Below are 56,111 nucleotides of genomic sequence, written 5' to 3'. Positions count from 1 at the left end.
GCTATGTGGTCGTCGTCTGCTCACAGGCCACCCCGGAGCCGGTCGTCCGCCGGCTCCACACCCTGCGCTCGCTGCTGGAGAGCGACCGCATCGCCCTGTTCCGGCCGGAGCTGCCGCCGCTCGGCATCGCCGTCCTGGCCCGGCAGCTGCGCCAGCTCGCCTCCTGCGACCTGAGCCCGGGGGTGCTGGCCTCCGCCGGCCGGCTGCTCACCCACTACATCCACGCCGGCGCCGTCCTCGGCTCCGTCGCCAAGCTGGACCGGGTCCCGGTCGGTCTCAAGGCGCACGCCAGGTCCTGGATGCCGGGCAGCCAGTTCGCCGTCCTCGCGCACCCCGAGCCCCAGCTCGTCAAGGTGACCCCCGACGCCACGCTCGACGGACCGGAGTTCAGCACCTGGATGCTGGTCGCGAAGGGGCAGCTGCAGAGCGACTGGGCCGCCGGGCTCGGCACACGCTGGGGCGTGCACGGACTGCGCGAGACCCCGCTGCCCGCCGAGTCCCCGGTGTGGTGGGGGACCGGCCGCATGGTCGAGTTCTGCGGCTACCTCGCCGACCTGTCCGTCCTCTACCAACTGGTCACCTCCGTACGGCAGACCAGCTGCCACTGGTGCGGCCTGGACGTCATCGGCGACCGCTGCGTCTTCTGCTCCGCCACCCCTCCCGTGTATGAGCCACTCCGCGCCCTGGAACAGCGAACGCCCGCCTGACCTGCGCGAACCTGACCCGTCCCGCTCGACCGATTCCCCCAATGAGGTTGCACGGTCCATGAACTCCCGTCAGCGCCGCGGCGTGATACTCCTGATCCTGTCGGTCCTGTGCGCGCTGGGCGCGTTCGCCGGCGTGCTCTCCGTCATCCACGACGCGAACTCCAAGGTCGGGCCCGAGGTCGCCGCCTACCGGGTCAGGTCCGAGGTGAAGCCGTACACCGCACTGGACACGGGCCAGTTCGAGAAGATCGAGATGCCGAAGCGGTGGCTGTCCGGCAACGCCGTCACCGACCTCCGGCAGATCCGCGGCAAGATCGCCGTCACCACCCTGCACGCCGGCTCCCTGCTCCAGACCGACATGATCGTGGACCGGCCCGCCCTCCAGCCCGGCCAGCAGGAGGTCGCCATCATGATCGACGCGGCGACCGGGGTCGCCGGCAAGATCACCCCCGGGTCGCGGGTCAACGTCTACGCCACCTTCGAGGGGAAGAAGGAGGGCGACCCCGACCAGTCGAAGATCATCGTGACCAGCGCCCGTGTCATCGACGTCGGCCGGATCACCGCCCTCGAACCCGACCGCGACAAGGACCGGCAGCCCACCGAAGCCGTCCCCATCACCTTCGCGCTGTCCACCATCGACGCCCAGCGCGTCACCTACGCCGAGTCCTTCGCCCAGCGCGTCCGGCTCGCGCTCGTGGCTCCCGGCAGCGAGACCGGCGTCCCCGACAAGGACCGCACCTACGAACTCGCGACGGACAAGTGAGAGGCGGCCATGCCCACCAGGATCCTCCCGGCCGGCGCGGACCCGGACGCCGTCCGCTCCCTCACCACCCTGCTCAGCCAGCTCCCCGACGCCGAACCGCAGCCCCCGGTGACCGACTCCACCCAGCTGGTCGACACCCTCGCCCGGCTCGCCGCCGAGTCGGTCGACGAACTGCCCGAGGTCGTGGTCGTCCACGAACGGATCGGCCCGGTCCCGGCCCTGGAACTGATCCGCGAGGTCGCCCTGCGCTTCCCGGCCGTCGGCGTCATCCTCGTCACCACCGACGCGAGCCCCGGCCTGTTCGCCGCCGCCATGGACTCCGGCGCCCGCGGCCTGGTCGCGCTCCCGCTGTCGTACGAGGAACTCGCCAACCGCGTGCAGGCCGTCGCCCAGTGGTCCACGGGCGTACGACGGCACCTCGGGCACGGTGCCGAGACGCTCGCCGGGGCCGGCGGCACCGTCGTCACGGTCAGCGGCGCCAAGGGAGGCGTGGGCGCCACACTGACCGCCATCCAGCTCGCCCTCGCCGCCCAGGCGTCCGGCCGCGCCACCGCCCTGGTCGACCTCGACCTCCAGACCGGCGACATCGCCTCCTACCTGGACATCCAGTTCCGCCGCTCGGTGGCCGACCTGGCCGGCATCACCGACATCTCGCCCCGCGTCCTCGCCGACGCCGTCTTCCGTCACGACACCGGGCTCGCCCTGCTCCTCGCCCCCGGCGAGGGCGAACGCGGCGAGGAGGTCACCGACCGCGCCACCCGCCAGCTCGTCAGCGCCCTGCGCTCGCGCTACGAGGTCGTCGTCGTCGACTGCGGGGCCCAGCTCGGCGGGGCCGGGGCGGCGGCGGTCGAGATGGCCGACACCGCCCTGCTCGTCACCACCCCGGACGTCATCGCCGTACGCGCCGCCAAACGGACCGTGCGGATGTGGGACCGGCTCCAGATCCGCAAGGCCGAGGAGACGACCGTGGTCGTCAACCGGCACACGCGCCACACGGAGATCCAGCCCGCGCTCGTGCAGCGCATCACCGGGACGGCGCTGGCCCGTACGGCCGTCCCCGCCAACTTCAAGGAGCTGCAGGGGGTCGTGGACGCCGGGCGGGTCCACGAACTCGACGCCAGGAGCACGGTCAAGCAGGCGCTGTGGGCGCTCGCGGGGGAACTGGGGCTGGTCCGGGCCGCGGAGGGAGCCTCCCACCGCGGCGGCGGGCGCGGTTCCGTGAGCCTGCGGCGGCGGAAGGAGTGAGCTCCCGATGAGAAGGCCGGACGGGGACCGGGGACAGGTGAGCGTCGAGTTCCTGGGCATGACCCCGCTGATCGTTCTGACACTGGTGCTCATGTGGCAGGCCGTACTGGTGGGGTACGCCTTCACGCTCGCGGGGAATGCTGCGGACGAGGGCGTGCGGGCAGCGACGGCGGCACCTCCGGGGGAGCGGTTCGGGGTGTGTGAACAGGCGGCACTGAAGCACCTGTCGGGGGCATGGCAGGAGGGCGCCGGTGTGGACCACTGCGGCGGCACCGGCTACGTGACGGCCGACGTGGCCGTCAAGGTTCCCGTCCTCTTCCCCGGCTTCATCGACTTCCCCGTCACCGTCCACGGCCACGCCGGAGCCGTCGAGGAGGCGAAGCACTGACATGCCGTACCGCCGCCCGGGACGCGACCGGGGTCAAGTGGCCATCGAATACCTGGGGTTCGTCCCGGTCCTGCTCGTCGTCGGGCTGGCCGGAATCCAGATCGGCGCCGTCGCCTACGCGGCCGAGCAGGCCGGTACGGCGGCCCGGGCGGGGGCGCGGGCGGCCTCGCTGGACCAGTCGTACGCCCAGGCCTGCGCCGACGCGGTGAGCGGCGGACTGACGGTGTCCTGCTCGTCCGCCGCGGGGGGTGACTCGGTCACCGTCACCGCGACCGTCCACATCCCCACCGTCGTCTGGGACCTCGGATCCGCCACCAAGTCCGCCACCATGCCGCTCGACCACTGACCGAGGAGAGGCGACCCCATGAGTCTGCGGGCACGCATCAGCACCCCGGAGGAGCACGGCAGCCGGGGCGAGGACGGGCATCTGGTCGCCTCCTACCGGGCCAAGCTGCTGGAGGAGATCGACCTCGCGGAGATGAGCTCGCTGGCCGCCGCCGAACGCCGGGCACGGCTGGAGCGGGTGCTCGGGCACATCATCAGCCGCGAGGGCCCGGTGCTGTCGACGGTCGAGCGCTCCCAGCTGATCCGCCGGGTCGTGGACGAGGCGCTGGGCCTCGGCATCCTGGAGCCGCTTCTGGAGGACGCGTCGATCACGGAGATCATGGTCAACGGGCCGGACGCCGTCTTCGTCGAGCGCGGCGGCCGGGTGGAGCAACTGCCCCTCCGGTTCGTCTCCGCCGACCAGCTGATGCAGACCATCGAGCGGATCGTCTCCACGGTGAACCGCAGGGTCGACGAGTCCAACCCGATGGTGGACGCCCGCCTGCCCTCCGGCGAACGGGTCAACGTCATCATCCCGCCGCTCTCCCTGACCGGCCCCATCCTCACCATCCGCCGCTTCCCGCGCTCCTTCACCCTCCAGGAACTGATCGGGTTCGGCTCGCTGGACGAGCACATGGTGTACCTGCTGGCGGGCCTGGTGCAGGCGAAGTTCAACATCATCGTCTCCGGCGCGACCGGCACCGGGAAGACCACCCTGCTGAACGCCCTGTCCGGGCTGATCCCGTCGCACGAGCGCATCATCACCATCGAGGACTCCGCCGAACTCCAGCTCCAGCAGAGCCATGTGGTCCGCCTGGAGTCCCGCCCGCCGAACGTGGAGGGCAAGGGGCAGGTCACCATCCGGGACCTGGTCCGCAACTCCCTGCGGATGCGGCCCGACCGGATCGTGGTCGGCGAGGTCCGCGGCGGCGAGTCCCTCGACATGCTCCAGGCGATGTCCACGGGCCACGACGGCTCGCTGGCGACCGTGCACGCCAACAGCGCCGAGGACGCGCTGACCCGGTTGCAGACCCTGGCCTCCATGTCCGACGTCGAGGTGCCCTTCGTCGCCCTGCACGACCAGATCAACAGCGCGGTCGACGTCATCGTCCAGCTCACCCGGTTCGCCGACGGCGCCCGCCGGATCACCGAGATCGCGCTCCTCGACAGCCACGGCGGGGAGCCGTACCGGCTCGCGACCGTGGCGCGCTTCGACGCGCGGCCCATGACCCCGGACGGCCGCGTGTACGGCGAGTTCCGGTACTTCCCGCTGCCCCGCCGCACCGCCGACCGCCTCTACATGGCGAGCCAGCCCGTCCCGCAGGCCTTCGGCGTGGCCCGCTCCGCCGACCAGCTCGCCACCCGAGAAGCCAGGTAGGACTCAAGGACCATGGAACTGCACACCCTCGTCCAGCTCACCACCGGCGTGACGCTGCTGACCTGCGTCCTGGCGGTGGCCGGGGTGCACGCCTACGCCTCCGGCCGGGCCCGGCGCGCCGCCCTCGTGGACCGCCTCGCGCACACCGGCGCGCCACCCGCGACCGGCCGCACACGCCGCTTCCGTGACCTGGACCGGCGGCTGCGCCGCACCCGCCTCGGCCGCTGGCTGGAGCGGCGCCTGGCGGCCACCGGCCTGGACGTCACACCGGGGGAGTTCTTCGCCGCCGTGCTCGCGACGGTGGCCGCGCTGTGGCTGGTCGGCCAGGCCACCCTGGCCCCGTTCTTCGGACCGCTCGCGGGCCTGCTGGGCATCTGGGCGGCGGTCCAGTTCCTCAACTGGCAGCGGCAGAAACGCATCGAGCGCTTCATCAACCAGCTCCCCGAACTGGCCCGCATCCTGGCCAACGCCACCCAGGCCGGCCTCGCCCTGCGCACCGCGATCGGCATGGCCGCGGAGGAGCTGGAGGCCCCGGCCGGCGAGGAACTGGCCAAGGTCGCCGACCAGCTGGCCGTCGGCCACTCCCTGGACGACGCCCTCGGCGAGCTGGCCGACCGCCTCCCCTCCCGCGAACTGGTCGTCCTCGTCACCACGCTGGTGCTGTCGAACCGGGCGGGCGGCCAGGTGGTCTCCGCGCTGCGGAACCTGACCGAGACCCTGGAGGAGCGCAAGGAGACCCGGCGCGAGATCCGCACCCAGCTCTCCCAGGTGACCATGACGTCGTACGCCGTGCCCGTCCTCGGGATCGGCGCGTTGTTCCTGATGAACGGCGTCAAGGACGGCGCGCTCGACCGCATGACCGGCTCACCGGTCGGCCAGGCGTGCGTGATCATCGCGTTCGCCATGTACGCCGTCGGCTTCGTCCTCATCCGCCGGATGAGCCGGATCGACGTCTGAGGGAGGTGACCCGATGGCATACCTGCTCGCCCTGCTGATGGGCCTCGGCGTCTGGGGCGTCTTCGCCGGCATCCGCATGTACCGCGCGGACGCCCGGCTCCCCGGCGACCTCGCCGTCGCCCTCGAGGTCGGCGCCACCCGCACCGGCGCGGTCGGCTCGGTCGTCGACCGCATGGGCATGCGCTACGCCCCGGCCGTGCTGCGCCTGATGGGCCCGCGCCTGGTGGCCAGGTACCGCCGCAAGATCGACCTCGCGGGCAACCCCGGCGGCCTGACCCTCGACCGCTACGCGGCCCGCCGCGCGGTCTACGGCGCCCTCGGCGGCGTCGGCTTCCTGGTGTTCCTCCTGCGCGGCCAGTGGTTCGTGGCCGTCCTGCTGCTCCTGTTCGGCGCGTTCTGGACGGAGGTCGGCCTCTGGTCGGCGATCCGGGTCCGCAAGGACGTCATCGAACGCACCCTGCCGGACTTCCTGGACGTCCTCGCCGTGGTGGTCAGCGCGGGGCTCGGCTTCCGGCAGGCCCTGGACCGGGTCGCCTCCCGCTACGAGGGCCCGTGGGCCGACGAACTGCGCATCACCCTGCGCCAGATGGACCTCGGCATGAGCCGCCGCGAGGCCTTCACGGAGCTGCGGCGGCGCAACGACTCCGAGCAGGTGGCCATGTTCGTCACGGCGTTGCAGCAGGGCGAGGAGCTGGGGGCGCCCATCGTGGACACGCTGGTCTCCCTGGCCAAGGACATGCGCCGCACCGACGCCCAGAACGCCCGCCGCAAGGCCGCCCGGGCGGTGCCGAAGGCCACGCTGATGATCACCACGTTCATGGTTCCGGCGACGATGCTCCTGCTGGGCGCGGGCCTGCTCCTCGGCTCCGGCGTGGACTTCGGCTCGCTCACGGGGGAGTGACGACGGCCGTGACGGTGACGGGTGCGACGGTGCTGAGGGGGCGTACGGGCCGGGGCGTACACGCGGGCGTGGTCCGGGCCGGGGCGTGGCTGCGGGCGGCCGGGGTGAAGCGGGGTCCTGCGGTGGGCGGGCCGAAGCGGGGGCCTGGGCCGGCCGGGCCGCAGTGGGGTCCGGGCGCGGCCGGGCCCGAGTGGGATCCTGTGGCGGCCGGGCCGAAGCGGGAACCGGGGGCGGCCGGTGCCGGGGCGGAGGCCCCACCCCATCCGGCGGCAGCGGCGACGGTACCGGTGACGGAGGCGCCCCCGGCCGAGCCCTCCGAGAAGCTCCAGATCCGCGCCCTCCAGGCCCTGTGCCGCCAGGTCTTCGGCTTCCGTCTGGCGATGATCGTCCTGTCGGCTCCCGCCGCCCTCCTCAACGCGGCCCCCGGCCTGGGCGCCCGCCTGGTCGGCGCGGCCGTGGTCGTCACCTTCATGGTGTCCTACGTCCTCTTCCGCGACTGGGAACGCTTCGGCCCCCTCCTGTTGCGCCACCCCAGCCTCCTGGCCGCCGACACCCTCTTCGGCTCCTTCCTCCTGATCTCGGCCGGCCCGGACACCACCCTCGCCTACGTCAGCGTCTGCACCCCGCTCCTGGCCGGCCTGGTCTACGGCTGGCGCGGCGCCGCCTGCTTCGCCTCGCTCCAGTCCCTGATCCTGCTCCTGGTCCACGCCACGCTGAAGGCCGACCGCCACGCGCCGGTGGCGGAGGCCCTCCTCCTGCCCGGCCTCTGCGTCATCGCCGGCGCCATGGGCTCCACCCTGCGCAACCTGATGCTCCGCTTCGGCACCGCGACCCAGGCCCTGACGACGGTCCAGGCCCGTCTCGCGGCGGCGGAGGCGGTGAGCGCGGAACGCGCCCGGCTGGCCCGCGAGATGCACGACTCCGTGGCCAAGACCCTGTACGGCGTCGCCCTGGCGGCGGACGGCCTGGCGGCCACGGCGTCGTCCGCGACCCCCGATCCGGCCCGCGTCAGGGAACAGGCGGAACTGGTGTCCCGCTCGGCGCGCCGGGCGGCGGCGGAGTCCCGGGAACTGCTGACGGACCTGCGCCGGGACCAGCCGGACACGCCGGACCGGACCTTGCTGTGGCAGGAACTGGCCCACCGCGCGGCGGACTTCGCCGAGCGCACGGGCTTGCGGGTCACGTGCGGCTGGGGAGGGCAGGAGGGGGCCGGTGCGGCGAGCGAGGGGGCCGGCCTGCCGGTACTCCCGGACCCCCTGGCCCGCCACGTCCTCGCCATCGTCACCGAGGCGCTGGAGAACGCACACCGGCACGCGTCCGCGTCCCGCGTGGACCTACGGGCCGCGGTCGAGGGCCACCTGCTCCGGGTCACGGTCCACGACGACGGCAGGGGCCTCCCGCCGGGCACCACACTCGAAGAGCTGCGCTGTTCGGGCCACTTCGGCCTGCTCGGCATGGTCGAACGGGCAGCACAGGCCGGTGCCCGGATCCGCATCGGAAAGGGCACCCACGAACGAGGCACGGAGGTCCGCCTGGAGGTCCCCTTGCCGGCACCGCCACCCGTGTCCCGACATGCCTGAGAGGAGGCCCATGCGCCCCCGACGACCATCACGGCCCCTCCCGCCGCCGGCGCCGGCGTCCCCGCCCCTGCGGCTGCTGGTCGCCGACGACAACCCCGTCGTCCGCGCCGGTCTGACGGCCCTGCTGTCGGCCCACCCGGACACCACGGTGGTGGCGGAGGCGAGGGACGGGCGGGAGGCGTACGAGGAGGCGGTCCGGCACCGGCCGGACGTCATCCTCCTCGACGTCCGCATGCCCGGACTCGACGGAGTCTCGGCGTTGCCCCACCTGGTGGGGCTGGCCCCCGTCATGATGCTGACCTACAGCCACGAGACGGAGACCGTGCGGGAGGCGCTGCGGCTGGGGGCGGGGGGATACCTGGTGCACGGCGAGTTCACGACGGAGCAGTTGGTGAGGGCGGTACGGGATGTACGGGAGGGCCGGCCGCATGTGACACCGGGGGCGGCGAGGGCGTTGCTGGAGGGACTGCGAGGGGATGCACCTGCACACGCCTCCCCACAACTTCCGTTCACTGACCCACCCTTATCCGTCAAACCTCTTTCGCAACTGCAACCGTCTGTGGGACAGTCGTTCCGGTCACGGTTCCGGCTGAGCAGCAGGGAGGCGGAGATCATGGACCTCATCGCGTCCGGCATGACCAACCAGCAGATCGCCGCCGCCTGCTTCATCAGCGAGAAGACGGTCAAGAACCACATCAACCGCATCTTCGCCAAGCTCCACAGCACGACGAGATCCCAGGCGACGGCGAAATGGCTGGGGGTGGCGTGACATGCCCCGACACGGCAGCACCCGGCGCTTGGAATGGGCCTGGGGTTGGGCCCTGGGGCCCTCTGACTCGTGCCGCCCGGAGCCTTACGTTTCCGGAATCCGAAGCGAAGCCGGAGGGGAGCGTCATGAACGACTGGATGCTGAAGTTCATGGTGGCGATGCAGCGCCGCACCGACGACAGGGGTCAGACCGCCGTCGAGTACCTCGGGATCATCGCGGTGGTGGTGGCGATCGTGCTGGCGATCACGGGTACGGACATCGGGCAGACCATCCTGGACAAGATCAAGGAAAAGATCACCGAAATCACCTGAGGCGTCGACGCGGGTGCGGTGATACAGGGCAGGCCTTCCCCATCTACATCACGGTGGTGGCAGGCCTGCTCTTTCTTGCGTTCGCCTACCTCGCGGTCGGCCAAGCAGCGGTGAACCGGAGTGGCGCTCAGACGGCGGCCGATGCGGCAGCCCTGGCGGCGGCCCAAAGTCGCCGTGACTACCTGGCGGGAGAGTGGCTGGGGACGGTGGCCGATCCGACCGAGTGGCAAGCCATCTTCGATGGCAAGGTGGACCTCAACCCGACCTGTCAGCGGGCTGACCAGCTGGCCGCACAGAACGACGGCCAGGTTCAAGCGTGTGACGACTCCCATCCCTTGGATATCACGGTCGAGGTCAGAACCAATAGGCGAGTCGGCGACTCGGTTGTCCCGGGTGTGAAGGACATCCGATCCAGCCAGTCCGCCACTGCTGTGATCGAGCCACTCTGCACGTTCGATGCCCCCGGTCCTGAAGCAGAGGACACACCGCTGCCCGAACTCACCTGCGACGGCACAGTTTGGAAGCCGGACCCGGCCGACCCGGACGGGCTGCCGAGGCCCGAGGATCTCTTCGATGTGCACTTGGCCGACCGACAAGCGAACCACGAGTGAAAAGGGAAGCGGAAAGATGAGCGTTCGGTTCACTGCGAACGTCCGCAGGGGAATGATCGCATGGGCACTTGCGGCGGGCATGGCTGCGGGTGCGGTCGGCTGCAGTGGTGGAGGGGACGACGCCAAGAAGCCGGAGACTTCGACATCGACTTCCAAGAGCAGCGGATCCCAGGCCAGCCCTCAGGAAGGGCAATCGGCAGATCCTCTGGCCGAACTGAAGGGTCCGGGCGGACTGCTTCTTCAGATCACCTCCGCCAAGCGGGACTCGGGTGGGTTCGTCACGGTGAACGGCAACCTGAAGAACGACGGCGGCAGTACAGCCGTCATCCCGTCCAACCTCAGTGGCAACGAGACCGAGATCATCAGAAATGGAAGCTCACTCGGTGGCGCCACACTCATCGACTCCAAAGGGAGAAAGCGCTACTACGTCCTACGTGACACGGACGGAAGGCCACTCACCACGACGGGACTCCCAGCGCTGAAGTCTGGTGAAACACTGCCAGTCTTCATGCAGTTTCCGTCACCACCCCCCACCACGAACCAAGTCGAGTTCCAGTTGCCTGGTTTCCCCTCGGCGACCATTGAGATCTCCGGGTGAGGCCCAAGTGACCGCATCCCGTCTCCCCCTCGCAGTCGCCGCGCTCGTCATGGTCGTGAATCTGGCCCCCACCCCCGCGCTCGCAGACGACACCGGCCCCAGTGAACCCCCCGGTACCGAACCCTCCGCCGCCGCCCCCGTGAAGGTCGACCCGACGGATCCGGATCTGAAGCTTCCGGAAGGGGCCACGCTGGCCGCGGCCAAGGTGTTGGACATCAAGTCGGTCGTGGAGGACCAGAGCGGGGACGAACGGCGTGAGGACACCAACGCCGACGTGACCTTCGCCCTCCAGGCCGAGGTGCTGTTCGGCAAGGACAGCGCCAGGCTCGGCGCGGAGGCGAAGGCCCGTATCGCCGGCATCGCCGAGGAGATCAGGAAGCAGAACGCGACCCAGGTACGCGTCTTCGGCTTCACCGACAACCTCGGCTCCTCCGCCCACGGCGACACCCTCTCCAAGCAGCGCGCCAACGCCGTACAGGCCGTACTGGACCAGGACCTGAACACCCCGTCCATCACCTTCGACGTCCGCGGCTACGGCGAGCAGTACCCGATCGCCGACAACTCCACCGAGGCCGGCCGGAAGAAGAACCGCCGGGTGGAGGTGTCCTTCCCCCGTACCCAGCGGTGAGACGGCACCCCGGCTAGTGCGGGTCCACTCCCGCGTCCACCTCCACCCGTGCTCCCGGCCGCAGCCCCCACCCGGCCATCGCCCCCGCCCCCGCCTCCAGCACGTGCCGCGCCCGCAGGCGCGGCAGGCCCAGGCGGCCGGGGCGCATCGTGCGGACGGCGATGACGGTCAGCTTGCGGTCCAGGTAGGCGACGTCGATCGGGATCCGCATCCCGAACGTGTGCACCCCGCCGGCCGGCGACAGCAGCAGCGCCCCGTCGACCGCGTCCCGGCCCAGGAGGCCCTTCGTCCGCGCCCGGTAGGAGGCCGCGATCTCCAGGGGGACACAGACGGCGGGCCGCTCCCCTCCGAAGGACGGCGCGGAGCCCGCCCGCACGATCAGCCGTCCCCGTCCGTCCCGCCAGCGCCGTCCCATGCCCCGACCTCCCACACCCAGCCGTCCGTGTCGTCAACTCGCCCGGCAACGCGCACGCGTTGTCCTTTGCCGTCCTCCCCACTAGGAAGGACTCCATGACAGGACTCGGTGTCGTATTCCGTCCCCAGCTTCCTCCCGAGCGGCTGCGGGCCGTCGCCCGTCTCGCGGACGACGTGGGGCTCGAAGAACTGTGGCTGTGGGAGGACTGCTTCCTTGAGGGCGGGGTGTCCACGGCCGCCGCCGCGCTCGCCTGGACCGAGCGGGTGCGGGTCGGCATCGGACTGCTGCCCGTGCCGCTGAGGAACGTGGCCGTCACCGCCATGGAGGCCGCCGCGCTGGAGCGCATGTTCCCCGGCCGCGCCATCCTGACCGTGGGGCACGGGGTGCAGGACTGGATGGGCCAGGTCGGCGCCCGGGCCGCCTCCCCGCTGGGCCTCCTCGGAGAACATCTCGACGCCCTGCGCGCCCTGCTGCGCGGGGAACGGCTCAGCGTGCGCGGGCGGTACGTCCAACTGGACGACGTCGCCCTGGACTGGCCCCCGCGGCGCCCGGTCGACGTCCTCGCGGGCGCCACCGGGCCCCGCACGCTCCGGCTCTCCGGCGAGAAGGCCGACGGCACCCTGCTCACCGCCGCGACCTCGGCGGACGGCGTGCGACGGGCCCGCAAGCTCGTGGAGGAGGGGCGGCGGGCGGCCGGACGTGACGGTTCGCACCGGATCGTGGTCTATCTGCTGGCCGCCACGGGTGACGGCGCCGAGGAACGTCTGCGCGCCGAACTCGCCGCCGAGGGGCTGGAGTCGGCGGGGGACGTGGGGATCGCCGGGGACGCGGGCGCGGTCGCCGGGGCGGTACGGCGGCTGGCCGAGGCCGGCGCGGACACCGTCGTCCTGCAGCCGACGGCGGACGAGCCCGACCCGGAGGGCTTCGTGCGGTTCGCCGCGCGGGAGGTCCGGCCACTGGTGCCCTGAGCGGACGGCCCGACGGGATGTCCCGCAGGTCAGGGACGTTGTCGGTGGCGGATTCCACACTTCCTTCCATGACTGTGGGAAGTCGGGTGAACGCGCATGGTGATCGTGGGACCGGCGCGCCGGACGCGTCCTCCGTGCGTCTGCGGGACGTCACGGAGCAGGACCTGGAGGCCCTCCTCGCCTACGAGCACGACCCCGAAGCCGCCCGGCGGTCGAGGTTCACCCCCCGGCCGCGGGACGCCTTCTTCCGGCACTGGCGGGAGCGGGTGTTCGGTGACCCCGACTGCCTGGCGCGGGTCGTCACCGTCGACGGGGAGGTCGCCGGGAGCGCGGTGTCCTGGACGCAGGACGGACGGAGGTTCGTCGGGTACTGGCTCGGGCGGCCGTACTGGGGCCGAGGGGTCGGCACGCGGGCGCTCGGCCGGTTCCTGGAGCTGGAGCCCGTGCGTCCGCTGTACGCGGACCCCTTCGCCGGCAACACCGCCTCCGTGCGGCTCCTGGAGCGGCACGGCTTCGAGCGGACCGGCACGGTCCGCCACGGGACGGACGAGCACGTCCTGCTGGTTCTCGCGGCACCGCCCGGGCAGGACTGAGGGCGGTCCCGGCCCGGGGGCGGAAAACAGGGGGAACCGCGCGGGGCCCGCTGGGATCACGGCCGCATGACTCCCCAGCGTTCCTTCGGGGGCCTCGTGGCCGAGGGCGCCGCCGTACCGACCGAGGGGTGGGACTTCTCGTGGTTCGAGGGCCGGGCCACCGAGCAGCGGCCGCCGAGGGCCGGCCGCCGAACGCGGCGAAGGCCGTCGCCCTGCTGCGGCCCCGGGGCGTCGTGGTGATCGCCGCCCCGGACGACGCGCCGCTGCCGTTCGCGGACGGGGCGTTCGACCTGGTGCTCAGCCGGCACCCGGTGCGGCCGCACCGGGCGGAGATCGCGCGGGTGCTGCGGCCCGGCGGGACGTACTTCACGACGCCGAGGCGGCGGGCCTGGAGGCGGCCGGGTTGCGGGCCGAGCGGCTGCGGGCGGAGTTCCACGACATCGCCGCCGTCGTCCACTTCCTGCGCACGGTGGTGTGGAAGGTCCCGGACTTCACGGTGGAGGCGTACGAGCCGCGGCTGCGCGCGCTGCACGAACGGATCGAGGAGGAGGGGCCGTTCGTCGCGCACAGCGCCCGGCACCTCTTCGACGTACGCGAGCCGGGCCGTCGGCCGTAGGCCGACCGGAGTTCGCCCGGGGTTTCCACATTGTTATCGATCGCGGTTCCCATCGGTCTCCTCGATCACGTAAGTTCAGACCAAGGTTATTCGCGTGAGCAAAGCTGCGCGGGCGGTACCGCGCAGTGGAGGGGGCTGCGCGGTGCCGTGGAGCCGCGCGGTCGTCCTCCGGTGGCGTAGCGGAGGCGTCAAGTCCGCCCTTCACTGACGGCGTCGCCCGTCCGGGGGGACCCGGGGCAACTCGCCAATGAACCCCAAGATGGCCTAATCCTTGCGAATCCATTCGTATCCGACCGGATTTCCCTGCAATTCCGTTGTGAACCGGCCAGGAAGCCCCTATGAATCCCGCATTCCGCGACCACCGGGGCGTCGCCGGGTGATTCCGGAGAGTAGTTGTGGCCCGCCGATGCACCCGCCGGCCCTTACGAAGGGTTATGGTGGAAACCCCCCCTCGGGCCGGTCCGTCTCCCCCCCACGGACCGGCCCGTTTTTCTTTCCCGTTCCGGGAACCCGCTCCGGGAACCCGCTCCGGGAACCCGCTCCGGGAACCCGCTCCGGGAACCTCCCGCCCCTGGTCCGCCGTCCCCACTGAGGGCCGGGCCATGACCAACCCCCGAGCAGCGGTAGGCTCAACGGCTCCGGCACCCCGTCCCCCGCGCCCAACCCCCGCGCCCAACCCCCGGAGGGTCACGTGAACCTGCGCGACAAGCTGCGCGGCCTGCTCGTCAGGCTCTACGCACGCCGGGTGGAAGGCCACCTGGACCACGCTCAGGTGCCCAAGCACATCGGCGTCATCATGGACGGCAACCGCCGCTGGGCGAAGGCGTCCGGCTCCAGCACCGTCCACGGGCACCGGGCCGGTGCCGAGAAGATCGAGGAGTTCCTCGGCTGGTGTTCCGAGACCGACGTCGAGGTCGTCACCCTGTGGCTGCTGTCCACCGACAACTTCGACCGGCCGCAGGAGGAGCTCGTCCCCCTGCTCGGCATCATCGAGGACGTCGTCCGCACCCTCGCCGCCGACGGCCGCTGGCGGGTGCACCACGTCGGCACCATGGACCTGCTGCCCGCGCAGATGCAGACGGCCCTGAAGGAGGCCGAGGAGGCCACCGCCCACATCGACGGGATACTCGTCAACGTGGCCATCGGTTACGGCGGCCGGCAGGAGATCGCCGACGCGGTGCGCTCCATGCTCCTCGACGCGCAGGACAAGGGCGTGTCCATGGAGGACCTCGCCGAGTCCGTCGACATCGACATGATCGGCCGTCACCTCTACACCGGCGCCCAGCCCGACCCGGACCTGGTGATCCGTACCAGCGGGGAACAGCGGCTGTCCGGATTCATGCTCTGGCAGACCGCCCACTCGGAGTACTACTTCTGCGAGGTCTTCTGGCCGGCCTTCCGGAAGGTCGACTTCCTGCGCGCCCTGCGCGACTACGCCGCACGTCACCGCCGGTACGGCGGCTGACCCGCCGGTCCCGCCCCGTCGCCGCCCGGTGACGGGGCGTTGTCGTTTACCCCGATTGGCGGAGACGTAACGAGGAGTTCACCGGTGCGCCGGTGGCCGCATTTGCATGGCCGCGCATCATCGAGGGCATAAGCCAAGCAGGTCGACGCCCGAACCACGGGCGTCGGATCTCAGCGGGCGGCACGGGGTCGCCCGCCCGGGAGGCCCTTTGCACCAGCCCGACCGTGCGGTCACCGCACGGAAGCAGCCGCGGAGGGCCGGTTCACGGCCCGCCGTACGCGGGGGCCGGACACCGGTCCAGCATCACTTCGTCGCTCCCCGACCTCATCCGAGGGGGTACGTCCTTCCGTGGTGACCAGCACAAAGCGCCACAAGCCCGACCGGCGCACGTATGTTCTCGACACCAGCGTCCTGCTGGCCGACCCGAACGCCCTGTCCCGCTTCGACGAGCACGAGGTCGTGCTCCCCATCGTGGTGGTCACGGAGCTGGAGGCCAAGCGGCACCATCCGGAACTCGGCTACTTCGCCCGCCAGGCGCTGCGCCTGCTGGACGACTACCGGGTGAAGCACGGTCGCCTCGACGCCCCCATCCCGATCGGGGAACTGGGCGGGACGGTCCGGGTCGAGCTCAACCACTCGGACCCCAGCGTGCTGCCCACCGGCTACCGCCTGGGGGACAACGACTCGCGCATCCTCGCGGTGGCCCGCAACCTGCAGGCCGAGGGGTTCGACGTCACCGTCGTGTCGAAGGACCTGCCGCTCAGGATCAAGGCGTCCTCGGTCGGCCTCCTCGCCGAGGAGTACCGGGCCGAACTGGCCATCACGGAGAACTCCGGCTGGACCGGGATGACCGAACTCACCCTGCCGGGCGAGCAGGTGGACATCCTCTTCGAGGAAGGGCACGTGTACGTCCCGGAGGCGGCCGACCTCCCCGTGCACACCGGCCTGACCATCCAGTCCGAGCGCGGCAAGGCGCTCGGCCGGGTCACCGCCGACGGCAACGTCCGGCTGGTGCGCGGCGACCGGGAGGCGTTCGGCATCAAGGGCCGCAGCGCCGAGCAGCGCATCGCCCTCGACCTGCTGCTCGACCCGGACGTCGGCATCGTCTCGATGGGCGGCCGGGCCGGCACCGGCAAGTCGGCGCTGGCGCTGTGCGCGGGCCTGGAGGCGGTCCTGGAGCGCCGCCAGCACCAGAAGGTGATGGTCTTCCGTCCGCTGTACGCGGTCGGCGGGCAGGAACTGGGCTATCTGCCGGGCACCGAGGCGGAGAAGATGAGCCCGTGGGCCCAGGCCGTCTTCGACACCCTGTCGGCGGTCACCAGCCGGGAGGTCATCGAGGAGGTCACCGCGCGCGGGATGCTGGAGGTCCTGCCGCTGACCCACATCCGCGGGCGCTCGCTGCACGACGCGTTCGTGATCGTGGACGAGGCGCAGTCCCTGGAGAAGAACGTCCTGCTGACCGTTCTGTCCCGGATCGGCGCCAATTCGCGTGTCGTTCTCACGCATGACGTGGCGCAGCGGGACAATCTGCGCGTAGGACGCTACGACGGCGTCGTCGCCGTGGTGGAGAAACTGAAGGGGCACCCGCTCTTCGCCCACGTCACGCTGACGCGTTCCGAGAGGTCCCAGATTGCGGCGCTTGTGACCGAAATGCTGGAGGACGGCCACATCTGACGCATCTCGCATACGGGTGACGGCTGTTGGCGCCGTCCGGCAAAGGCCACGAGCCTAGCCGGGCGGCGCCTGCGTGCGTGGAGCTTTCCTGAAATCCCCAGGGCCAAACGGGATGTGAGCTTTCACACGCAACACAGAATTGCCACGCGGCGTCCGGTTACGGCAGAGTCTCGTTCCTGTCAGGCCCCGCATACGACACAGCTGTACCCCCAGCGGTAGAGCAGCCCTTGGGCACCACCAACTCCATAGAGTTCGTCGTATGCCGCCCGCGCACCACGCGGCGCTCCCTTCGGGGGAGTTGCCCACCGGGCCCGCGCCTCCCGTGACCCCGCAGTTGGGAGGCCAGTGTCAGGGGCACGATCGCGTCCGCCAGGGTCACCGAAGCGGGCGATGCTGGAAGGAAACCGTGTGAGCCGGATTTCGGTCCGGGGATTCGCAGTGGCCTCCGCCACCGCGGTCACCGCTGTCGGAAGCGTCGTCGGCGTTGCCTCGGGCAGCACCGCGCAGACCAACGACGCCGAGGCGACGGCAGCCGACACCACGCTCCTGGCCGACATACCCGCGGGTCAGCAGGCGCAGGTGCAGACCGCGTCCCTGACGCAGCAGGCCGACGCGCAGGCCATCGCCGCGGACGTGAGCGCCAAGAAGGACGCCGAGGAAGCGGCCCGCAAGGCCGCCGCCGAGACGGCGATCGCCAAGAAGGAGCTCGCCGAGAAGGCGGCCAAGGAGGCCAAGGAGGCCAAGGAGCGCGCCGAGGCGAAGACCGCGGCCAGCCGTGGCACCGACGTCCGCGACTCCTCCGGCTTCCCGGTCCAGAGCAGCTACACCGTCGCGCAGATCCAGGCGATGGCGCGCCAGATGGTGGGCGGCGGCCAGTTCCAGTGCTTCAGCAACATCGTGGACCACGAGTCCAGCTGGAACTACCGCGCGGTGAACGCCTCCTCCGGTGCCTACGGTCTCTTCCAGGCCCTGCCCGGCTCCAAGATGTCCTCCGTCGGCGCCGACTGGCAGACCAACCCGGCCACCCAGATCAAGTGGGGCCTCAACTACATGAACAGCCGGTACGGCAGCCCCTGCCAGGCCTGGTCGTTCTGGCAGGCCAACCACTGGTACTGAGCGCTCTGCCGGCACAGCGGCCTTCGCGGTGCCCTCTCAACCTCGCGCAGCCCCTCCCCGTCCTCAGGGGAGGGGCTTTCGCCCTGTACGGTCGTATCCGAACGACTCCAGCGGGGGAGTGGTGGCGAGCACCCGGGGACGCGGGGGAAGAGGACGGATCATGTCGCGAGTGCCAGGGTGGCTCGGCCGGCTGGGGGCCGGTCTCACCGAGATGAGCGAGCGTCTGGACGAGCGCCGCGCCGAGGTGGAGAAGGAGCACGGCGTGGACACCGAGGCCGTCGAGTCCGCCGCCCCCGCCGCGCGGCCGGCCGGGGCGTCCGCCGCCTCGGCCGCGCCCGCCCGCCGGCCCGCGGTGCCGTCCGGTCCCCGCCCCGATCCGGCCCAGGCCGTGCCGTGGGGCGTCCGGGTCGCCGCCGAGGCGGGCTGGCGGCTGCTGGTGCTGGCCGGCACGGTCTGGGTGCTGATGCGGGTCATCAGCGCCATCCAGCTCGTCGTGTTCGCCTTCGTCATCGCCCTGCTGGTCACCGCGCTGCTCCAGCCGACGGTCGCCCGGCTCACCCGGCGCGGGGTGCCGCGCGGCCCGGCCACCGCGCTCACCGCCATCAGCGGCTTCGTCGTCATCGGCCTGATGGGCTGGTTCGTGACCTGGCAGGTCATGGAGAACATCGACACGCTCTCCAACCAGATCCAGAGCGGCATCGACGACCTGCGCAACTGGCTGCTGAAGAGCCCCTTCCACGTCACCGACAAGCAGATCAACCAGATCGCCAAGAACCTCCGTGAGGCGATCGGCGCCAACGCCGACCAGATAACGTCCGCCGGCCTGGAGGGCGTCCAGGTCATCGTGGAGGCCCTCACCGGCATCCTGCTGGTGTTCTTCTCGACGCTGTTCCTGCTCTACGACGGCAAGCGCATCTGGCAGTGGTTCCTGAAGCTGGTGCCCGCCGCCGCCCGTCCGGGCGTGGCCGGCGCCGGCCCGCGCGCCTGGCGCACCCTGACCGCCTACGTGCGCGGCACGGTCCTGGTCGCCCTCATCGACGCCATCTTCATCGGCATCGGCATCTACTTCCTGGACGTGCCCATGGCCGTCCCGCTGGCCGTGTTCATCTTCCTGTTCTCGTTCATCCCGCTGGTCGGCGCGGTCGCCTCCGGCGCGCTCGCGGTGATCGTGGCGCTGGTCACCCAGGGCGTCTTCACCGCCGTCATGACCCTCGTCGTCGTCCTCGCGGTGCAGCAGATCGAGGGGCACGTCCTGCAGCCCTTCATCCTGGGCCGCGCGGTCCGGGTGCACCCGCTGGCGGTCGTCCTGACCGTGGCCGCCGGCGGCATGGTGGCCGGCATCGGCGGGGCGGTGGTGGCCGTACCGCTGGTGGCGGTCACGAACACGGTGGTGGGGTACCTGCGGCAGTATTCGCAGGAGGCGCAGCACGACACCGCGGCCGAGCCCGCGGAGGAGGAGGAAGTGCCCCGGAACGCCGAGGACCCCGCCCACCAGGAGTGAGCGGGGTCCTCGGCGTACGGCCTATTCGGCCAGCACGGCCTCGGCGTCCAGGGTGACACCGACCGCCTGCACCACGGAGGCGATCTTGAACGCCTCCTGGACGGTCTCGCGCTCCACACCGGCCTTGCGCAGCACCTGCTCGTGCGAGTCCAGGCACATGCCACAGCCGTTGATCGCGGAGACCGCGAACGACCACAGCTCGAAGTCGACCTTCTCCACGCCGGGGTTGCCGATGACGTTCATCCGCAGGCCCGCGCGCAGGGTGCCGTACTCGTGGTCGGACAGCAGGTGCCGGGTGCGGTAGAAGACGTTGTTCATCGCCATGATGGCGGCGGCCGACTTGGCGGCCTGGTACGCCTCCGGCGAGAGGTTCGCCTTCGCCTCCGGCTCCAGCTCACGCAGCACGATCGGGGAACGGGAGGCGATGGCGGTCGCCAGCACCGTGCCCCACAGCTGCTGCGCGGGCAGGTCCGAGTTGCCGATGACCGAGCCCAGGTTGAGCTTCAGGTCCTTGGCGTAGTCCGGGATACGGGACTTCAGGGAGTCGAGCGACACGGGTCACTCACCAGCCAGCAGCGCGACCGGGTCGAGGGTCTGCTCGCCCTTGGTCCAGTTGCAGGGGCACAGCTCGTCGGTCTGCAGGGCGTCCAGGACCCGCAGGACCTCCTTGGGGTTGCGGCCCACGGAACCGGCGGTGACCATCGTGAACTGGATCTCGTGGTTCGGGTCCACGACGAAGACGGCGCGCTGGGCGTAGCCGTCCTCGCCCTCGATGCCGAGGTCGCGCATCAGCTCGTGCTTGGGGTCCGCCATCATCGGGAACGGCAGGTCGGTCAGGTCCGGGTGGTCCTTGCGCCAGGCGTGGTGGACGAACTCGGAGTCACCCGAGAAGCCGAGGATCTGGGCGTCGCGGTCGGCGAACTCGTCGTTCAGCTTCCCGAACGCGGCGATCTCGGTCGGGCACACGAACGTGAAGTCCTTGGGCCAGGCGAAGACCACGAGCCACTTGCCCTCGTAGGACTTGTGGTTGATCTGCTCGAACTCCTTGCCCTTCTCCAGCGAGACGCAGGCGGTCAGATCGAACTCGGGGAACTTGTCACCGACAGTGAGCACGCGCTCTCCTTGCAGCGAAGAAACTGCCCTTTTGGGGTTGTTTCCCATGGGTTGGACGTGATCGATGGTGGCACAGGGTGCATTGATTAGTGAAATAGCTACACTCGGTCAGGTTGATCGGAGGTAGTTATCAGTGACCGTGAGCAACGGCAAGCGCCGGCAACCGAGCCTGGCGCAGCTGCGGGCGTTCGCCGCCGTGGCCGAGCATCTGCACTTCCGGGACGCCGCGGCGGCCATCGGGATGAGTCAGCCCGCCCTCTCGGGTGCGGTCTCGGCCCTGGAGGAGACGCTCGGGGTGACCCTCCTCGAGCGTACGACCCGCAAGGTGCTGCTCTCGCCCGCGGGGGAGCGGCTGGCGGTGCGGGCCAAGGCGGTGCTGGACGCGGTGGGCGCGCTGCTGGAGGAGGCCGAGGCGGTCCGGGCGCCCTTCACGGGCGTGCTGCGCCTCGGGGTGATCCCCACGGTGGCCCCGTACCTGCTGCCGGCCGTGCTGCGGCTCGTCCACGACCGCTACCCGCACCTCGACCTCCAGGTGCACGAGGAGCAGACGGCCACCCTGGTCGAGGGACTGAACTCCGGGCGGCTCGACCTGCTGTTGCTGGCCGTGCCGCTCGGTGTCCCCGGGGTCGTCGAACTCCCCCTCTTCGACGAGGACTTCGTGCTCGTCACCCCGCTCGGCCACTGGCTCGGCGGCCGGGAGGGCATCCCGCGCGAGGCGTTGCGGGAGCTGAACCTGCTCCTCCTGGACGAGGGCCACTGCCTGCGCGACCAGGCGCTGGACATCTGCCGGGAGGCCGGCCGGGAGGACGCGCCGGTCACCACCACGGCCGCCGGCCTGTCCACGCTGGTCCAGCTGGTGGCCGGCGGACTCGGCTGCACGCTGCTCCCGCGCACCGCGCTGAAGCTGGAGACCACCCGCAGCAGCCAACTGCTGACCGGGTACTTCGCCGAGCCGGCCCCCAGCCGCCGGGTCGCGTTCGCGATGCGCGCGGGGGCGGCTCGCGCCGCGGAGTACGAGGAGCTGGCGGGGGCGTTGCGGGAGGCGCTGCGGGCGCTGCCCGTCAGGGTGCTGGAGGGCTGAGTGCCCCGCAGGGGCGCGGGGAAGCGCGCGGCCGGCCACGGCGGTGCCGCGGCCGGCCGACGGCGGACTCACTCCGTACGCAGGCCCTCCGGCCGCATCATCCGCACCAGCGGCGGCAGGCTCAGCAGGGTGACCGCGAGGACCACCGCCGCGCCGGCGCCGGTCAGGGACAGCACGCTCGCCCAGTCCACGGAGACCGGGGTCGCCGCCAGCTTCAGCAGGACCGTACCGAGGGTCAGGCCCACCGTCGCGGCCAGCAGCAGACCGAGCGTGATCGGCACGGCCGTCTGCCACAGCACCGAAAGGCCGAGTGTGCGGCGCCGGGTGCCGAAGGCGAGCAGTGACGACAGCAGCTTGCGCCGCTCGCGCAACTGCTCCAGCTGGGAGACCAGCAGGCTCGCCCCGATCAGCGCCAGCACACAGACCGCGCCGAGGAACAGTCCGGTGCGCAGGGAGGCGTACTGGTCGGACTGGACGGTCGCCGCCCAGCGCCAGGCACTGGAGAGGCGGTCCACCCGTGCGGCCGTGTTCCGCACGTACTCGTCCGCGTACGGCACGGACAGGTCGAGGCGGACGAAGACCTGGTGGTACAGCGTCGCCCCGGCCCCGGAGGGCAGCGCGGACGGGGTCAGCAGCAGACCGGTGACGTCGGACCGGAGCGAGTCCTTGCGGGCGGTCACCTGCCGCAGACCGGCCGGCACGGTCCAGGGGATCTCCCGCCCGCGCTCACTGCCGGAGTAGGTGGCGTCGATGAAGCCGTGCCGGCCCGGCCGCATGAGGGCCCGCGCGGCGTCGTCGTCGGCCGTAGCGGGCAGGACGAAGACGTCACCGTCCCGGCAGGACGGCAGGTGGGCCAGTTCGCGCAGCGCGGTGCAGCCGCCGACGGTGAGGTTCGCCGTGGTGCCGGGGTCGCGGCGCTTGTCGCCGAGTCCGCCGAAGGAGAGGGCCACCGACGACCGCACGCCCTTGGTGCGGGCCAGCTCGGTGGCGGCCAGCGGCAGCCGGGAGCGGTCCGACAGGTCGACCTCCATCGAGGCCCGGTGGGGGTCGCGGCCGGTGTCCTTGGTGTACTGGCCCTCCAAGCCCGCGAACAGCATCTGCAGCGCGATGGCACCGGCCACCGCCACCGCGATGCCGTTGACCATGCGGGCGGCCGTACCACTGCTCAACTGGAGCCTTCGTACGGCCAGTTGCCAGGAGACCGGGCCTGCGCCCAGCCGGGTGACGAACGCCTCCACCAGCCAGGGCAGCAGCGCGGTGACGCCGACCAGGAGCAGCAGCACACCGCCGGTGACGAGGTACTGGTTGAAGCCGCCGTTCGAGCGGCCCTTGCCGATCATCGGGTACAGCATCGCGAGGCCCGCCAGCGGCAGCAGCAGCCGCCACCACAGGCGCCGCCGGGCCTGCTTGGCCGTGCGCACCACGCCGAGCGGTTCCACGACCACCCCGCGCATGGCGAACAGCGTCACCAGTACGGCGGCCGCCGGGACCGCCACCGCGACCAGCGCGGCCAGTGCGGGGGAGGGGTCGAGGTAGCTGGGGAAGAAGCTCTCCCCCCTGATCTCCACCGAGCCCGCCGCCTGCCGTCCGATCAGGAAGAACACCGTGCCGACGATCAGTCCGAGCAGCGACCCGGCCAGCGCCTCGCCCGCCGCGATCCGGCGGGTCATCCGGCTGTCGGAGCCCACCAGCCGCAGCGCGGCCAGCCTGCGGTCGCGCCGCTCGCCGCCGAACCGTACGGCCGCGGCGATGAAGACGCCGACCGGCGTCAGCAGGGCGACGAACACGACCAGCGTCATCAGCACGAGCACCGGGTCGGTCCGCTCGGTCACCGGGTGGGGGTCGCCGAACGCGGTCAGCCGCACCACCCGCGAACTGTCCCCGGTCACCTTCAGGCCCTCGGCACCGGCGTAGTAGGCCAGTTCGTGCGAGCCGATCAGCCCGGGTTCGCCGATCGTGCCGGTGATCCGGAACGGCAGCCGCTCCCGCAGGAGCCTGCCCCCGTCCGAGGAGAGCAGCTCCTTCAGCGCGGGCGAGGCCACCATCTCGCCCTTCTTCGGGAAGCGGCCGACGCCGGGCGGCAGCGGCGCGCGCTTGCCCTCGGGCTCCAGCAGCCGGCCCCGGATGTCCCTGGAGCGGTACTCGGTGTCGGTGTTGCCGACCAGCACGGTGTTCTCGCCCCTGGGCGGCACGGGGGCGTTGTAGGTGAGGTCCTGGCGGGCCTCCTCGCGGTGGTGCCGGGCCGTCAGCACGTTGGGCAGCGCCGTCGTCAGCAGCAGCAGGGCCACGCCCAGGCCGACGCCGACCGCCGTCAGCAGCATCCGGACCCAGCCCTCGCGTCCGCCGGTGAGGGCGAACCGGGCCCCCATGCCCAGGTCTCTGCACCACTGGCGGACGTTCATATGGCCCGCTCCATGTCGCGGGACCTGCCGTCGCGTACGACGATCTCGCGGTCGGAGTAGGCGGCCACCCGGGCCTCGTGCGTGACCAGGACCACGGCGGCGTTGGTGGAGCGGGCCGCGTCGGTCAGCAGCTCCATCACGCGTTCGCCGTTGAGGGAGTCGAGCGCGCCGGTCGGCTCGTCGGCGAACAGCACCCGGGGCCCGGTGACGAGCGCCCGCGCCACGGCGACCCGCTGGCCCTGGCCACCGGAGACCTCGCCGGGCCGCTTGTCCTTGAGGTCGTCCACCTCCAGGCGTTCCATCCAGCCCAGCGCGGCCCGCTCGGCCGCCTTGCGGGAGGTGCCGTTCAGGCGCAGCGGGAGCGCCACGTTCTCCACGCAGGTCAGCTCGGGGACGAGCTGCCCGAACTGGAAGACGAAGCCGAACTCGCTGCGGCGCAGGGCGCTGCGCCCGGCGTCGCTCATGCCGGCCAGTTCGCGGCCGTCGTAGGTGATGGAGCCGGAGTCGGGCGGCACGATCCCGGCCAGGCAGTGCAGCAGCGTGGACTTGCCGGAGCCGGAGGGCCCCATGACGGCGACGACCTCGCCGGGGTGGATGGAGAACTCGGCGCCGTCGAGCGCGACCGTCGGGCCGTAGGCCTTGCGCAGGTTCTCGGCGGCGAGCAGGGTGCCGGGCGGGGGAGTCACTTGGCCACCACCTCCGCGCGCAGCTTGTCGAGGCGCGCGGCGGTCAGTTCCAGCCAGCGCAGGTCGGCCTCCAGGTGGAACAGGGCGTGGTCGCAGATCAGCTGGTCCGCGAGGTCGCCCTTGCGCTTGCGGTCGGTCAGGATCCGCATGCTGCGCAGGTGCTCGGCCCGCTGCGTGTCGAGGATGTCGGTCGCGTCGCGGTGGGTGAGCAGGGCGAGGATGACCTTCGTGTAGAGGGTCGACTGGAGGTACTCCTCCGGCTTCTCCGGGGTGGCGAGCCAGCGTTCGACGTCGGTGACGCCGGCGTCGGTGATGGCGTAGCGCTTGCGCTCGGGGCCGCCGCCGGCCTCGATCCCGTCGACTTCCACGAGACCGTGCTTCAGCAGCCGGGACATCGTGGAGTAGACCTGGCCGTAGTGCAGCGGCCGGTCGTGACCGAACTTCTCGTCGAAGGCCCGCTTGAGGTCGTAGCCGTGACGCGGGCCGGACTCCAGGAGTCCCAGAAGGGTGTGACCGATGGACATGGGCAGCACTCTACGCTCGGTGTATACGCAGGATGTATACACGCCGTGCAGAAGGGGTGGCGGGCGGTACGGCCCCGCAGGTGGGGGCCGATTGTCACGGTTCCGACACAGGCGGCCGGCCCCGCCGCGGCAGCGGTCCGGTGTCCTTCGGCAGGCGTCCCGCCTCCGCGAGGGCGCGCCGCAGCAGGAACTCGATCTGCGCGTTCGCCGACCGCAGCTCGTCCCCGGCCCACCGGGCCAGTGCCTCGTACACCTGCGGGTCCAGCCGCAGCAGCACCTGCTTGCGCTGCCGCGGCCGGCGCTTCGGGGTTCCCGAGGGGTCCGTCACCGGGTCCGTCACTGGTAGAGCGTCCCCGTGTTGAGGACCGGCTGGGGGGCCCGGTCCCCGCAGAGCACCACCATCAGGTTCGACACCATCGCCGCCTTCCGTTCCTCGTCCAGCTCCACGATGTCCGCGTCCGCGATCCGGGCCAGCGCCGCCTCGACCATCCCGACCGCGCCGTCCACGATCTGCCGGCGGGCCGCGACGACCGCCCCCGCCTGCTGCCGCTGGAGCATCGCCGAGGCGATCTCGGGAGCGTACGCGAGGTGCGTGAAGCGGGACTCGATGATCCGCACTCCGGCCGCCTCCACCCGGGCCTGAAGTTCCACGGCCAGCTTCTCGGTGATCTCCTCGGCGTTGCCGCGCAGCGACAGGCCGTCCTCGTCGTGGGCGTCGTACGGGTACTCGATGGCGATGTGCCGCACGGCCGTCTCGGTCTGCGTGGCGACGAACTCGGCGAAGTCGTCCACCTCGAAGGTGGCCTGCGCGGTGTCCTGGACCTTCCACACCACGACCGCGGCCAGCTCGATCGGGTTGCCGTAGGCGTCGTTGACCTTCAGTACGGCGGTCTCGTGGTTGCGCACCCGGGTGGAGATCCGGGTCCGGGAGGTGAAGGGGTTGACCCAGCGCAGTCCGTCCTGCCGGATCGTGCCCCGGTAGCGCCCGAAGAGCTGGACGACCCGGGCCTCGCCCGGCGCGACGGTGTTCAGGCCGCGCATCCCGATGACCGACGCCAGCAGGACGACGACGCCGGCGGCGACGAGCCCGCCCTCGGCACCGCCGGAGGGGGCCGCCCCGGAGGACGCGAACAGCGCGACCGCGGCGCCGAGCCCGATCAGGCCGAGCAGCAGGGCGAGCCCCCCGCCGATGCTGTGGGCGGTGAACTCCCGCACCCGCGGCGCGGGCATCTCGGGGACGTCGGCGGTGGCGGCCGGCTCGGATATGGACACAGGGGACCCCCGGTTGTCGTAGTACCTGGCTCGTAGTGCCTAGCTTGCTTCTATCCAAGTGATATCACTTTATGCCGCCGAGCAACCCTGGACCAGTGACAGCCGTCGGTTCCGTTGGGGCGGGTGCTGATTGTCACGTCCGTAAAAGAACGGATCGGACGCCCTTTGTCATATAGGGGGGTGTTAGCTTTCGAAGCTGACCCCGAGACGGAAGCGAGCGTAGGGACCCATGGGACGAGCGGAAGAGAGACGAGCGCGACAGCGCGGCGGCCACCGCGCGGCACCCAAGCGCCGCCGCTCCGCGCCCGCGCCCGGCACCGCGTCCGCCGCCTCCGGCGGCGCCCCCGCGTCCGGCAAGCCCGCCAAGAGCCTCATACGCCGGATATTCGGCTGGAAGAAGATCCTCGGGACCTTCTTCGGCGTGTGCCTGCTCGGCATCCTGGGCTTCATCGGCCTGTACCTGTACGTGGACATCCCCGAGGGCAACGCGGCCGCCCGGCAGCAGAGCAACGTCTACAAGTTCAGCGACGGAACGATCCTGGCCCGCAAGGGCGAGGTCAACCGCGAGATCGTCGACCTGTCCAAGGTGCCCCGCAAGGTCCAGCTGACCTTCGTCGCCGCCGAGAACAAGAGCTTCTACCACGACTCCGGCGTCGACCTGCGCGGGACCGCCCGCGGCCTGATCAACACGGTGTCCGGCAAGGGCAAGCAGGGCGGCTCCACGATCACCCAGCAGTACGTCAAGAACTACTACCTGAACCAGGACCAGACCGTCACGCGCAAGCTGAAGGAACTGGTCATCTCGCTCAAGGTGGACCGCGAGAAGTCCAAGGACGACATCCTCGCCGGTTACATCAACACCAGCTACTACGGCCGCAACGCCTACGGCATCCAGGCCGCCGCCCAGGCGTACTACCACGTGGACGCCCAGGACCTCAGCGTCGCCCAGGGCGCCTACCTCGCCGCCCTGCTCCAGGCCCCCAGCCAGTACGACTGGGCCGTCGCCACCAAGACCGGCAAGCGGCTGGTCACCCAGCGCTGGAACTACGTCCTGGACAACATGGTCGAGGAGGGCTGGCTCTCCAAGACCGACCGGGACGGCCTGCACTTCCCCTACCCGAAGGAGCCCAAGGGCGCCCCCGGCCTCGGCGGGCAGAAGGGCTACCTGGTCGAACTCGCCAACCAGCAGCTGGAGCAGCAGCTCATGGCGCAGGAGGGCCTGACCCAGTCCCAGGCGGAGAACGCCGTCGTCGACAAGGGCTGGACCATCACCCTCAACATCGACCGCAAGAAGCAGGCCGCGCTGGAGAAGGCCGTCAAGACCCAGCTGACCGGCAAGCTCGACCCGAAGAAGCGCAAGGTCGACGGCGCCATCCAGGCCGGCGCCGTCTCCGTCGACCCCAAGACGGGCAGGATCGTCGCGCTCTACGGCGGCCAGGACTACTACAAGCACTACTTCGACAACGCCACCCGCCGGGACTACCAGCCGGCGTCCACGTTCAAGCCGGTCATCCTCGCCGCCGCCCTGGAGCAGAACGCCACCACCCAGGACGGCAAGCCGATCACCGCGAGCACCGTCTACGACGGCACCAGCCGCCGCCAGGTCCTGGACCACGGAGCCAAGGTCGGCTTCGCCCCGCCGAACGAGGACGACGTCGACTACGACAAGATCACCGTGCAGCAGGCGATGAACAAGTCCGTCAACTCCGTCTTCGCGCAGATGGGCGTGGACGTCGGCATGGACAAGGTCATGAGCACGGCGGGCAAGCTCGGCATGAACACCAAGGGCATGCAGGCCGTGCCCGCCCAGACCCTCGGCTCGATGGGCGCCAGCCCCCTGGAGATGGCCGGGATCTACGCCACCTTCGCCAACCACGGCTACAAGGTGACCCCGACGGTCATCAAGTCGGCCGAGAACAAGGGCCGCACGGTCGACATGCCGAACCCGGTCGGCGGCTCGGTGATCAGCCGTACGGCCGCCGACACGGTCACCTCGGTGCTCACCGGCGTGGTCGACGACGGAACGGCCAAGCGGTCCGTGGCGGACAACCCGCTGCGCGACGGCCAGCAGGTGGCGGGCAAGACCGGTACCTCCGACGAGAACAAGTCGGCCTGGTTCACCGGCTACACCCCCGACCTGGTCACCTCCGTCGGCCTGTTCGGCGAGGACCCGAAGACCAAGGCCCACGTCTCGATGAAGGGCGCGACCGGCCTGCTCCCGCCGCCCGGCCGGATCAACGGCGGCGGCTACCCGGCGCAGATCTGGGCCACGTACACCTTCGGCGTCACCGACAAGGCCTCGTTCGACCTGAACACCACGCAGGGCGCGGCCGTCGAGCCCACCGAGACGCCGACCCGGACGCACACCCCGACCCGGACGCCGTCCCAGACGCCGACCGAGACGCCCTCGCAGACGCCGTCGCAGACGCCGACCGAGACGCCCTCGCAGACGCCGACCCAGACCCCCAGCCAGACGCCCACCCAGACCCCGACCCAGACCCCGACGAGCGGGCCGCCGACGACGTCGATCAGCCCGGAGAACCCGCTCGACCCGGAGCACGTGCCCGGAGAACGTGGTCCGGGCGGGACGTGACAGCGAAGGGCGCCCGGTCACACCGGGCGCCCTTTCGCGTGGCGCGGGGGCCGGCGGCCGTTCAGCCGCGGTTCAGCTCGAACCACACCACCTTGCCGGTGCTCAGCCGGGTCGCGCCCCAGCGCCGGGCCAGCCGGTTGACCAGGTACAGGCCGCGCCCGCCCTCGTCCGTGGCCCGCGCCTGCCGCAGGCGCGGCAGCTGCGGCACGTCGTCGCCGACCTCGCAGCGCAGCACGTCCGTGCGCAGCAGCCGCAGCGTCACCGGCCGCGACGCGTACCGCACGGCGTTCGTCACGACCTCGCTGACCAGCAGCTCCACCGAGTCCGTCAGCTCCTCCAGGTCCCAGCGGGCGAGCGCGCGCCGGGCCAGCCGGCGGGCCTGGCCCGGAGCGGAGTCCTCCGGCTCCAGCGTCCAGTAGGCGACGTCGCTCGGCGCGATCCCGTCGAAGCGTGCGGCGAGCAGCGCGATGTCGTCGTCCCGGTCGCCCGGGCCCAGCATGTCCAGCACCTCGTCGCACAGCGCTTCCAGCGGCGGCGGATGGTCCGGGCCGGTCAGCCGCGCGGTCGCGGCCAGCTTCTCCCGCAGCTGCTCGATGCCGGTCCACACGTCCCGCAGCCGGGACTCCACCAGACCGTCGGTGTACAGCAGCAGGGTCCCCCCGGCGGGCGCCTCCAGCTCCACCGCCTCGAAGTCGACCCCGCCGACCCCGATCGGCGCGCCCGACGGCACCCGCAGCACCTCGGCGTGGCCGCCCAGGTGCAGCAGCACGGGCGGCGGATGACCCGCGTTGGCGATCGTGATGCGGTGCGTCACCGGGTCGTAGACCGCGTACAGGCAGGTCGCCATGCGGTCGGTGCCCAGGCGCTGCGCCTGCTCGTCCAGGTGGTGCAGCACCTCCTGCGGCGGCAGGTCGAGCCCGGCCAGCGTCTGCGCGGTGGTGCGCAGCTGACCCATGATCGCCGCCGAGGTCATCGAGTGGCCCATCACGTCGCCGACGACCAGCGCCACCCGGCTGCCGGGCAGCGGGATCGCGTCGTACCAGTCGCCGCCGACCCGCGCGGTCTCCGCCGCCGGCAGGTAGCGGGAGGCCAGCCGGACACCGGTCGGCCGGGGGAGGGTCTCGGGCAGCATGGTGCGCTGCAACTCGTCGGCGATGTACGCCTCGCGGCCGTACAGCACCGCTTTGTCGATGCCGAGCGCGCTGTGCGTGGCCAGCTGCGCGGCCACCAGCAGGTCGTCCGCCTCGAACGCGAGCCGGTCCGGGCGGCGCAGGAACAGGGCCGCGCCGATCACCCGGCGCCGGCCGCGCAGCGGCGCGAGGATCGCGTGCCGCCCGCCCGGTACGACCGCCTCACCGCCCTCGCCGAGCAGCTCGGGCAGCGCGTCCCGGGCGGCGGGCGCGTCGGCGAACACCGGGCGCACCCCGCGCAGCACCTCGTTCAGCGCCCCGCCCGGCCGCACCTCGCACAGTTCGGCGGTGAGCGACGACAGGTCCGACAGCACGGACGGCTCCGGCTCCGGCTCGAACGCCGGCGGCAGCAGCACCCCGTCGGTGTCCCGCTCGGGGGGTATCCGGTCCGTGCGGCGCAGCCGCAGCACCACCGGACCGCTGGGCCGCTCGTCGCCGACCGGCAGCGGCTCGCGCAGATAGACCAGGATCGCATCGGAGAAGGTCGGCACCGTGGCCCGGCACAACCCCATGACGATCTCGTCGAGGTCGAGCCCGCGGGCGATCCGCCGGGTGGCCGCGCCCACGAACCTGAGCCGGTCCCCGTCGCGCCGCATGGGCATCGGCCGCCCCGGGGGCACGGCCTGCCCGGTACGGCGCTCCTGACCGCCCGGCGACCGCTCCTGCTGGGCGCCGGGCTGCGCCGGGATGGTCTCCGGCGCGGGGCGCGGACGGTGGGCGTCGGGTTCGGTGCCGGCGGGCTGGGCGTGCTCGGGGCCGTTGACTGAGGGCTCCTTCCCCTGGCCGGCTGCGGGCTCCTTCCCCGTGCCACGGGGGGTCGCGGTGCCCGGTCCGGACGGCGTTCCGTCGGCCCGGGCCTGTACGGGTAAGGCCGGATCGCCGAGCTGTGCCGGAGGCTTCTGGGACTGCTGCTGGGTACGCAGGAGCGCCCCGCGGGTCTCCGCGGGGTCGACGCCCGGCTGGGGGCGTTCGAAGGAGGTGGGCTGCTCCGTCACGCGTGTCGCATCCATCCGTCCGGGGCTGTGCGCCGGTTGCGCCGGGCGCGCAGTTGGTCCCGCCGACATCCCGATACCCGCAATACGTGCCCCAGGAACGGAATTCCGGCCGGGTCGCAGGCGGCCGTGGTGCCGGTGGCGAGTTCCGCGCGGCCGGCGGACCGGTCTCCGCGTGCCTTCGTGGTGGTGCCCTGGTACCCCTCGCTCACGTCCTGCCGCCCCTCGGTGACGATCGGTCAAGCCCGGCGCATGCCCCGGAAGTTGCTCTTCTACGCCCCTGCGGAGGACGATCCTACGTTTCTTGCCTGGGGGCGCATCAAGGGTCTCATGAGGATACGCGCGCGGGTGTGCGGTCCCAGTCCTCGGGGAGGGGAGGCACCGTCCAGGACGGGTCCGGGCGCCAGCGCGGCCAGCCGTCGGCGAACGGCGGCCCCCACGCGCGGATCACCTCCACCGCCTCCCGGCCGGCCGCCCGCACCCGCTCGGCGGTCGCCGCGTCCATCAGCCCGTCCCGCTGGGCCTGCGCGAACTCGTCCTCGTCGCGCCAGTGCCAACTGCGGTCCGGGTGCACGGAGATGTCCAGGAAGTGGTCCTCGGAGTCCACCCCGCCCGCCCACCGGACCAGCGGCTCCTCCAGGTTCACGTACCAGTTCTTGAACCGCCAGCCCGGCTCCCAGAACAGCCACACCGACCAGGGCCGGCCGGGCTGGGCCAGCTTCAGCACGCCCGTGCCGAACCAGCGGTCGCGCTGGACCGTGCGCGGCTTGGTGTACCGGGACTCCAGCGGCTCCAGGTGCACGGGCGTGCCGTCGGCCAGGACCGGCTTCACGCACTCGGTGCCGGGGGCCAGCCACACCGCCAGCAGGTCCGCGTCGTCGCGTACGACGGTGACCGGCCGGGCGATGTGGTACCGCTCGCCGCCGTTCGCCCGGTAGCGCCACAGGATGTGCGTCCCCGGGGTCCAGTAGGTCGCCGGTCCCGCCGCCACTCGTGTCATCGCTCCGTCGTCCGTCATGCACAGATATTAGGTGCCGGGGACACACGACGCTGCAGCGCGGGTCACGGCGGTACCCGCGTGGCCGGAATGGTTCGCCCCCCGTTACGGGCGCGTCATCCGCAGGACGTCCAGCGCCTCGTCCAGCTGTTCCAGCGTCAGGTCGCCGCGCTCCACGTACCCGCTCTCCAGGACGACTTGGCGGATCGTCTTGCGCTCGGCGAGCGACTTCTTGGCGACCTTCGCGGCCTCCTCGTACCCGATGTACTTGTTCAGCGGGGTCACCACCGACGGGGACGACTCGGCGTACTCGCGGGCGCGTTCGCGGTCGGCGGTGATGCCGTCGACGGTCCGGTCGGCCAGCAGCCGCGAGACGTTGGCGAGCAGCCGGACCGACTCCAGGACGTTCTTGGCGATGACCGGGAGCATGACGTTCAGTTCGAAGTTGCCTGCGGCGCCCGCGGTGGCGATGGTGGCGTCGTTCCCGACGACCTGCGCGGCGACCATCAGCACGGCCTCCGGGACCACCGGGTTCACCTTGCCGGGCATGATCGAGGAGCCGGGCTGGAGGTCGGGCAGCCGGATCTCGGCGAGACCGGTGCGCGGCCCGGAGGACATCCAGCGCAGATCGTTGGCGATCTTCGTCAGGCCGACCGCGATGGTCCGCAGCTGACCGCTGGTCTCCACGACGCCGTCCCGGGCGCCCTGCGCCTCGAAGTGGTCGCGGGCCTCGGTCAGCGGCAGCCCGGTCGCCCGGGCGACCTCCTCGATGACGGCGGCGGAGAAGCCGGGCGGGGTGTTGATGCCGGTGCCGACGGCCGTGCCGCCCAGCGGGAGCTCGGCGAGGCGCGGGAGGGAGGCCCTGAGCCGCTCGACGCCGTACCGCACCTGGGCCGCGTACCCGCCGAACTCCTGCCCGAGCGTCACCGGCGTGGCGTCCATCAGGTGCGTCCGCCCCGACTTCACCACGTCCGCGAACTCCTCGGACTTGCGCTCCAGGGAGGCGGCGAGGTGCTCCAGGGCCGGGATCAGGTCGTGGGTGACGGCCGCGGTGGCCGCGATGTGGATGGACGACGGGAAGACGTCGTTGGACGACTGCGAGGCGTTCACGTGGTCGTTGGGATGCACGTCCCGGCCGAGCCGCTCGGTCGCCAGCGTCGCGATGACCTCGTTGGTGTTCATGTTGGACGAGGTCCCCGAACCCGTCTGGAACACGTCCACCGGGAAGTGCTCGTCCCACTTCCCCGCGGCGACCTCGCCGGCCGCGTCCTGGATGGCCTCCGCGATGTCCTTGTCCAGCACGCCCAGCTCGGCGTTCACCTTGGCCGCCGCCGCCTTGATGCGGGCCAGCGCCTCGATGTGCGCCCGCTCGATGCGCTGTCCGGAGACCGGGAAGTTCTCCACGGCACGCTGCGTCTGCGCCCGCCACTTGGCGTGGGCCGGGACGCGGACCTCGCCCATGGAGTCATGTTCGATGCGGTATTCCTGCTCTTCGTCGGCCACTGCCGATCACCTCCGTCTAGGAGAGCACCGCTGTCGACGGCTGTGTTCCCGCTGTCGGTCAGCGCGCGCGCAATTGTTCGTCCAGTCGGCCCAACTGGTCGATCAACCCCTGGTTGCCCTGCCACTTGACCAATCGGCACAGGTTGTGCCCGTCGTTGTCCGCGGAGGACTCGGCTCCGTTCTGCAAGAGGCCGATGCAAGCCCGCACCTGGTGCTGATCCAGACCGAGCGAGCCGAGGGCGGGGCTGCCCCGCACAAGCTGCACGTACTCAGCGGCCTCGTCGGCGTTCTGCAGCGAGAACATGTTCTCGAAGAACTGGGTGTTGCCCTGGCTGCCCCGCCGCACTGCGCGCCGGACACGACGGTGGCTGCGGAACTCGCGCACAGATGCGACGAGGAAGATCAGTGGGAAGATCGCCGCCAAGGTGGCGGCCACGGCCAGCGAGATGGTCCGGCCCGTGGGGCCGGCCAGTGACAGGAGGTAGTAGAGCAGCAGGAAGGGCCCCGAGGTGAGCACGTACCGTCCCACCGCCAGCAGTACGAACCGCAGCCAGTCGAGGGCGGACAGCCTTCGGATCGGATGTTCCTTGATCCGGGCCGCGGCCGCAATGGCCAGGATCAGGCGGCCCGTGCTGAGCTCCCGGGCCGAGGTGCCGTAATAGGCCAGATAGAGCACACTCGGTCCCCATAGGAGTGTGGCGACGCTGAGCGGCGCGTACAGCGCGAGATGTGCAACCCCGGTGGCGACGTGGTCGGTCACGATCCGCGCGATGCCCCACCCGACCACCCAGCCCGCGTTCACGCCGGCCGCCATCACCGCCAGGCCCATGATGGTGTCGGCTTCGATCTCCGGCATCTGCCAGCCCAGTCGGCGTGCGACCCGCTCCACCAGCCGCCGGCCCCTGCCCATGGCTGCCCCATAGGACAGCGGGCGACTGGACTGGAACCACCAGAAGATGAAGAACGGAAACAGCCACCACCACAGCACTTCTGCCCGCAGGCTCCACCACGTGGGGCTGATGGCCAGACCGACGAGTGCGTGTAGCGCGCACAGCAGGCTAAGCCCCAGTGGAGTACGGCTGATCACCCTGCGCACTCGGACCAGGTCGTCACTGCGACGCAGCCTCTGGAGATCGACATCCACGGCATGGGACTCCGCGGCCAGCGACCGTTCGTTGAGCATCGTGATCAGCAGTCGGCGGATCGAGCGGGCAATGGCGGGCGATAGCGCGGGAAGCGTCGCACAGTCACGCAGAGCGGTAGCCCGAATCCAATTGCTCTCCCCCGAGAAGGCCAGGTCGATGTACCGCTCCCGGGTGGCTTGTGACAGGAGAGGCAGACAGTCGACGGCGAACTTGCGATCACTGACGCTGCCGCGTTCCCAGGCGGCCGACACGAGTGACGCGACCAGTTCCTCGACCGACGCGGGCGGTCGGTCCAGCCGTCCGTGGAAAGCGGCCGTGAGCAGTTCCAGGCAGTGCACGGCGTCCGATGACCACTGGAACGACGCATGCGCCGACGGCACGCGGGGACCAGCGCCGGCGGCTGCCTCGTATGCCGACCGTGAGTGGTGCTGCTCCCTGCTGCCGGTCTCCGTCTCCTGGTATCTGTCCCACTCGGCCGCCAGCACCTTGGCCAGCTCCGCCAGCAGCGGGCCCGTGACCTCCGCTGAGCCGACCTGCAGGACGGTCACCGCGGTCTCGCGCCACTTGCCGTGCGTGGCCAGTTCGCGCACCGGTACGGCCGACGGATGGCCGGCGACGTACTGGCTCGCGAAGTACTGCTGGACCCGTCGGTGACCGAAGGAGATCCGGCGCCGGCCCGAGTACTCGGGCAGCTGGATCAGCAGCCTGGACTCGCGAAGCACACCGAGCAGCCGGTCACGCGCATGGCGGTCTCCGCCGGCCGACTCCTCGATGTCGTCCAGGTAGCTCTGCTCGTCCACTGACAGCTCGCCACGGCTCGACGTCAGACGGAAGGCGAACTCAGCGAGGAAGTCCTCGGTCCGCCGCTGCTCGACGATGCGTTCCTCGGTGCCCTCGCGCAGGCCGAGGGTGAGCAGCGCGGGGCCCAGCCGCTCGCCGACGTAACTCTCGAACAGCGCGCTGGGCCGGTCCGGCAGGACGTTCCTGGTTCTCACGTAGTCCGCGAGGAGTGACAGGCTCAGCGGGTTCTGCAACTCCACCGCGAAGCCGTGCCGTGGATCCGTCAACAGCGGCTGTATCAGGTCGATACGGCTTCGGTCGAGCCCCGCCCGGTGCAGGAAGTCCTCCTGCTGCGCGGGCGACAGGCCGAGGATCTGGAGCCGGGTCCAGCCCACCGCACGTGGTCCTTTGTACTCGCGGGACGCCACGATGCACCGGCCACCGCCTCCGACGAACTCGATGACCGTGTCCACGTACGGCTTGAGGGCCTTGTCGACGGTGGCGCTGCCCAGGATCGCCGGAATCTCGTCGAAGGAGTCGAACAGCAGGGTGACCCGACGCTGACGGACATCCTCGTCGAAGCAGTGCGCGAAATAGGCCGTCAGCTCGGTGCTGCCCCTGGACGCGGTCTGCTCGACCACGTACTTCCGCAGCAGTTGGGCGTTGATCTCGTGGGGCTTCGCTTTCAGCTCGCGCAGGTTGACGTAGAGCGGCAACGGTGCGTCCGGTGTCCGGCCGTCGCGGATGTCGGACAGGCGGGCCTTGGCGTGTTGACGCAGGGCCACGCTCTTGCCGGCGCCGGGCGCGCCCTGGAGGAGGACCAGGTCGGTTTCCGGATCGGCGAGCACCTGGGTCAGCGGACGGGTCGCATACCGGCCGCGCCGGCGCAGCAGGCTGCGTCGGCCTGTTGCCGGGTAGCCGTCCACGTCCTCCACGATGGCTGTCAGCTCCACGAAGGTCTCGTCCAACCAGTTGATCTCGTTCTGGCGGTAAGCCAGCTTGTTGAGCAGGGTGGTGGCGACAGCCTTGCGGAACTCGGGTCCGTCAGCTGGTGGCGGTGGCGGGGCTGGGACGGAGGAGCGGGGCGTCGGCTCGTTCAGTACCACCCGGACCGTGGTGAAGAAGATCCGCTCTGCGTTGTTCACGGTGTCCACCGTCCAGCCAGGCTGGCTGAAGTCCCGCGGGCGTAGGGTGGAACCGGCGTCGAGTACGTCCCTGAGATCGCCCTCCTCGCCGAGTCGTCGGTCGGCCTCCTCGGCGAAGAGAACGAGGGCTTGGACGATCCCGTCGTCATAGGAGGCAGGGGACTGTTCCAGTTCGTCGGCCAGTCTGCGGAGCAGGGGCCGCAGGACTTCGCTGGCCTGCGGAAGCAGCCGTTCGATGGGCTGCTCCGTGCGCTGCGGCGCCGGCCTCTCGCCCGCCGGGACGCCAGGAGCCGGGGTGGCGGGACTCGCCGGATCGACGGGTCCCGAGGTGTCTGGGGCCGCCATGGCAATGCCCGTTCAGAGATGCTGACCGGCGAACTGCGCCAGCGTGTCCACTGCGGCTCCGAGTTCGACGGCCGCGGTGGCCGTGCCGCCGAGGGCACGTAGACGGTTCGCGATCCTGCTCAGGCGTCCGGCCACCACGTCACCCTGGGCCGTGTCGGTCTCGTCGCCGTCCGCGTCGGAATCGGCGGCCGCGAGGTCCTCGTCGATGTCCCGGCGGTCGGCCTCGGGCAGGGTTTCCAAGGCCGCCAGCCGGGCGCGTAGTTCCTGGAGCACCGCGGCGAACTCCTGTGGGCTGCTCTGCTCGGTGAGCCGGAGATCCCCGCCGATGTTGTAGACCTTGCTGCCGTGCAGTTGCCAGTTCTCCTGGTGAAAGGTCATATGCCCACTCCCCCCGAACGGGTGACTTACCGTCAGCATAGGGGCCGGTGCACTGCGACCGGGCGGGAAGCGCCCCGAAGCCATTCGTGCCCCCTATGAACGCACGAGGGGCAGCGGAGTGCGCTCCGCCGCCCCTCGGCACGTCCAGGTCAGGCCAGACCAGGTCCCCGTACCGGGATCGACGTGAACGTCGGCTGCGGGGCCGGGTCGGTGAAGAAGTCGTTCCCCTTGTCGTCCACCACGATGAACGCCGGGAAGTCCTCGACCTCGATCTTCCAGACCGCCTCCATGCCCAGCTCCTCGTACTCCAGGACCTCCACCTTCTTGATGCAGTCCTGGGCGAGACGGGCGGCCGGGCCGCCGATGGAGCCGAGGTAGAAACCGCCGTGGGCGGCACACGCGTCGGTGACCTGCTTGCTGCGGTTGCCCTTGGCGAGCATCACCTTGGAGCCGCCCGCCGCCTGGAACTGCTCCACGTAGGAGTCCATGCGGCCGGCCGTGGTCGGGCCGAAGGAACCCGAGGCGTAGCCCTCGGGCGTCTTCGCCGGGCCGGCGTAGTACACCGGGTGGTCCTTCAGGTACTGCGGCATCTCCTCGCCCGCGTCCAGCCGCTCCTTGATCTTGGCGTGCGCGATGTCGCGGGCCACGACCAGCGGGCCGGTCAGCGACAGGCGGGTCTTCACCGGGTACTTGGTCAGCTCCGCGAGGATCGTGTCCATCGGCTGGTTGAGGTCGATCCTGACGACGTCGCCCTCTTCCAGGTGCTCGTCCGTGGTGTCCGGCAGGAAGCGCGCCGGGTCGGTCTCCAGCTGCTCCAGGAAGACGCCCTCGGCGGTGATCTTCGCGACCGCCTGGCGGTCGGCCGAGCAGGAGACGGCGATGGCGACCGGGCAGGACGCGCCGTGCCGGGGCAGGCGGACCACGCGGACGTCGTGGCAGAAGTACTTGCCGCCGAACTGCGCGCCGATACCGATCTTCTGGGTCAGCTCGAAGACCTTCTCCTCCAGCTCCTTGTCCCGGAAGCCGTGGCCGAGCGGCGAACCCTCGGCCGGGAGGTTGTCCAGGTAGTGCGCGGAGGCGTACTTCGCGGTCTTCAGCGCGTACTCGGCGCTGGTGCCGCCGACGACGATCGCCAGGTGGTAGGGCGGGCAGGCGGCCGTACCGAGCGAGCGGATCTTCTCCTCCAGGAACTTCATCATGGAGGACTCGTTCAGGACGGCCTTCGTCTCCTGGTACAGGAAGGACTTGTTGGCCGAGCCGCCGCCCTTCGCCATGAACAGGAACTTGTAGGCGCCGCCGTCGGTCGCGTACAGCTCGATCTGCGCGGGCAGGTTGGAGCCGGTGTTCTTCTCCTCCCACATGGTGAGCGGAGCCATCTGCGAGTAGCGCAGGTTCAGCTTGGTGTAGGCGTCGTAGACGCCGTGGGAGAGGTGCTTCTCGTCCTCGCCGGCCGTCAGCACGTTCTGGCCGCGCTTGCCCATGACGATCGCCGTGCCGGTGTCCTGGCACATGGGCAGCACGCCGGCCGCCGCGATGTTGGCGTTCTTCAGCAGGTCCAGCGCGACGAACTTGTCGTTCCCCGACGCCTCCGGGTCGTCGATGATCCGGCGGAGCTGGGCGAGGTGGGCCGGGCGCAGGTAGTGCTGGATGTCGTGGACGGCCTCCTCGGCCAGCTTGCGCAGCGCCTCCGGCTCCACCTTGAGGAACGTCCGCCCGTCGGGCCCCTCGACCGTGGAGACGCCCTCGGAGGTCACCAGCCGGTACGGGGTGGTGTCCTCGCCCTGGGGGAGCAGATCGGTGTACTCGAACTCAGGCATCTCAGCCCATTCCTCACTCTGACGGACGGCCGCCCGCCGACGCTGGCGGGCCTGCTCAGCGTAGAACCTGCCGCCGGCGGCGAACCTGTGAGGTCGGGCTCAGTCAGGGGTGTCGCGATCTATCGTGTGTGGGTACGCTGCCGTCGTGGACCTTCAGAAGCAGACCGCACCCACACCCGCCACCGAGCTGCGCGCCTCCGACGCCGATCGCGACCGGGTCGCCGACATCCTCCGCGAGGCCCTGGCCGAGGGCCGGCTGACCGCCGACGAGCACGCCGAGCGCGTGGACGGGGTGCTGCACGCCAAGACGGTGGGTGAGCTGGAGGTCTTCATCCGGGACCTGCCGGCCGCCCATCAGCAACCCACCGCCTCCGCCTACGCGCCGGTGCCGCCCCGGCCCACCCCGGGCGCGATCCCGGTGGAGGCCGACGCCAACGTGGTGGCGGTCTTCAGCAGCGCCGTGCGCCGGGGCCGCTGGCGGGCCGGACGCCGGCTGCACGCGTACGCCGTCTTCGGCAGCGTCGAGATCGACCTCAGTGAGGCGATCTTCGAGTACCAGCAGGTGGTCATCAAGGCGGTCTCCGTCTTCGGCGACGTCCAGATCCGCGTGCCGGAGAACATCTCGCTGCGCGGCACCGGCGGCGGCGTGCTGGGCAACTTCGAGGTGAGCCCGCTGGACTCCGTGGACGCCCACGCGCCGGTGGTCTACGTCGACGGCTGGGCCGTCCTCGGCAACGTGGAGGCGCGGCCCAAGCGGGGCAGGCTCGTGGCGGACATCCTGGAACGCGTCCAGGACAAGGTGGACCGCAAGCTGCGCAGACACCTGGGGCACTGACCCCGGGGGGCGTGAACGGCCGCGCCGCGCGCCGGCCGACGGGAACGCTGTGCATAGGCGCGCGCACAGCGGGTAGGCCTTGCTGCATCGTCTCTCGCTCGCGAAGCCGTCGTCAGGAGTAGACCGTGCTGCAACCGCCGCGTTCGTCCCTGCAGGTCGCCGCCGTTCCGGCCCAGCGGGTGCCGGCGCGAGACAGGGACCAAGACGCCCCCTGGCACACCGAGGCGGTGTGCCGGCGCGACGAGGCCGGGCTGTTCTTCGCCCCGTCGAAGGAACCGACCGCCGCCCGGCTGTCCCGCGAAGAGGCGGCCAAGCGGGTCTGTTCCCGCTGCCCGGTGATGGTCGAGTGCCGCGAACACGCCCTCCTCCAGCCCGAGCCCTACGGCGTCTGGGGCGGCCTCACGGCGGCCGAACGCCGGGTGGTCCTGGCCAGGCGCCGCCGCAGGGAGCTGGAGCTGAAGAAGGCGGCGCGGGCGGCGGCCGACCGCATGGCGGGCTGAAGCGCGTGGAGCAGGGGCGCCCTCTCCGCACCGAGGGCGCTTCCCTGCCCGGGAGCGCGGGGAGGAGCGGGCGCCCCTACTTGGCCCGGTCGAAGTCGATCGCGCTGTAGGCGCGCAGCTTGCTCAGCCGGTGCTCGGAGAAGATCCTCCGTACCGTCCCCGACTTCGACCGCATCACGATCGACTCGGTCAGCGCGGTCTCCGACCGGTAGCGGACCCCCCGCAGCAGCTCCCCGTCGGTGATCCCGGTGGCGACGAAGAACACGTTCTCCCCGGACACCAGGTCGTCGGTGGTGAGCACCCGGTCCAGGTCGTGCCCGGCGTCGATGGCCCGCTGCCGCTCCTCGTCGTCCTTGGGCCACAGCTTGCCCTGGATCGTCCCGCCCAGGCACTTCACGGCACAGGCCGAGATGATGCCCTCCGGGGTGCCGCCGATGCCGAGCAGCAGGTCGACGCCGGTGCCCTCGCGCAGCGCGTACACGGAGCCGGCCACGTCGCCGTCGGAGATCAGCTTGATGCGCGCGCCGGCGTCCCGGACCTCGCGGATCAGACCTTCGTGCCGCGGCCGGTCGAGGATGACGACGGTCACGTCCTCCGGCGAGGACCGCTTGGCCTTGGCGATCCGCCGGATGTTCACCGCCACGGGCGCGTTGATGTCGACGAAGTCCGCCGCGTCGGGGCCGGTGACCAGCTTGTCCATGTAGAACACGGCGGACGGGTCGAACATCGCGCCGCGCTCGGCGGCGGCGAGGACGGCGATCGCGTTCGGCATGCCCTTGGCCGTCAGCGTGGTGCCGTCGATCGGGTCGACGGCGATGTCGACCTCGGGACCGGTGCCGTCGCCCACGTGCTCCCCGTTGAAGAGCATCGGGGCCTCGTCCTTCTCGCCCTCGCCGATGACGACCACGCCGTTCATCGACACGGTGGAGACCAGGGTCCGCATGGCGCGCACCGCGGCACCGTCGGCGCCGTTCTTGTCGCCGCGCCCGACCCAGCGGCCCGCGGCCATCGCGGCGGCCTCGGTCACGCGGACGAGTTCCAGGGCGAGGTTGCGGTCGGGAGCCTCGGAGGGAACGTCCAGCTCGGACGGCAGATGATGGTGGTTTTCGGTCATCGGAGCGCACCTTTCTGATACGACGACGGCCGGATGAGGGTCTGGACCCGACTCTATCGTTAGGCAGACAAAATGAGCAGGGGACCCCACGGATGAGCGCTTGGGGCACCTGCGACGATAGGAGGCGTGGCAGGTTCGAACGGCAAGCAGAAGACGGCCCGGGACATGATTCTCTCCCTGGTCGTGATCGCCATCGTGGGACTGGTCGTCTACTTCATCGCCATCCCGCACGACGATCACGCTCCCGACCTCAAGCGGGTCGACTACCGGGTCGAGCTGGTCACGGCCCGCCGGGCGGCGAGCTACCCGGTGGCCGCGCCCGAGGGCCTGCCGGGTACCTGGAAGGCGACCTCCGTACGCTTCCAGGGCGAGAAGTCCGACCGCTGGCACATCGGCTTCCAGACCCCGGACGGCCAGTACGTCCAGGTCGAGCAGTCCACGCAGAAGCCCGCCGAGTTCATCGACCAGGCCAGCCAGGGCGCGTCGGCGACCGGGCGGACCGAGGAGATCGGCGGCCGCACCTGGACCCGCTACAGCGGCGGCCGGTACGACGCCCTGGTGCTCAAGGACACGCCCGGCTCCACGACGGTGGTGGCCGGCACCGGCTCCGCCGAGGAGCTGAGGACGATGGCGGCGGCACTGAAGACGGGGTGACCCGTCCGGCCCCGCACGGACCGTGGACGCGCGAAGAGGCCCCCGGCGGTGCCGGGGGCCTCTTCGCGTGCTCGCGGCGGGCTCTCGACGTGCCCGCGCGGCTCAGACGGTCGTGACGACGTCCTCGTAGGCCAGGCGCGGGCCGCGCGGGTACCAGGCGTCCGGGCCGGGCTTGCCGATGTTGACGACCATCAGCGGGGTGTGGTCGTCGTCCAGGAACTCCTTGCGGACGCCCTCGTGGTCGAAGCCGGTCATCGGCCCGGCGGCGAGGCCGGCGGCGCGGACGCCGACGATGAAGTAGGCGGCCTGGAGCGCGGCGTTCAGGGTGGCGGAGCCCTCGCGGGCAGGGCGCTCGGCGAACAGGACGTCCTTGGCCTGCGGGAAGGCCGGGAACAGGGCCGGCAGCTCCTCGTGGAACTCGTTGTCCGCGGAGAGGATCGCGACCAGCGGGGCGGTGGCGGTCTTGGCCCGGTTGCCCTCGGCCATGTGCTGCACCAGGCGCTCGCGGGCCTCGGCCGAGCGGACCAGGGTGATGCGCAGCGGGGTCTGGTTGAAGGCGGTGGGGCCGTACTTGACCAGGTCGTAGATCGCCTGAACCTGCTCCTCGGTCACCGGCTCCCCGGTGAAGGTGTTCGCGGTGCGGGCCTCGCGGAACAGCAGGTCCTGGGCGGCGGGGTCAAGAACGAGAGACATGGTGACTTTCCTCGGGGGCGCGTCCGGCCCGGGGTGCCGGACCGGCTGACGTCGCCGACCCTACGGCACGTGAGGTTTAACCTTCAACTAAATCGGGGGTGCGGTGACCCGCTTCACAACCCGGTGAAGCGACCCGCGCGGCCCCCTACTCGCCGCCCGCCGCCTCCCCGTCCCCTTCCTCCTCGGCAAGCGCCGCGTCCAGCCGGGCCCGGGCCCCCTCCAGCCAGCGCCGGCACACCCTGGCCAGCTCCTCGCCGCGCTCCCACAGCGCCAGCGACTCCTCCAGCGACGTACCACCCGCCTCCAGCCGCCGTACGACCTCGATCAGCTCGTCGCGCGCCTGCTCGTACGACAGCGTCTCGTCCACCTTGCTCGTCATTCGCCCACCTTCACTGTGAATTCACCCTCGGCGACACGGGCGCGCAGCTCCTCGCCCGCCGTCACCCCGGCCGGATCGCGCACCACGTGCCCGTCCGCCCGTTGCAGCACCGCGTAACCGCGCTGGAGCGTCGCTGCGGGGGACAGGGCCACCACGCGCGCGTGCGTGTGCGTCAGCTCCGAGTCCGCCCGGTCCAGCAGGTGCCCCAGGGTCCGCCGGCTGCGTTCGAGGAGCGCCGCCACATGGTCGGCCCGCTCGTCGATCATCCGGTGCGGATCCTCTATCGAGGGCCGCGCCAGCGCGTGTGCCAGCCCCCGCTCCTCCCGTTCCAGATACGCGTTCACGCAGCGCCGCGCGCGGTCCCGCAGCATCCGCACCCGCTCCAGCTCCTCGCCGACGTCCGGCACGACCTTCTTCGCCGCGTCGGTCGGCGTGGAGGCGCGCAGATCGGCGACGTGGTCCAGCAGCGGGTTGTCCGGCTCGTGCCCGATCGCGGACACCACGGGCGTACGGCACTCGGCCACGGCCCGCACCAGCTGCTCGTCGGAGAAGGGCAGCAGGTCCTCCACACTGCCGCCACCGCGCGCGACGATGATCACGTCCACCTCGTCGATCGCGTCGAGCTCCTTCACCGCCTGCACGACCTGCGGGACCGCGTGCACGCCCTGCACCGGGACGTTGCGCACCTCGAAGCGGACGGCGGGCCAGCGGTGCCGGGCGTTCTCCAGCACGTCCCGCTCCGCGGCGGAGGCCCGGCCGCACACCAGCCCGATCAGCTGCGGCAGGAACGGCAGCGGCTTCTTCCGCTCCGGCGCGAACAGGCCCTCGGCCGCGAGGGCCTTCTTCAGCTGCTCCAGCCGGGCCAGCAGCTCACCGACGCCGACGGGCCTAATCTCGGCGGCGCGCAGCGACAGCTGGCCGCGCGGGGCGTACCACTCGGGCTTCGCCAGGACCACGACACGGGCGCCCTCGCCGACGACGTCCGCGACCGCGTCGAACACCTGGCGGTAGCAGGTGACACTCACGGAGATGTCGTACGACGGGTCGCGCAGCGTCAGGAACACGACGCCGGCGCCGGGGCGGCGGGACAGCTGCGTGATCTGCCCCTCGACCCACACCGCGCCGAGCCGGTCGATCCAGCCGCCGATCAGCCGGGAGATCTCGCCCACGGGGAGGGGGGTCTCGGGAGACGTGTTCACAGCCATGGCGTCGAGCGTAATGGCCGCCACCGACAGTCCGGCTGCGCGCGTAGCGGGCCAGGTGCGTCACCGGGCGCGGGCGGGTGTGCGGGGCGGGCGCGGGCGGGTGTGTGGCCGGGCGCGCAGCTCCCCGCGCCCCCGGGGGAGCCGGCGGGCCGCGCGCGCATCGCGCCGCGGCTCAGCCGCCGGGAACGTCCCGCCGTCCCCGCTGCCCCACCAGCACCAGCAGGCCGATGGCCAGCCACACGGCACCGACCACCTGCGCCACCCCCGCCGCCTCCACGATGACCGCCACCGTGATCGCCGCGCCGAGCAGCGGGACCAGTAGGTGCCGCCACCAGCTCCACCGCCCGTGCCGCGCCACGAAGTACCCCACCACGCTCGCGTGCAGCAGCGTGAACGCGGACAGGGCCCCGATGTCGACCACCGACACCAGCTTGTCCAGCCCGTCGTCCCGGCGCGCCGCCCACCCGGCCGCGACCAGCGTGACCACCGCCGCGCACAGCAGAGCCACCCGGGGCACACCGCCATCCGTCCGGGACAGGGCCCGCGGCAACCGCCGGTCGCGGCCCATCGCGAACAGCAGCCGCCCGGCCGCCGCCTGCCCGGCCAGCGCCGCGAACGCCGCCCCGACCGCCTTGCTCGCGGCCACCAGATCGTGCAGCCACGTCCCGACGGCGGAGTCCACCGCGTCGTAGAAGGCCGCACCCTGCGCCCCGGGATCGCGGGCGAGCCGCGCGGACGTCGCCGGCTCCAGCAGCGCGACCAGGTACGTCTGCGCCACGAACAGCACCCCGGCCAGCGCCAGGCAGAACAGCAGCGCCCGCGCCACCTTCTCCGAGCCCCCGGTGACCTCCTCGGCGAACGTGGCGATCGCGTCGAAGCCCAGGTAGGACAGGACCGCCACCGACACCGCGCCGATCACCGCCGACAGCGCGAAGGCGCCCTGCGTGCCGTCCCCGGACAGCGGCGACAGCACCCCCCGCTGCGCCCCGTCCCGCGCCAGCACCAGGACCGCCGACACCACGAACACCAGCAGGACCACGATCTCCAGGGCCAGCACGACGAAGCCCACGCGCGCGGCGGCCCGTACGCCCCACAGGTTGAGGAGGGTGGTGACGACCACGGCCAGCGCCGTCCACACCCACCGGGACACCCCGGGGACCAGCGCGTTCATCGCGATGCCGGAGAAGAGGTAGGCCACCGCGGGGATGAGCACGTAGTCGAGCATCGCCATCCAGCCCGCGACGAACCCGGCCCCGTTCCCGAGCCCCGCGCGCGCGTAGGCGAAGACAGACCCGGCCCGCGGGACGACCCGCACCATCTGGGCGTAGCTGAAAGCGGTGAACGCCATGGCGACCGTGGCCACCACGTACACCAGCGCCACCGCGCCGTGCGACTTCGCGTCGAGCGTGCCGAACACCCCGACCGGTGCCATCGGCGCGATGAACAGCAGCCCGTAGACCACGAGGTCACGGAAGCCGAGGCCGCGCCGCAACCGCTGGTGCGCGCCGGTGGCGGAGGCTGTCGTTCCGGTGTCGGACATACGCCCGAGTCTTCCCCGTGCGACCGGTGGGCACGCGATCTCCGCGCCCCGGACGCGGCCTTACGATGGGACGCATGACCGCTTCCTCTGGCCGCCGTGTCCTGCTCGCCGCCCCCCGGGGTTACTGCGCCGGCGTGGACCGCGCCGTGATCGCCGTCGAGAAGGCCCTGGAACAGTACGGGGCCCCGATCTACGTCCGGCACGAGATCGTCCACAACAAGTACGTCGTGCAGACCCTGGAGAAGAAGGGCGCGATCTTCGTCGAGCGCACGGAGGAGGTGCCGCCCGGCAACATCGTCATGTTCTCCGCGCACGGCGTCGCCCCCGTCGTGCACGAGGAGGCCCGCCAGGGCCGGCTCGCCACCATCGACGCCACCTGCCCCCTGGTCACCAAGGTCCACAAGGAAGCCGTCCGGTATGCCAACGAGGACTACGACATCCTCCTGATCGGCCACGAGGGCCACGAGGAGGTCATCGGCACCTCCGGCGAGGCCCCCGACCACATCCAGCTCGTCGACGGACCCGAGGACGTCGCCAAGGTCGAGGTCCGCGACCCGTCCAAGGTCGTCTGGCTCTCCCAGACCACCCTCTCCGTGGACGAGACCATGGAGACCGTCGACGCCCTGAAGACGAAGTTCCCGGGCCTCGTCTCCCCGCCCAGCGACGACATCTGCTACGCCACGCAGAACCGGCAGCTCGCCGTGAAGCAGATGGGCGCCGAGGCCGAGCTGGTCATCGTCGTCGGCTCGCGCAACTCCTCCAACTCCAAGCGGCTGGTCGAGGTCGCCAAGCTCGCCGGCGCCCGCGAGGCGTACCTGGTGGACTTCGCCGACGAGATCGACGAGGCCTGGCTGGAGGGCGTGACGACCGTCGGCGTCACCTCCGGCGCCTCCGTGCCCGACGTGCTGGTCGAGCAGGTCCTGCAGTGGCTCGCCGAGCGCGGCTACGGCGACGTGGAGATCGTCAAGGCCGCCGAGGAGTCGATCACCTTCTCGCTGCCCAAGGAACTCCGCCGCGACCTGCGCGAGGAGGCGGCGGCGCTGGTCGCCGAGCGCGGCGGGAGCGGCACCTCCGTGGCGTGACCGTCGGTGGTCCGTCGTAACGTGGTGCCATGCAGATCTTCGGCGTGGACATCGGCGGATCCGGCATCAAGGGCGCCCCAGTGGATCTGGACCGGGGCGACCTGGCCCAGGAGCGCTGCAAGGTGCTCACCCCGCACCCGGCGACGCCCGAGGGCGTGGCGGACGGGGTCAAACAGGTGGTGGACCACTTCGGGTGGACGGGCCCGGTCGGCCTGACCTTCCCCGGCGTGGTCACCGGCGGGGCCACGGTCCGTACGGCGGCGAACGTCGACAAGAGCTGGATCGACACGGACGCGCGCGCGTTGTTCAGCGGCCGGCTCGGCGGCCTGCCGGTGACCGTGGTCAACGACGCGGACGCGGCGGGCGTCGCCGAGATGGAGTTCGGCGCCGGCCGGGACCGCAAGGGCACGGTCGTCCTGCTCACCTTCGGCACGGGCATCGGCAGCGCCGTCTTCGTGGACGGCGTCCTCCTCCCCAACACCGAGCTGGGCCACCTGGAACTGGACGGCCACGACGCCGAGAAGCGCGCCTCCAGCAAGGTCAAGGAGGACCACGACCTCAGCTGGGAGCAGTGGGCGCACCGCGTCCAGAAGTACCTGGCCCACGTGGAGATGCTGTTCTCGCCGGAGCTGTTCATCATCGGCGGCGGGGTCAGCCGCAAGGCGAACAAGTTCCTGCACCTCATCGAGGGCGTCAAGGCCGAGATCGTCCCCGCCCAGCTGCAGAACAACGCGGGGATCGTGGGCGCGGCGATGAGAGCGGCCCAGCGCGGCTAGGACCCCACGGCCGGCGCCGGCCGTGGTGCGGCGCGCCGCCGGTGGGGGGAGGGCGGCGCTCCGGTGTCGGCCGGGACAGCTGCCGGCACTCCGGCGTCAGCCCGGGTGGTGTCGGCGGCGCCGTACCCACCGCACCCGGCGGACGAGCACGATCACCCCGGCGGCGAGCGTTCCCGCGTACAGCCAGCCCGCCTGGGTGGCGAGCCCGGTGAGCAGCCCCATCAGGCTGCCGAGCAGCCCCCCGCCGCCCTCGGCGACCGGCATCAGCCCGACGGCGAACGCGATCGGTACGACGACGGGCGCCGTCAGCACGTCCCCGCCGCGCACCCACAGCGCGGTCAGCACGCACACCGGCAGGAACAGCACGCCGTAGACCGTCGGGGAGGCGCCGAACAGCAGCTGGTCCAGCCAGCCGAGCAGGAACATGGCCGCGAGGCAGAACAGCCCGCTGCCGAGCCCGGTCAGCCGCGGATTGGGCAGCCGGCCCTCCGCCGCGGCGGGCCGCGCTTCCCGCACCGGGCGCGCGGCCGGCCCGCCGCCCGGCCCGGGCCGGCGCACACCGCCCCGGGCGGGCCGGCGCAGACCGCCTTGCCCGCGCCGGGCACCGCCGGGCCCGCGCTCGCCGCTCACCGGGCGCCGTCCCTGCGCCGGCAGCGGGGCGGACGGGGGCGTGCCGCGTCGCGGTCCGTCGTTCGGGTGTCGCGATCCGTATTGCTCCACAGGGACCAACCTAGGTCTGTTTATGTGCCGAATCGGCCGTGAGACACGCCGATGGCCGGAGCTTGGCCGGACGATCACCGCTGTCGTGAGGCGGGCGGGCCGGACGCCGTAAACTGGTGGATCGGCCAGTGTCGGTCTCTGGCCCCTGGCAGCCCCTGGCCCACTCAACTACGGGAAGTCGCAACGTGTCGCTCACGATCGGAATCGTCGGCCTGCCCAATGTCGGCAAGTCGACCCTGTTCAACGCCCTGACCAAGAACGACGTGCTGGCGGCCAACTACCCGTTCGCCACGATCGAGCCGAACGTCGGCGTCGTCGGCGTGCCCGACGGCCGCCTCGCCAAGCTCGCCTCGATCTTCAAGTCCGAGCGCATCCTTCCGGCCACGGTCGACTTCGTCGACATCGCCGGCATCGTGCGCGGTGCCTCGGAGGGCGAGGGCCTGGGCAACAAGTTCCTCGCGAACATCCGCGAGTCCGACGCGATCTGCCAGGTCATCCGCGCCTTCAAGGACGAGAACGTCGTCCACGTCGACGGCAAGGTCTCGCCGAAGGACGACATCGAGACGATCAACACCGAGCTGATCCTCGCCGACCTCCAGACCATCGAGAAGGTCCTGCCCCGGCTCCAGAAGGAGTCCCGGATCAAGAAGGACATCGCGCCCAAGGTCAAGGCCGTCGAGGAGGCCAAGGAGATCCTGGAGAAGGGCGACACGCTCTTCGCGCACGGCATCGTCCAGGGCAGCGAGCGCGCCGAGCTCCTGCACGACCTGCACCTGCTCACCACCAAGCCCTTCCTCTACGTCTTCAACGTGGACGAGGACGAGCTGGTGGACGAGGAGTTCAAGGACGAGCAGCGCGAGCTGGTCGCCCCCGCCGAGGCGATCTTCCTCAACGCCAAGCTGGAGGCCGACCTCGCCGAGCTGGACGAGGAGGAGGCCCTGGAGCTCCTCCAGTCCGTCGGCCAGGACGAGCCCGGCCTCGCCACCCTCGCCCGCGTCGGCTTCGACACCCTCGGCCTGCAGACGTACCTGACCGCGGGCCCCAAGGAGTCCCGCGCCTGGACCATCAAGAAGGGCGCGACGGCCCCCGAGGCGGCCGGTGTCATCCACACCGACTTCCAGAAGGGCTTCATCAAGGCCGAGGTCATCTCCTTCGACGACCTGGTCGAGACCGGCTCGGTCGCCGAGGCCCGCGCCAAGGGCAAGGCGCGCATGGAGGGCAAGGACTACGTGATGCAGGACGGGGACGTGGTGGAGTTCCGCTTCAACGTGTGAGCGGATGAAACAACACCACGTCGCCGACGTGGCAGCATGCAGGTCAGAAGGGGTTGACTCCACCGGGAGTCAACCCCTTCGTCGAGGTCACAGGGGGCTGGGTTCTGGCGAGCCCGGCCTCTTCCGCGTTCCCGTCCGACCAGGTGCCGGCCCCCGGTCGCTCCCCGACGGGGTTAGCACAGGGCGCTTCAGGATGCCCCGGAAGATGCCCGCAGGCGCGTAGACGCCGGTCGGTTCGTCGAGTGGGGTGCGGCGGCGGCCCGCCACCCGCGCAGCGTCCGGGCCTGGGCCACGGGCCTCGGTACTCGTCCTCACCCGCCGCACGGCCGGCCGCAGGCCAGTCGTCCGAATACCGCCCCCGTTCCGAACTCCTGTGCGACGATCCGTTCGCGATCGTCACCCGAACCGCCGGCACAGGGCTGTGCCGACCACGAAAGGCACCGCGAACCATGACAGTCGACCAGAGCACCAGGGCCAGGGCGCGGCGGCTGCGCGCGCTCGGCTCCGAGTCCGTCCTCGTGTTGCCCAACGCCTGGGACGCGGGCAGTGCCGCCGTGATGGCCGCCGCCGGCGCCCGGGCGATCGCCACCACCAGCGGTGGTGTCGCCTGGTCCCTCGGCAGGGGCGACGGCGAGCAGGCCCGCCGGGACGAGATGCTCGCGGCCGCCGCGCGGATCGCCGCCGCGGTCGACGTCCCGGTGACCGTGGACGTCGAGGGCGGTTACGGCGCGGCCCCGGACGAGGTGGCGAAGACGGTCACGGCCGTGGTCGCCGCGGGAGCGGTGGGCGTCAACCTGGAGGACTCCCAGGCCCCCGGCGGCCCGCTGTTCACTGCCGAGGAGCAGGCCGAGCGGATCGCGGCGGCGCGCGCCGCCGCGACCGGGGCGGGCCTGCCCGAGCTGGTGATCAACGCCCGTACGGACGTGTACCTGTTCGGCATCGGCGAGGAGTCCGGCCGGCTGGAGGACGTGCTGACGCGCGCCGCCGCCTACGAGCGGGCGGGTGCGGACGGCCTCTTCGTGCCCGGCCTGCTGGACCTGGCCGTCCTCGGCGAGCTGACCGCCCGCTCCCCGCTGCCGGTGAACGCCATGGCCGGCCCCGGCGGACCCGGCGTGGCCGAGCTGGCCAAGGCCGGGGTGCGCCGCGTCAGCGTCGGCACCGCGGTCGCCCAGGCCGCGTACACGGCGGCCCGCCGCGCCACCCTGGAACTCCTCGGCCCCGGCACCTACGAGGAACTCACCGGCGCGCTGGACTACTCCCAGATGAACGGCCTCTTCGGCGCCTGAGCCCGGCGGGAGGGGGCAGGCGCCGGCCGCACCGGCACCGCGAGCCCGCTCGGCCCCTCCGCGGCCGACACGCGTGCTGCCGGTGCCGCGGAGGCTCGATGCCGAGCGGGTCGCGGCGGATCCCGGGGCTCCGGTCCAGCCGGCTCCGGCTCTGCGGACCGCCGCCGCCCGGTCGCGCGACCGGCCGCACCGGACGGCCGGTCACCCGGCGGGCCGCTCATGCGGCCACCTGGTGCCCGGTGGGCCGGTGCGGCCACCGCCTCCCGCGGAGCCGCTGTGCCCGGCCCGAGCGCCACCGCCGTCGCGGCACCCCGGACCGATCCGCCTTCCGCGGGGCATGGGCCCCGGTCCGCCTCCGGGGCCCGGCCGCGTTCAGCCCCACCCCCCGTTACGTCCCCGTCCGGGCCCCGCTCGCGCTCCGCTGCCGGCAGGAGGGCCGAGCCGTGTCAGCCGACGGCGGCCGGCACCGGGTACGGCGCCGGTTCCGTCACCCAGCCCGCCGCCAGTACCAGGCGGGACTCGCGGTCGGTGGCCAGGAAGGCGAAGGGACGGTCGAAGGTGACGCGGACGACCGTCGTCTCGTAGCGGTACTGCGGGACCCCGCCGGCCGGCACCGGCATGACCGCCGTCACCGCCGCCGCCCGGAAGCCGAGCGCGCCGAACTGGGCCACGGCCGACTGGCGGGCCTCGCCGACGGCCAGCGGGTGAGGGCTCACCCCCGGGAAGTGACCGGTCGCGGTGTCCGTCGCCGTGCCGAGGCCGAACAGGCCCGGCAGGGCGAGAAGATCGTGGTCGGCCCGTACCTCGTACGCCACCGTCGTGACGTCCAGCGTCGTCGGCTGCGGCGCGGTCGCCGGCTGCTGCTCCACGTGCAGACCGGGACCCACGTGCCCGTGCGGGAGCGCGCCGCCCCCGGTCAGCGGCAGACCGCGCTCCACGATCCCCACCCCGGCCGCCAGCACCTGACCCGGCGTCATCCGCTCCTCGCCCAGCACCAGGTGCACGTCGACGCCGTTGTCCCCGGGCACCGTCAGCGCGGTGACGAAGCCGCCCGGCGTGCCCGTCACGCCCACCCGGTCCGGCCGCACGCTGCGCCGGTGCAGTCCGCGCAGGGTGCGGCCCTGCCAGGGGCCGGAGCCGGGCCGCAGCGGCCGCTCCTCGAACGGCTGCCGCCACTCGGTGCGCAGCGCGAGGGCGCCGGCCAGCACCATCCGCGCCTCCCGGGTCAGCGTCACCGGCATGCGCTCGACCAGCCCGCCGGTCCGCTCGGCCGCCCAGGCGTCCAGCCGTTCCTGCGCGGTGACGAGGTCGTCGCCGAACACCCCGTGGGTCCCGGCGGGCAGTCCGGTCCGCCACTCCTCCCGCAGGGCCAGCCCGTGGTACGTCCACAGGCCGAGCGCCGCGTCCAGACCGGCGATCCCCGCCAGCCCGGCGAGCAACTCCCGCGCGGCACCGGCCGCCTGCTCGGCGGGCACGCCCAGCGCGCCGGCCAGTTCCGCCCGCGCCGGGCCCGCCGCGCCGTCGGCCAGGAAGGCCAGCAGCGGCCACACACCCGGCGCGGAGAACACCGTGCCCTCGCCGTCCAGGGCCTGCGCCCACCGGGCCGTCAGCCCGTTCACCCGTCGGACGGCCTCCCCGGCCACCGTGCTCGTCCCCACCCGCATTACGCCCCCGTTCCGGTCACGCTTACCATGCGGCCAGTCGTACGTCCGTCCAGCCGCCGGCCGGCCGCCGGTCCCCTGTGCCGACGCCGCCCGATCCAGGAGCACGGTACCGGTGTCCCTCCCCCCGCCCTCCGGCCCCCACCAGCCGCGGGAGCCGTTCCAGCCACCCCGGCCGCAGCCGCCGGAGCCGTACGGACCGCCGCCGTACCCTCAACAGCCGGGCGGCTCACCCGGGTTGCCCGCCTATCAGCCGTGGGCGCAGGGCTACCACCCCTACAACCACCCGGCGCCGGTCAACGGCCTCGCCATCGCCTCCCTGGTGTTCGGGGTGCTGTGCTGCCTGCCCGGGGTGGGGCTGGTGCTCGGGCTGGCCGGGCTGCGCCAGATCCGCCGGCGCGGCGAGCGCGGCACGGGGCTGGCCGTGGGCGGCGCGGCGCTGTCCGGGGTCGGGCTCGTGCTGTGGGCGCTGCTGCTCGCGACGGGTGGCGCCTCGGCGCTGTGGCACGGGTTCGAGGACGGCGCACGCGGCGGGAGGACGCTCGCGCCGGCCGAGGGCGAGTGCTTCGACACGCCGGGGGGCACGCTCAGCGGTGACACCTACGACGTGGACGAGGTCCCCTGCGCCGGCGCGCACGACGGCGAGGTGTTCGCGACCGTCACGCTCCCCGGCGGCTCCTACCCGGGCGACGACGCGGTCGCCGACACCGCCGACGAGCGCTGCTGGAGCCTCAAGGACGGCTACGCGATGGACGGCTGGGCGGTCCCGCGGGACGTCGACGTGTACTACCTGACGCCGACCGAGGACAGCTGGGCCGCCGGGGACCGCGAGATCACCTGCGTGTTCGGCAACACCGTCGAGGGGGAGGACCTGACCGGGTCGCTGCGCAACGACGAGACCGTCCTCGACGCCGACCAGGTCGCCTATCTGAGGGCCGCTCACGTCCTCAACGCCGCCCTGGACACCGCTCCTGACGGGGAGTACGTCGAGGACGACCTGCCGGGGCACAAGGCATGGGCGGGCCGGGTGTCGGCCGCGCTGGGCGAACAGGCCCGGATGCTGCGCGCGCACGACTGGCCCGCCGGCGCCCGCGGGCCCGTGACCGCGCTCGCCGCCGGCCTGGACAAGGCGCGCGCGCAGTGGGCGAAGGCCGCGCAGGCCGGGGACGCGGACGCCTTCTACGAGTACTACGACACCGGCATCGGCCTCATCGACCCGTCCCGGGGCGTCGCCGCGCGCAGGGCCCTGGGGCTCGCCACCACCGTGCCGGCCGGCGACGACGGATCCGATGCGAGCGTCCAGGTGTGAGAGCGGGCCCGCACGGGGCAGAAAGTGCCTGGGTGAAGCCCTCCCCAGGCCTTTGTCATCACATCGAGTGATTCTCTGGCCTCCGCTTGCACGGCTCAACCCACGGTTGCCAGGCTGTTGCTGTCTGTACAACCTGATGGGAGCGGCCAGTGACTTTCGGTGAGCAGCCGGCGTACCTGCGTGTCGCGGGTGATCTCCGCAAGAAGATCGTCGACGGTTCACTGCCACCCCACACCCGCCTCCCCTCGCAGGCCCGCATCCGCGAGGAGTACGGCGTCTCGGACACGGTCGCGCTGGAGGCCCGCAAGGTGCTGATGGCCGAGGGGCTGGTCGAGGGCCGCTCCGGCTCGGGGACGTACGTGCGCGAGCGGCCCGTGCCCCGGCGGGTCGCCCGCTCCGGATACCGCCCGGCCGGCGGTGCCACCCCGTTCCGCCAGGAGCAGTCCGACGCCTCGGTGCGCGGCACGTGGGAGTCCAGCAGCGAGCAGACCCGGGCCGGCGCGGCCATCGCCGAGCGGCTCGCGATCCAGGCCGGCGACCGGGTCATGCGCACCAAGTACCTGTTCCGGGAGGGCGGCGAGCCCATGATGCTCTCCACCTCCTGGGAACCCCTCGCCGTCACCGGCCGCACCCCGGTGATGCTCCCCGAGGAGGGGCCGCTCGGCGGGATGGGCGTGGTCGAGCGCATGCGGGCCATCGACGTCATCGTGGACAACGTCACCGAGGAGGTCGGCGCCCGCCCCGGCCTCGCCGAGGAGCTGCACCTGCTCGGCGGCGTCCCCGGGCACGTGGTCCTCGTCGTCCAGCGCACCTACTTCGCCTCCGGGCGCCCGGTGGAGACCGCCGACGTGGTCATCCCGGCCGACCGCTACCGGGTCGCCTACCACCTGCCCGTCCGGTGAACGCCCCCCTCCGGCCCGTCGTCCGCGCGCCCCTCGGCGTGAGGTAGCGCACATCCCGATGCGCCGCCCTTGCCGTCAGCGGTTCCGTGCCGCCTCCGGCGCCGCCGCGCGAGCCGCCGCGATCCGGCCTTTCTCGCAGGTGGTCCAGGGTGCCTCCGGCGCGCCCGCGACCCGGGACGGCCGTGCTGCCGACGGCGCGTTCGGCCCCGTGCGCCCCCGGCGTTCTGGCTCGATGCGTACCTCTTTGTGAAAAGGCGTATTCGCAGCGTGAAGGTTGGGCGTACGCTCGGGCATATGCGGATTGCGGTTTCCTTAGACGGGGCCCGGCGGGGGCCCGGGCCCGGGGGAGGGCGGGGCGGTGCGAGAAGGAACGCGGGCGGTGGGGGCCATGAGTGAGGGCACGGTGTCCCTGCCCTGGATCGTGATACGGCAGGACGACAACGGCAATCGCTACCGCGTCGGCCGGTACGCGACCCGCGCCGAGGCCCAGCAGATCGCCGACAGCCTCGACGACCGGGGGCACAAGCAGCTCTACTGGGTCGAGCGCATCGGCCAGAACGGGGACGGCGCGCAGAACTGACCGGTCGCGCGCTCCCGTAGGCTCCGCTCCATGACGCGTACGACTCCCGGGGCGGAACGGACCGTGGTGGTGGGGGCCGCCCTGCTCGACGGCGGCAGACTGCTGGCCGCGCGCCGCAGCGCACCCGCCG

54 protein-coding genes and 1 pseudogene (2 of these 55 running past the window's edge) are annotated in these 56,111 nt (G+C 71.8%); 34 read left to right on the top strand and 21 right to left on the bottom strand.

Annotated features, from left to right (window positions below; all coding sequences use genetic code 11):
- From AB0946_RS06370 to AB0946_RS06305, 14 genes are all read left to right on the top strand, one after another.
- Positions 1-707, top strand: partial view of a hypothetical protein gene (locus tag AB0946_RS06370; protein WP_366759451.1) — the 3' portion only. 217 nt of this gene lie to the left of the window's left edge; only the last 707 of its 924 coding nucleotides appear in the window; the start codon falls outside the window, past its left edge; its stop codon occupies positions 705-707.
- A 58-nt stretch (positions 708-765) separates the two neighbouring features.
- Positions 766-1,470 (top strand): Flp pilus assembly protein CpaB, encoded by a 705-nt coding sequence (gene cpaB / locus AB0946_RS06365; protein WP_366759450.1) that lies wholly within the window; start codon positions 766-768, stop codon positions 1,468-1,470.
- A gap of 9 nt (positions 1,471-1,479) precedes the next feature.
- Positions 1,480-2,715 carry a P-loop NTPase gene (locus AB0946_RS06360; RefSeq protein WP_366759449.1) on the top strand — a complete coding sequence of 412 codons (1,236 nt, stop codon included), beginning with the start codon at positions 1,480-1,482 and terminating at the stop codon, positions 2,713-2,715.
- Between the two features lie 7 nt (positions 2,716-2,722).
- Positions 2,723-3,103 (top strand): TadE family protein, encoded by a 381-nt coding sequence (locus tag AB0946_RS06355; protein WP_366759448.1) that lies wholly within the window; start codon positions 2,723-2,725, stop codon positions 3,101-3,103.
- Between the two features lies 1 nt (position 3,104).
- Positions 3,105-3,449 (top strand): TadE/TadG family type IV pilus assembly protein, encoded by a 345-nt coding sequence (locus AB0946_RS06350; protein WP_366759447.1) that lies wholly within the window; start codon positions 3,105-3,107, stop codon positions 3,447-3,449.
- 18 nt (positions 3,450-3,467) lie between these two features.
- Positions 3,468-4,805, top strand: coding sequence for a CpaF family protein (locus AB0946_RS06345; RefSeq protein WP_366759446.1), 1,338 nt, complete (start codon positions 3,468-3,470; stop codon positions 4,803-4,805).
- A gap of 12 nt (positions 4,806-4,817) precedes the next feature.
- Positions 4,818-5,762 carry a type II secretion system F family protein gene (locus AB0946_RS06340; protein ID WP_366759445.1) on the top strand — a complete coding sequence of 315 codons (945 nt, stop codon included), beginning with the start codon at positions 4,818-4,820 and terminating at the stop codon, positions 5,760-5,762.
- A gap of 13 nt (positions 5,763-5,775) precedes the next feature.
- Positions 5,776-6,663, top strand: coding sequence for a DUF5936 domain-containing protein (locus tag AB0946_RS06335; RefSeq protein ID WP_366759444.1), 888 nt, complete (start codon positions 5,776-5,778; stop codon positions 6,661-6,663).
- 287 nt (positions 6,664-6,950) lie between these two features.
- Complete coding sequence (locus tag AB0946_RS06330; RefSeq protein WP_366759443.1) at positions 6,951-8,243, top strand: histidine kinase; 1,293 nt, start codon at positions 6,951-6,953, stop codon at positions 8,241-8,243.
- Positions 8,244-8,253: 10 nt separating this feature from the next.
- Positions 8,254-9,012, top strand: coding sequence for a response regulator transcription factor (locus tag AB0946_RS06325; RefSeq protein ID WP_366759442.1), 759 nt, complete (start codon positions 8,254-8,256; stop codon positions 9,010-9,012).
- Between the two features lie 125 nt (positions 9,013-9,137).
- Complete coding sequence (locus tag AB0946_RS06320) at positions 9,138-9,323, top strand: hypothetical protein (RefSeq protein ID WP_366759441.1); 186 nt, start codon at positions 9,138-9,140, stop codon at positions 9,321-9,323.
- A gap of 56 nt (positions 9,324-9,379) precedes the next feature.
- On the top strand, positions 9,380-9,934 hold the full coding sequence (locus AB0946_RS06315; protein ID WP_366759440.1) for a pilus assembly protein TadG-related protein: 555 nt from the start codon (positions 9,380-9,382) through the stop codon (positions 9,932-9,934).
- 16 nt (positions 9,935-9,950) lie between these two features.
- On the top strand, positions 9,951-10,532 hold the full coding sequence (locus AB0946_RS06310) for a hypothetical protein (RefSeq protein ID WP_366759439.1): 582 nt from the start codon (positions 9,951-9,953) through the stop codon (positions 10,530-10,532).
- 49 nt (positions 10,533-10,581) lie between these two features.
- The gene (locus tag AB0946_RS06305) at positions 10,582-11,160 is read left to right on the top strand and encodes an OmpA family protein (protein WP_366759813.1); all 579 of its coding nucleotides are present in this window, start codon (positions 10,582-10,584) and stop codon (positions 11,158-11,160) included.
- A gap of 13 nt (positions 11,161-11,173) precedes the next feature.
- Here AB0946_RS06305 and AB0946_RS06300 read toward each other — a convergent pair whose 3' ends face one another.
- Positions 11,174-11,575 (bottom strand): DUF192 domain-containing protein, encoded by a 402-nt coding sequence (locus AB0946_RS06300; RefSeq protein ID WP_366759438.1) that lies wholly within the window; start codon positions 11,573-11,575, stop codon positions 11,174-11,176.
- A gap of 95 nt (positions 11,576-11,670) precedes the next feature.
- On the opposite strand from AB0946_RS06300, the gene AB0946_RS06295 reads away from it, so the two are divergent.
- The 7 genes and pseudogenes from AB0946_RS06295 (at position 11,671) to AB0946_RS06265 (ending at position 19,508) form a co-directional block, all read left to right on the top strand.
- Positions 11,671-12,543: an LLM class flavin-dependent oxidoreductase gene (locus AB0946_RS06295; protein ID WP_366759437.1), complete on the top strand. Its 873-nt coding sequence runs from the start codon at positions 11,671-11,673 to the stop codon at positions 12,541-12,543.
- Positions 12,544-12,611: 68 nt separating this feature from the next.
- Positions 12,612-13,136: a GNAT family protein gene (locus tag AB0946_RS06290; protein WP_366759436.1), complete on the top strand. Its 525-nt coding sequence runs from the start codon at positions 12,612-12,614 to the stop codon at positions 13,134-13,136.
- A 66-nt stretch (positions 13,137-13,202) separates the two neighbouring features.
- A pseudogene (locus tag AB0946_RS06285) lies at positions 13,203-13,752 on the top strand (methyltransferase domain-containing protein).
- A gap of 691 nt (positions 13,753-14,443) precedes the next feature.
- A complete protein-coding gene (locus tag AB0946_RS06280; protein WP_366759435.1) occupies positions 14,444-15,217 on the top strand; it encodes an isoprenyl transferase in 774 nt (257 codons plus the stop codon).
- Positions 15,218-15,565: 348 nt separating this feature from the next.
- Entirely contained in the window at positions 15,566-16,891 is a 1,326-nt protein-coding gene (locus AB0946_RS06275; RefSeq protein WP_366759434.1) for a PhoH family protein, read from the top strand.
- Positions 16,892-17,281: 390 nt separating this feature from the next.
- On the top strand, positions 17,282-18,007 hold the full coding sequence (locus AB0946_RS06270) for a transglycosylase SLT domain-containing protein (RefSeq protein WP_366759433.1): 726 nt from the start codon (positions 17,282-17,284) through the stop codon (positions 18,005-18,007).
- Positions 18,008-18,167: 160 nt separating this feature from the next.
- Complete coding sequence (locus AB0946_RS06265) at positions 18,168-19,508, top strand: AI-2E family transporter (protein ID WP_366759432.1); 1,341 nt, start codon at positions 18,168-18,170, stop codon at positions 19,506-19,508.
- Positions 19,509-19,529: 21 nt separating this feature from the next.
- Here the strand turns inward: AB0946_RS06265 and AB0946_RS06260 are convergent, their stop codons facing one another.
- Both AB0946_RS06260 and AB0946_RS06255 read right to left on the bottom strand, forming a co-directional pair.
- Positions 19,530-20,063 carry an alkyl hydroperoxide reductase gene (locus AB0946_RS06260; protein ID WP_103815808.1) on the bottom strand — a complete coding sequence of 178 codons (534 nt, stop codon included), beginning with the start codon at positions 20,061-20,063 and terminating at the stop codon, positions 19,530-19,532.
- Between the two features lie 3 nt (positions 20,064-20,066).
- Positions 20,067-20,621, bottom strand: a complete 555-nt coding sequence (locus AB0946_RS06255; RefSeq protein WP_171153230.1) for a peroxiredoxin — start codon at positions 20,619-20,621, stop codon at positions 20,067-20,069.
- A 133-nt stretch (positions 20,622-20,754) separates the two neighbouring features.
- Between AB0946_RS06255 and AB0946_RS06250 the strand changes: the two genes are divergently transcribed.
- Positions 20,755-21,702 carry a LysR substrate-binding domain-containing protein gene (locus AB0946_RS06250; protein ID WP_366759431.1) on the top strand — a complete coding sequence of 316 codons (948 nt, stop codon included), beginning with the start codon at positions 20,755-20,757 and terminating at the stop codon, positions 21,700-21,702.
- 68 nt (positions 21,703-21,770) lie between these two features.
- On the opposite strand, the gene AB0946_RS06245 is transcribed toward AB0946_RS06250, so the two are convergent.
- From AB0946_RS06245 to AB0946_RS06225, 5 genes are all read right to left on the bottom strand, one after another.
- A complete protein-coding gene (locus AB0946_RS06245; RefSeq protein WP_366759430.1) occupies positions 21,771-24,104 on the bottom strand; it encodes an FtsX-like permease family protein in 2,334 nt (777 codons plus the stop codon).
- Entirely contained in the window at positions 24,101-24,790 is a 690-nt protein-coding gene (locus AB0946_RS06240) for an ABC transporter ATP-binding protein (protein WP_366759428.1), read from the bottom strand. Before AB0946_RS06240 ends, AB0946_RS06245 begins: the two co-directional genes overlap by 4 nt.
- On the bottom strand, positions 24,787-25,314 hold the full coding sequence (locus tag AB0946_RS06235; RefSeq protein WP_366759427.1) for a PadR family transcriptional regulator: 528 nt from the start codon (positions 25,312-25,314) through the stop codon (positions 24,787-24,789). The genes AB0946_RS06240 and AB0946_RS06235 overlap by 4 nt, the downstream gene beginning before the upstream one ends.
- A gap of 94 nt (positions 25,315-25,408) precedes the next feature.
- Positions 25,409-25,654, bottom strand: coding sequence for a hypothetical protein (locus AB0946_RS06230; protein ID WP_366759426.1), 246 nt, complete (start codon positions 25,652-25,654; stop codon positions 25,409-25,411).
- Complete coding sequence (locus tag AB0946_RS06225) at positions 25,651-26,544, bottom strand: SPFH domain-containing protein (RefSeq protein WP_366759812.1); 894 nt, start codon at positions 26,542-26,544, stop codon at positions 25,651-25,653. The genes AB0946_RS06230 and AB0946_RS06225 overlap by 4 nt, the downstream gene beginning before the upstream one ends.
- Positions 26,545-26,815: 271 nt before the next feature.
- Here AB0946_RS06225 and AB0946_RS06220 point away from each other — a divergent pair, with 271 nt between their 5' ends.
- On the top strand, positions 26,816-29,179 hold the full coding sequence (locus AB0946_RS06220; RefSeq protein WP_366759425.1) for a transglycosylase domain-containing protein: 2,364 nt from the start codon (positions 26,816-26,818) through the stop codon (positions 29,177-29,179).
- Positions 29,180-29,240: 61 nt separating this feature from the next.
- On the opposite strand, the gene AB0946_RS06215 is transcribed toward AB0946_RS06220, so the two are convergent.
- The 6 genes from AB0946_RS06215 to AB0946_RS06190 form a co-directional block, all read right to left on the bottom strand.
- Positions 29,241-31,379 (bottom strand): SpoIIE family protein phosphatase, encoded by a 2,139-nt coding sequence (locus AB0946_RS06215; RefSeq protein ID WP_366759424.1) that lies wholly within the window; start codon positions 31,377-31,379, stop codon positions 29,241-29,243.
- Positions 31,380-31,689: 310 nt separating this feature from the next.
- A complete protein-coding gene (locus tag AB0946_RS06210) occupies positions 31,690-32,379 on the bottom strand; it encodes a DUF402 domain-containing protein (RefSeq protein ID WP_366759423.1) in 690 nt (229 codons plus the stop codon).
- 84 nt (positions 32,380-32,463) lie between these two features.
- Positions 32,464-33,861: a class II fumarate hydratase gene (locus AB0946_RS06205; protein WP_366759422.1), complete on the bottom strand. Its 1,398-nt coding sequence runs from the start codon at positions 33,859-33,861 to the stop codon at positions 32,464-32,466.
- A 58-nt stretch (positions 33,862-33,919) separates the two neighbouring features.
- Positions 33,920-37,276: an NACHT domain-containing protein gene (locus tag AB0946_RS06200; protein ID WP_366759421.1), complete on the bottom strand. Its 3,357-nt coding sequence runs from the start codon at positions 37,274-37,276 to the stop codon at positions 33,920-33,922.
- A 12-nt stretch (positions 37,277-37,288) separates the two neighbouring features.
- Positions 37,289-37,654: a hypothetical protein gene (locus AB0946_RS06195; RefSeq protein ID WP_366759420.1), complete on the bottom strand. Its 366-nt coding sequence runs from the start codon at positions 37,652-37,654 to the stop codon at positions 37,289-37,291.
- A gap of 149 nt (positions 37,655-37,803) precedes the next feature.
- Positions 37,804-39,471, bottom strand: a complete 1,668-nt coding sequence (locus AB0946_RS06190) for a fumarate hydratase (protein WP_366759419.1) — start codon at positions 39,469-39,471, stop codon at positions 37,804-37,806.
- A gap of 145 nt (positions 39,472-39,616) precedes the next feature.
- Here AB0946_RS06190 and AB0946_RS06185 point away from each other — a divergent pair, with 145 nt between their 5' ends.
- Positions 39,617-40,306 carry a DUF1707 domain-containing protein gene (locus AB0946_RS06185; RefSeq protein ID WP_366759418.1) on the top strand — a complete coding sequence of 230 codons (690 nt, stop codon included), beginning with the start codon at positions 39,617-39,619 and terminating at the stop codon, positions 40,304-40,306.
- Positions 40,307-40,431: 125 nt separating this feature from the next.
- Complete coding sequence (locus tag AB0946_RS06180; protein WP_366759417.1) at positions 40,432-40,806, top strand: WhiB family transcriptional regulator; 375 nt, start codon at positions 40,432-40,434, stop codon at positions 40,804-40,806.
- 76 nt (positions 40,807-40,882) lie between these two features.
- On the opposite strand, the gene glpX is transcribed toward AB0946_RS06180, so the two are convergent.
- Complete coding sequence (gene glpX / locus AB0946_RS06175) at positions 40,883-41,920, bottom strand: class II fructose-bisphosphatase (RefSeq protein ID WP_366759416.1); 1,038 nt, start codon at positions 41,918-41,920, stop codon at positions 40,883-40,885.
- 126 nt (positions 41,921-42,046) lie between these two features.
- Between glpX and AB0946_RS06170 the strand changes: the two genes are divergently transcribed.
- Entirely contained in the window at positions 42,047-42,574 is a 528-nt protein-coding gene (locus AB0946_RS06170; protein ID WP_366759415.1) for a DUF4245 domain-containing protein, read from the top strand.
- 102 nt (positions 42,575-42,676) lie between these two features.
- Here AB0946_RS06170 and AB0946_RS06165 read toward each other — a convergent pair whose 3' ends face one another.
- The 4 genes from AB0946_RS06165 to AB0946_RS06150 form a co-directional block, all read right to left on the bottom strand.
- On the bottom strand, positions 42,677-43,267 hold the full coding sequence (locus tag AB0946_RS06165; protein ID WP_366759414.1) for a malonic semialdehyde reductase: 591 nt from the start codon (positions 43,265-43,267) through the stop codon (positions 42,677-42,679).
- A gap of 145 nt (positions 43,268-43,412) precedes the next feature.
- Entirely contained in the window at positions 43,413-43,646 is a 234-nt protein-coding gene (locus AB0946_RS06160) for an exodeoxyribonuclease VII small subunit (protein WP_366759413.1), read from the bottom strand.
- Complete coding sequence (gene xseA, locus AB0946_RS06155) at positions 43,643-44,851, bottom strand: exodeoxyribonuclease VII large subunit (protein ID WP_366759412.1); 1,209 nt, start codon at positions 44,849-44,851, stop codon at positions 43,643-43,645. Before xseA ends, AB0946_RS06160 begins: the two co-directional genes overlap by 4 nt.
- A 172-nt stretch (positions 44,852-45,023) precedes the next feature.
- Complete coding sequence (locus tag AB0946_RS06150) at positions 45,024-46,391, bottom strand: APC family permease (protein WP_366759411.1); 1,368 nt, start codon at positions 46,389-46,391, stop codon at positions 45,024-45,026.
- 65 nt (positions 46,392-46,456) lie between these two features.
- On the opposite strand from AB0946_RS06150, the gene AB0946_RS06145 reads away from it, so the two are divergent.
- Positions 46,457-47,473 carry a 4-hydroxy-3-methylbut-2-enyl diphosphate reductase gene (locus tag AB0946_RS06145; RefSeq protein ID WP_366759410.1) on the top strand — a complete coding sequence of 339 codons (1,017 nt, stop codon included), beginning with the start codon at positions 46,457-46,459 and terminating at the stop codon, positions 47,471-47,473.
- 29 nt (positions 47,474-47,502) lie between these two features.
- On the top strand, positions 47,503-48,249 hold the full coding sequence (ppgK, locus tag AB0946_RS06140; protein ID WP_366759409.1) for a polyphosphate--glucose phosphotransferase: 747 nt from the start codon (positions 47,503-47,505) through the stop codon (positions 48,247-48,249).
- Positions 48,250-48,345: 96 nt separating this feature from the next.
- Here the strand turns inward: ppgK and AB0946_RS06135 are convergent, their stop codons facing one another.
- Positions 48,346-48,969 (bottom strand): DUF6542 domain-containing protein, encoded by a 624-nt coding sequence (locus tag AB0946_RS06135; RefSeq protein ID WP_366759407.1) that lies wholly within the window; start codon positions 48,967-48,969, stop codon positions 48,346-48,348.
- A gap of 185 nt (positions 48,970-49,154) precedes the next feature.
- Between AB0946_RS06135 and ychF the strand changes: the two genes are divergently transcribed.
- Both ychF and AB0946_RS06125 read left to right on the top strand, forming a co-directional pair.
- A complete protein-coding gene (gene ychF / locus AB0946_RS06130; RefSeq protein ID WP_366759405.1) occupies positions 49,155-50,243 on the top strand; it encodes a redox-regulated ATPase YchF in 1,089 nt (362 codons plus the stop codon).
- Between the two features lie 449 nt (positions 50,244-50,692).
- The gene (locus tag AB0946_RS06125; protein WP_366759404.1) at positions 50,693-51,529 is read left to right on the top strand and encodes an isocitrate lyase/phosphoenolpyruvate mutase family protein; all 837 of its coding nucleotides are present in this window, start codon (positions 50,693-50,695) and stop codon (positions 51,527-51,529) included.
- 446 nt (positions 51,530-51,975) lie between these two features.
- Here AB0946_RS06125 and AB0946_RS06120 read toward each other — a convergent pair whose 3' ends face one another.
- Positions 51,976-53,193: a serpin family protein gene (locus AB0946_RS06120; RefSeq protein WP_366759403.1), complete on the bottom strand. Its 1,218-nt coding sequence runs from the start codon at positions 53,191-53,193 to the stop codon at positions 51,976-51,978.
- 235 nt (positions 53,194-53,428) lie between these two features.
- Between AB0946_RS06120 and AB0946_RS06115 the strand changes: the two genes are divergently transcribed.
- From AB0946_RS06115 to AB0946_RS06100, 4 genes are all read left to right on the top strand, one after another.
- A complete protein-coding gene (locus tag AB0946_RS06115; RefSeq protein WP_366759402.1) occupies positions 53,429-54,499 on the top strand; it encodes a DUF4190 domain-containing protein in 1,071 nt (356 codons plus the stop codon).
- Positions 54,500-54,648: 149 nt separating this feature from the next.
- A complete protein-coding gene (locus AB0946_RS06110; RefSeq protein ID WP_366759401.1) occupies positions 54,649-55,401 on the top strand; it encodes a GntR family transcriptional regulator in 753 nt (250 codons plus the stop codon).
- 388 nt (positions 55,402-55,789) lie between these two features.
- Positions 55,790-55,981 (top strand): SPOR domain-containing protein, encoded by a 192-nt coding sequence (locus AB0946_RS06105; protein WP_366759400.1) that lies wholly within the window; start codon positions 55,790-55,792, stop codon positions 55,979-55,981.
- 30 nt (positions 55,982-56,011) lie between these two features.
- On the top strand, positions 56,012-56,111 hold the beginning of the coding sequence (locus tag AB0946_RS06100) for a (deoxy)nucleoside triphosphate pyrophosphohydrolase (RefSeq protein WP_366759399.1). Its footprint extends 326 nt past the window's final position; only the first 100 of its 426 coding nucleotides appear in the window; it begins with the start codon at positions 56,012-56,014; the stop codon falls past the right edge of the window.

The sequence above is a fragment of the Streptomyces sp. NPDC046870 genome (assembly GCF_040704595.1).
Taxonomy (GTDB): domain Bacteria; phylum Actinomycetota; class Actinomycetes; order Streptomycetales; family Streptomycetaceae; genus Streptomyces; species Streptomyces argyrophylli.
This window is presented reverse-complemented; position numbering and strand designations above follow the sequence as displayed.

Excerpts from the sequence above, each read along its gene's own strand:
- cpaB (WP_366759450.1), top strand. The coding sequence starts at position 766 with ATGAACTCCCGTCAGCGCCGCGGCGTGATACTCCTGATCCTGTCGGTC.
- AB0946_RS06360 (WP_366759449.1), top strand. The coding sequence starts at position 1,480 with ATGCCCACCAGGATCCTCCCGGCCGGCGCGGACCCGGACGCCGTCCGC.
- AB0946_RS06355 (WP_366759448.1), top strand. The coding sequence starts at position 2,723 with ATGAGAAGGCCGGACGGGGACCGGGGACAGGTGAGCGTCGAGTTCCTG.
- AB0946_RS06350 (WP_366759447.1), top strand. The coding sequence starts at position 3,105 with ATGCCGTACCGCCGCCCGGGACGCGACCGGGGTCAAGTGGCCATCGAA.
- AB0946_RS06345 (WP_366759446.1), top strand. The coding sequence starts at position 3,468 with ATGAGTCTGCGGGCACGCATCAGCACCCCGGAGGAGCACGGCAGCCGG.
- AB0946_RS06340 (WP_366759445.1), top strand. The coding sequence starts at position 4,818 with ATGGAACTGCACACCCTCGTCCAGCTCACCACCGGCGTGACGCTGCTG.
- AB0946_RS06335 (WP_366759444.1), top strand. The coding sequence starts at position 5,776 with ATGGCATACCTGCTCGCCCTGCTGATGGGCCTCGGCGTCTGGGGCGTC.
- AB0946_RS06325 (WP_366759442.1), top strand. The coding sequence starts at position 8,254 with ATGCGCCCCCGACGACCATCACGGCCCCTCCCGCCGCCGGCGCCGGCG.
- AB0946_RS06320 (WP_366759441.1), top strand. The coding sequence starts at position 9,138 with ATGAACGACTGGATGCTGAAGTTCATGGTGGCGATGCAGCGCCGCACC.
- AB0946_RS06310 (WP_366759439.1), top strand. The coding sequence starts at position 9,951 with ATGAGCGTTCGGTTCACTGCGAACGTCCGCAGGGGAATGATCGCATGG.
- AB0946_RS06305 (WP_366759813.1), top strand. The coding sequence starts at position 10,582 with ATGGTCGTGAATCTGGCCCCCACCCCCGCGCTCGCAGACGACACCGGC.
- AB0946_RS06300 (WP_366759438.1), bottom strand. The coding sequence starts at position 11,575 with ATGGGACGGCGCTGGCGGGACGGACGGGGACGGCTGATCGTGCGGGCG.
- AB0946_RS06295 (WP_366759437.1), top strand. The coding sequence starts at position 11,671 with ATGACAGGACTCGGTGTCGTATTCCGTCCCCAGCTTCCTCCCGAGCGG.
- AB0946_RS06290 (WP_366759436.1), top strand. The coding sequence starts at position 12,612 with ATGACTGTGGGAAGTCGGGTGAACGCGCATGGTGATCGTGGGACCGGC.
- AB0946_RS06270 (WP_366759433.1), top strand. The coding sequence starts at position 17,282 with ATGCTGGAAGGAAACCGTGTGAGCCGGATTTCGGTCCGGGGATTCGCA.
- AB0946_RS06265 (WP_366759432.1), top strand. The coding sequence starts at position 18,168 with ATGTCGCGAGTGCCAGGGTGGCTCGGCCGGCTGGGGGCCGGTCTCACC.
- AB0946_RS06245 (WP_366759430.1), bottom strand. The coding sequence starts at position 24,104 with ATGAACGTCCGCCAGTGGTGCAGAGACCTGGGCATGGGGGCCCGGTTC.
- AB0946_RS06235 (WP_366759427.1), bottom strand. The coding sequence starts at position 25,314 with ATGTCCATCGGTCACACCCTTCTGGGACTCCTGGAGTCCGGCCCGCGT.
- AB0946_RS06225 (WP_366759812.1), bottom strand. The coding sequence starts at position 26,544 with ATGCCCGCGCCGCGGGTGCGGGAGTTCACCGCCCACAGCATCGGCGGG.
- AB0946_RS06220 (WP_366759425.1), top strand. The coding sequence starts at position 26,816 with ATGGGACGAGCGGAAGAGAGACGAGCGCGACAGCGCGGCGGCCACCGC.
- AB0946_RS06215 (WP_366759424.1), bottom strand. The coding sequence starts at position 31,379 with ATGGATGCGACACGCGTGACGGAGCAGCCCACCTCCTTCGAACGCCCC.
- AB0946_RS06210 (WP_366759423.1), bottom strand. The coding sequence starts at position 32,379 with ATGACGGACGACGGAGCGATGACACGAGTGGCGGCGGGACCGGCGACC.
- AB0946_RS06200 (WP_366759421.1), bottom strand. The coding sequence starts at position 37,276 with ATGGCGGCCCCAGACACCTCGGGACCCGTCGATCCGGCGAGTCCCGCC.
- AB0946_RS06195 (WP_366759420.1), bottom strand. The coding sequence starts at position 37,654 with ATGACCTTTCACCAGGAGAACTGGCAACTGCACGGCAGCAAGGTCTAC.
- AB0946_RS06190 (WP_366759419.1), bottom strand. The coding sequence starts at position 39,471 with ATGCCTGAGTTCGAGTACACCGATCTGCTCCCCCAGGGCGAGGACACC.
- glpX (WP_366759416.1), bottom strand. The coding sequence starts at position 41,920 with ATGACCGAAAACCACCATCATCTGCCGTCCGAGCTGGACGTTCCCTCC.
- AB0946_RS06165 (WP_366759414.1), bottom strand. The coding sequence starts at position 43,267 with ATGTCTCTCGTTCTTGACCCCGCCGCCCAGGACCTGCTGTTCCGCGAG.
- AB0946_RS06160 (WP_366759413.1), bottom strand. The coding sequence starts at position 43,646 with ATGACGAGCAAGGTGGACGAGACGCTGTCGTACGAGCAGGCGCGCGAC.
- xseA (WP_366759412.1), bottom strand. The coding sequence starts at position 44,851 with ATGGCTGTGAACACGTCTCCCGAGACCCCCCTCCCCGTGGGCGAGATC.
- AB0946_RS06150 (WP_366759411.1), bottom strand. The coding sequence starts at position 46,391 with ATGTCCGACACCGGAACGACAGCCTCCGCCACCGGCGCGCACCAGCGG.
- AB0946_RS06145 (WP_366759410.1), top strand. The coding sequence starts at position 46,457 with ATGGGACGCATGACCGCTTCCTCTGGCCGCCGTGTCCTGCTCGCCGCC.
- ppgK (WP_366759409.1), top strand. The coding sequence starts at position 47,503 with ATGCAGATCTTCGGCGTGGACATCGGCGGATCCGGCATCAAGGGCGCC.
- AB0946_RS06125 (WP_366759404.1), top strand. The coding sequence starts at position 50,693 with ATGACAGTCGACCAGAGCACCAGGGCCAGGGCGCGGCGGCTGCGCGCG.
- AB0946_RS06120 (WP_366759403.1), bottom strand. The coding sequence starts at position 53,193 with ATGCGGGTGGGGACGAGCACGGTGGCCGGGGAGGCCGTCCGACGGGTG.
- AB0946_RS06105 (WP_366759400.1), top strand. The coding sequence starts at position 55,790 with ATGAGTGAGGGCACGGTGTCCCTGCCCTGGATCGTGATACGGCAGGAC.